Source organism: Rhodococcus sp. NPDC060084 (assembly GCF_042730335.1).
GTDB lineage: Bacteria > Actinomycetota > Actinomycetes > Mycobacteriales > Mycobacteriaceae > Rhodococcus.
This window is the reverse complement of the sequence record NZ_JBHWWX010000019.1, coordinates 1-57,671: the sequence shown is the minus strand read 5'-3', so window position 1 is coordinate 57,671 and position 57,671 is coordinate 1. Positions and strand designations below refer to the sequence as shown.

The window sequence follows — 57,671 nt, the reverse complement described above, 5'->3', positions numbered from 1 at the left end:
CGCTTCAGTCAAGTGGAGTTGAGCCTTGGTAGCTCAAGTTGTCTGATACATGCAACCGAAGATCTGGCCGGATCGTTCCCGGATGTGATGGTCTTCACATTCGTCCGACGGAGTCCAAGTCGGCGCCGCGCTCCGTCCGCCGGGGCCCGAATACTCTCCTGAAGCGACGGCCCGACGGGTCCACCTGGTGGTTTCGAGATTCACCTATCGTTATGTCCGCATACGCCTGTACATTTCCGCGGAGACTGTGCAGCATCACGTCGCCCGGATCCGGCGCGGCCGGTCCCCGTTGCACAAGCTCCGACCAGATTTGGGGGAATTCCGGCATGTCCGTAGGCGTAGGCCTGAGGGTGGGCAACTCCGTGTCGTCGGTTGCGGTCACCTCGTCGTCGCCCGGACGACCCGACCCGTCACCCATCGAACGGCGCACAGCAGTACACCTGCACTCCGATGGCACCGCGACGCTCGGCGACCACGACTTCTTCGACGGAACCACCAGTTCGTTCACCGAGTTCGTCAGCAGCATCGGCCGATCCGGCGGCGTCCGCGCCAACGACGGCTCCCTCTCCCGCGCCGAAGACCTCGTGGCAACGGCCATGGAATGCCTTCTCGCCGACGCGGCCCGCCTCATCGGCGACCAGCCGTACACCGCGGTCGCGACCCATCCCACCGAGTGGCCGCCGTCGACCGTCGCCGTCCTGCGCAACGCACTCGACTACGTGGGATTGCGGTACGTGTCGCTCATCTCGGACGCCGAGGCAGCCGCCGCGTGGTACGAGTCGCAGGTCGCCCACCAGACCGGCAGGCTCATCGCCGTCCACCACATCGATCCGCTGGGCTCGACGGTCACCCTGGTCCGCTCCGGTGTCGCGGCAGGTAAGTCGTTCCGCTTTGCCGAAGAGGACGCGCCGTCCGTGACAGCGCAGCTGTCCGCCGCCCTCGGGGCGTTCGGATGGCTCGTCAGCAATCTCGACGCCATCGTCGTCACCGTCGACGAAGCCATCGATCCCACCGCAGCCCAGCTGGTTGCCCAGTCCTTCAAGACCGGCCTGGGAGTGCGGAGCGCACTCGCACCCGAGCCTCACCAGACGATGGTGCGCGGCGCGGCGCTCGCTGCCGCCGCGGGGTCGGTGGATCTGCTGGGCTCGACCCAGATTCTGCCCGTCGCGCGTCTCACCGGGCCCAAGCGCAGCGAACTCGACACCGAGACCACCACCGTCATCGCCAAGATCACGGCCACTCCGCCTCCCGAAACGACCGGAACGGTCAGGGCCAGCTCGCCGGCGCCGGAACCGGCAGACGAGTCCGAGACCAAGCGCCGGTCCTCACTGTTCACCGTCGGCGCTGCGGCAGCGGCGATCGCTCTGCTCGTCGGTGTGGGCGCGTGGGTGTTCACGATGCGCGACTCCTCGACGGCGACCGCCAATACATCACCGATGGAGACGACGGTCGCGCCGTTCGGCGACACCACGCGGACACCGTCCCCCACGAAACCGCCTGGCGGTACCCCGACGACAACCACGGCAGAGTCGTCCACGGAGTCCGACACCTCCGCGGCGGTCGCTCCCGCGGTCGCGCCGGCAGGCGGCGCACCGGCCTGGACCGATCCGAGCACCACCGGCGACGCAGCGACCTCGTCGTCGAATACCGGGTCGTCGAGCGCGGGGCCGTCGAGCAACACGACGACGAGCACGGGATGGTCGCGCCGTAATCCGCCGTCGAGCGGAGGCGGAGGCGGCAACGACTCGGGTGAGACACCCCCGATTGTCGAGCCCTCGACGCAGCCCACCGAGACCACGCCCACCGAGACCGAAACGCCCGAACCGGGGACGGACCCCGGCCCTCCTACCACGGAGGAAAGCGGCTCTTCCGGCGGCTGATTCCGCACGTGATCTAGGGCACATTTTTTGCACTGACGTTTGTGCCGTAGGCTGTCCCGCGGGTCGGTACCGCAAGTACCGCGCTCGTGTACATAATTGCAGTTCAGACCGCTGATCCACCATGTAGAAGGGCCCTCATGCGTCTCTTGCCGGCGTCGCGCGCCGCTCGTTCCACCGCCCGCCGTGTCGCCGTCGCAGCGGCGTCGGCCGTGTTGCTGGTGGGACCGCTGACCACCGCCGCCCACGCGAGCCCGGCAGAGCAGCTCCCGGTTCCCGATCTGCCCGCCGAACTGGTGGATGCGATCACCCGGGATCTGGGCATCTCACCGGAGGAATACCTCGATCGCGCCGCCCGCGCGCAGGCGCTGGGCGACTACGCCCGTTCGTTCCGCGCCGAGAGCCCGGACGACTACGCGGGTGCATGGCTCGGCGAAGACGGACAGCCCGTCGTCGCGGTGACCAATCGGGATGCGGCAGAGAAGGCACAGAAGGACGGCTACCGGGCCACGGTCGCCCCCCTGTCCGCCGACGGCCTCGAGCAGGCCCTCGCGGAGCTGAACCGGTGGGTCTCGGCACTTCCGCGCGAGGTGTCGTCCCAGGTGAATTCGACGTCCATCGACGTCCTCAACAACCAGCTCGTGGTCGACATCGTGAACTCGCCGGTCGGACGCGCCCTGAATCTCCCGTCGCTCATCGCGAACGTGCAGGTACAGCTGAGCCCCGGCCTTCCCCCCAACGATCCGGCTCCGCTCGGAGGCGACACCTACCTCACCGCCGACGGCGACGTGCGGACCACGCCGCTCGAGCGGATCGGTATCTGCTCGTTCGGATTCAGCGGTGTCGACGCGAACGGCGACCCGGTCAACCTCACCGCCGGCCACTGCGACGCCGTCGCCCGTGAGCAGGGTGGCTCCACGGTCTACCTGCCCAACCGGGAAGACATCGACGCCAGCACCAAGATCGGCACGTTCACCCAGTCCACGGTGGGCACGGACAGCACGCTCGACTACGGGGTCATCTCCCTCGACGAGGCCGGCGTCGCCGCGGGTCTGAACCGCCCGGTCGTGCGCGGTGGCAACGGCTCCACGCTGACCATCACCGGCACCGCAGTTCCGGTCGTCGGCGCGCCCGTCTGCAAGTCGGGGCAGTCCTCCTCGTTCACCTGCGGTGTCGTCGCCGCCGAGCGTGTCGAGACCCAGCTCGTGTACAACTCCGGGTTCTCCAGCACCATCCGGGGCTTCGCCACGACGGCCTGCACCTTGTCCGGCGACAGCGGCGGATCCATCGTCACGGGCACGCTCGCTCTGGGCGTGATCAGCGGCTCCAACAGCGCGGGCGCACCGAACTGCGTCGAAGCGAACCTCGTCCTCGCGCCCAACGGAGGCACCTCCAGCCTGGGTATTTCCATCCGCGACATCGAGAACGCCACCGGCAGCACGGTGCGCACGATCAACGCTGCGTAGCCTCACCGGGGCTGTTCACAGGAGCAACACCCGACACACCGGTCACTCACAACCCGCTGTGAGTCACACCTGTTACCCCTTAGGATCGACCAATGCCGGTCCTCACGGGTCAGCTACCTTTGCGCGCTCGAGCCGCGGAGGGACAACGAGAAAGGTTTTCATGCGCCGCTCCTTCGCACGTCAGGCAGCCGTCATCGGCTCAGCCGCCGTGTTGCTCCTCGGCACCGCAGCCACCGTCGCTCAGGCCGAGCCTGCGCCGGCCCCGACGACCGCACTGCCGGCCGAACTGGTGGAAGCGTTGCAGCGAGACCTCCAGATCAGTCCCGACCGTTTCCTCAACGACGCAGAGCGCAGCCAGGAACTGGCCCGCTTCGCCGATAAGGCGCGCGAGCAGTTCGAGAGCGTGTTCGCCGGTGTCTGGCTCGACGAGCAGGGCACGCCCATCGTCGGCCTCGCCGACGGTGAGCAGTTCGACGAGGCCCGCACGGCCGCCGAGGACTCCGGTTTCGTCGTCGAGAAGACGGAGAACAGCGAGAACGCCCTCGAAGCCCGGTTGAACGAGCTCAACGACTGGCTCGACACTCAGCCGCCCGCGATCGCCGACGTCATTCGCGGCATTGCGATCGACGTGGTGAACAACGACCTCGTGGTGCGCGCCGAGAACGTCGCCGGACTCGAACTGCCGCCGTTCCTCGACGGCGTTCGTGTTCTCTTCGCGCCGACCGAGTTGACGCCGGAGTCCACTCCGGAGTTCGAGTTCACCGCGGGCATCGCGGCGCCCGACGCCCTGCTCGGCGGAGACGCCTACGCGGCGCTCGGTGCCGGCGCAGGCCTTCGCTGCTCCCTCGGGTTCAACGCCGAGGACGGTTCGGGTAGCCCCGTCAACATCACCGCCGGTCATTGCGATCCGAACCGTTCACAGGCCGGAACGCGATGGGCGTCCGAGGTGTACCAGCTTCTGGGCGACACGCTCGGCCAGCGTCTCGGAACGTTCGAGAAGACCAGCCTCGACAACAACGACTACGGCATCATCCGGCCGGCAGCCGATGCCGCAGGAAGGTTCGAGAACAACGGCGTGCGTGTTCCCAACGCCGCACCCCTGCCGATCACCGGCACCGCCGATCCGATCGTCGGAACGCCCGTGTGCAAGTCGGGCCTGCGGACCGGCTACAGCTGCGGTGTCGTGACGTCGGCGCAGCAGAACGTCGCGATCGGCGAGCGCGTGCTCAGCAACGGTTTCTCCACGAACCTGTGCGCACTGCAGGGTGACAGCGGCGGAACGCTCGTCACGGGCACCCTGGCACTCGGCATCTCCAGCGCCTCGAACGTGGGCCAGTACGGCCTGTGCGAGGTGGCCGGATTCGTCAGCAGCCTGCTGGGCGAGACGCCCGAGTTGTTCGCGACACCGATCAACGCAGTTCTGGCCGAGAACCCGGGCCTGAAGGTCCGCACCTGGTAAACACTCGCTCTCGAGAAGAGGCCCTCCTTCCGGTTCGGAAGGAGGGCCTCTCTTTCTTTCCTCTGCGGCACGCTACGGGCCTTTCCGGTGGTCACCTTCAACCGACCGTCCCGCCAGTGGGGTGAAGCCCTCGGTGACGACCTCGTCGCCGCTGCAACGATCGGCCGGGGCGCGCGTCGACGGTTCCCATGCTCCATGATCTCTTGATGATCGTGATGCGTGTGGGCTGGATCTTCTCGGCCGTCGTGGCCGTGTTGCTCGGAATCGGGGCAGCGACCAGCCCGATGTTGCAGATCGTGGATTGCGAGATAGGCGTGTTTTCGCGGGAAGTCCCCAATCGCGAGGCCTGCGATGCTTCGATCCGGAGTTATTTCGGGAATGCGGTCGTGCCTGTTCTTGCGCTGCCGGTGGCCGTGTGTCTGATTCCCGTGTTCATGCCGAGGCAGCGTGTTGCCTGGCTGACAACGGGCGCACTTTTCGTTCTTGCGGCCGTGGGGTTTTTCGCGCTCGTCTTCTCGTCGACGCCGACATCGACCAATCTGCTGGGTTTCTTCTGGCCTGCCGCGTTCCTGGCGGTACTCGTCACCAGCCTCGCTCAGTTGTCGAACCTGATCCCTCGCCCGCAACTCCGGACACGGAAAGACAGCGGCCCCGTCACCTCTCGGTGACGGGGCCGTTGCCCTACGTACAGAGTGCTACTTCGCCCACTCGGTGGTGCCGGGAGCCGCCAGAAGCGTCTCGACGACTGCGATACCGGCGATGACTGCCGTCGGACCGCCTGCGACGAAGGCTCCGATCGTGCCGCCGATGCCTGCACCGCCGGCGCACCCGATGATGGTTCCGGCACCCGGAACGATGCTCCCGGGGATGGCTCCCACAACACACCCGATGATGGCGCCGGCGACGGTGCCGATCGCGGTCGCCATACCCAGCTGCGACACGAAGTTCTGCTGTGCCTTGAGGTTCTCGTCGGGCGACGCGACATCCGACAGCTTCAGACCGACAGGCGTGATGCCCATCGCGACCTTGTCTTCGGGCTCGACGGGCGTCGCCTTCGCCGGGTCGACGACCGGAGTGAGGGTGAGGGTCTTGCCGTCCTCGCTGATCTCACGCTCGAACGGAAGCTGCAGATCGCCCAGCTGGACGGCGAGAGGCAGGCTGATGACGGCGTTGCCGTCGTTGTCCTGCAGTTCGACCTGTGTGCCGTCACCGGAGATGCTGAACCCACCCGCGTCGATGACTGTGACAACCGAGTCGCCCTCGGGCCGGACCTCGTAGTTGATCTTGTCTTCGGCCGACGGGGCGGCCGGGGCTGCGTAGGAAGTACCTGCCGCGATCCCCATGGCGGCAGCAGTCATCGTGGCGACGATGGCAAGCTTCTTGAGCTTCATTGAGTTCCATTCTGTGACATGGCGCACGCCCGAGGGACGCCCCCATTTTCCCTGTTCGCGTGGCACATCCAGACCCCCCGACGATGAACCCACTGTCCGGATGCCACGTCCGGGGCGAATCATAACCGACGTCACACCCCATTTGTTATATGAGTTGTTTCGCCCGTGACCCGGTCGGAGTCGACTTGCCCCGAGGGCTGTCGCGGCAAGAAAGGCGCGCAGTTAGGGGAGCCTGGCTAGATGAGGTGGAAGGTTTGACCACTAACGTGGCCGGGCACACACATCCCCGCTGCACGAACGTTGTTACCGGCTAGTAACCTGGCTCTGTTTCTCCACCAAGTTACCGGCCAGTAACTTATCCTGCGTTACGATGCGGTGGTTTATACCAGGCGGCCCGGTGCTGCCCCCGACACGAAAGGCCACGTATGAATGCCCTGACGATCACGTTGGGCACGATCGGCGTGCTGCTCAGCCTCGTGTGTTGGTTCGCGTTCATCAGCGGCGCGTGGACGATGGTCAAGACCATCCGGGTCGGCCAACCGGCCCCGGACCGGTGGCGCCCGTTCTTCCCGCGCTTCAAGCAGATGCTCGTCGAGTTCATCGCGCACACGAAGATGACCAAGTTCCGTACCGTCGGCTGGGCGCACTGGCTGGTCATGGTCGGTTTCATGCTCGGTGCCATCGTCTGGTTCGAGGCCTACGGCCAGACGTTCGACCCGAACTTCCACTGGCCGATCATCGGCGACACGGCCGTCTACCACTTCATCGACGAGATCCTGGGCATCGGCACCGTGATCGGCATTCTGACGCTGATCACCATCCGCCAGCTCAATCACCCGCGTCAGCCCGGCCGGTTGTCGCGCTTCAGCGGCTCCAACTTCAAGGCCGCGTACTTCGTCGAGGCCGTCGTGCTCCTCGAGGGCCTCGGCATGATTCTGGTGAAGGCCGGCAAGATCGCGACCTACCACCACCACAACGCCTACACCGACTTCTTCACGATGCAGGTGGCCCGGATTCTTCCCGAGAGCCCCGAACTGGTGTCGGTGTTCGCGTTCGTCAAGCTGATGTCCGGCATGGTGTGGCTCTACATCGTCGGCCGCAACATCACGTGGGGTGTCGCATGGCACCGCTTCTCGGCCTTCCCCAACATCTACTTCAAGCGTGAGGACGACGGCGGCGTCGCCCTCGGTGCTGCCCGTCAGATGATGTCGGGTGGCAAGCCCATCGACATGGAGGAAGCGGACCCGGACAAGGACACCTTCGGTGCCGGCCGGATCGAGGACTTCACGTGGAAGGGCTGGCTCGACTTCACCACGTGCACCGAGTGCGGTCGCTGCCAGTCGCAGTGCCCCGCGTGGAACACCGGTAAGCCGCTGTCGCCGAAGCTGCTGATCACGTCGCTGCGCGACCACGGCAACGCCAAGGCGCCGTACCTGCTGGCCGGTGGCCGCAAGGACATCGGCGGCGACGAGGTCGGGCTCGTGGACGCCGAGGGCAATGCCGACGAGGCTGCGCTCGCCAAGATTCCGGCGGGGGCACGCACGGAAGCCGAGCGCAAGCTCGTCGGTGACACGACGGCAATGGTCGAGGCGGGCGAACTCGCGCCGATCATCGACACCGAAACGCTGTGGAGCTGCACCAACTGTGGTGCGTGCGTGGAGCAGTGCCCGGTCGACATCGAGCACGTCGACCACATCATCGACATGCGCCGCTACCAGGTGCTCATCGAGTCGGACTTCCCGTCCGAGCTCGCGGGTCTGTTCAAGAACCTCGAGAACAAGGGCAACCCCTGGGGCCAGAACGCCAAGGACCGTCTCAACTGGATCAACGAGATGGAGTTCGACATCCCGGTCTTCGGCCAGGATGCGGACAGCTTCGAGGGCTACGACTACCTGTTCTGGGTCGGTTGCGCCGGTGCCTACGAGGACCGCGCGAAGAAGACCACGAAGGCTGTCGCCGAGTTGCTCGCGACCGCCGGCGTGAAGTTCATGGTGCTCGGTGCCGACGAGACCTGCAGCGGTGACTCCGCTCGTCGCGCGGGCAACGAGTTCCTGTTCCAGCAGTTGGCGCAGCAGAACATCGAGACCCTCAACGGGGTGTTCGACGGTGTCGAGCAGAGCAAGCGCAAGATCGTCGTCACCTGTGCGCACTGCTTCAACACCCTGAACAACGAGTACCCGCAGGTCGGCGGCTCCTACGAGGTGGTTCACCACACGCAGCTGCTCAACCGGCTGGTCCGTGCGAAGAAGCTCGTGCAGGTGGCGCCCGTCAGCCAGGACGTCACGTACCACGACCCGTGCTTCCTCGGCCGGCACAACAAGGTGTACAACGCCCCGCGTGAGCTGATGGAAGCCTCGGGCGCGAAGCTCGTCGAGATGCCGCGTCACGGCGAACGCTCGATGTGCTGTGGTGCCGGTGGCGCCCGCATGTGGATGGAAGAGCGCATCGGTAAGCGCATCAACATCGATCGCGTCGACGAGGCGCTCACGACCAACCCCTCGAAGATCGCGACGGGCTGCCCGTTCTGCCGCGTCATGCTCACGGACGGCGTCACCGCCCGTCAGGAGCAGGGTCTGGGCGAAGGCGTCGAGGTCATCGACGTCGCGCAGCTCATGCTCGAGTCGATCTCCCGCGTCGAGGCGGCGAAGCTCAGCGACAACCTCAGGGTCGTCCAGGAGCCGAAGTCCGAGCTCGAGGTCGAGGAGACCGCCGAGGCTGTCGAGGAAGGGCGTGTGGAGGCCGTCGAGGCCGCTGCAGCTACTCCTGCCGCTCCGAAGACCACCGGCGTACCCAAGGCCGGCGGACTGCAGATGAAGGGCGGTCTCAAGGGTCCGGGTGCCAAGAAGACAGCGGCTCCGGCCGCAGAGGCCACTGCGGCCGAGGCACCGGCTCCGGAAGCATCCGCAGCGCCGAAGGCCAAGCCGGGCGGACTGCAGATGAAGGGCGGCCTCAAGGGACCGGGCGCCAAGAAGGCAGCGGCACCCGCAGCCTCCGCGAAGACCGACGCCCCGGCAGCGGATGCTCCCGCGGCCGAGGCATCATCCACGGATACCGCCGCGGTCCCGAAGGCGAAGCCGGGCGGACTGCAGATGAAGGGCGGTCTCAAGGGACCGGGCGCCAAGAAGGCAGCAGCTCCGGCCGCACCCAAGGCCGACGCTGCACCGGCGGCCCCCGCCGCGGAGGCCGCAGACGCACCGGCAGGAGCAGACGCACCGGCAGCGGCCACTGCGGCTCCCAAGGCCAAGCCGGGCGGACTGCAGATGAAGGGCGGCCTCAAGGCTCCCGGAGCCAAGAAAGCAGCAGCACCGGCCGCACCCGAGGCCGACGCTGCACCGGAGGCCCCCGCAGCCGAAACGCCCGCAACCGAGACGCCCGCGGCTCCCGCAGCCGAGGAGCCGAAGGCTGCAGCAGCTGAGGAGCCGAAGGCCGCGGCAATCCCGAAGGCGAAGCCGGGCGGATTGCAGCTCAAGAGCGGCCTGAAGGGACCGGGAGCAAAGAAGGCGGCACCGGCACCCGAGACCGCTCCTGAGCCGGCTGCGGAATCTGCTCCCGAGCCGACTGCCGACTCCGAGCCGGAGACGACCGAGCCGGTGACGGAGTCGGCGGCTACGGAGTCTGAGACGACGCCCGGAGCACCGGAGTCGGAGACGACGCCCGAGGCGCCGAAGGCACCCGCTGCCGACGCACCGGCCCCGCCGAAGGCGAAGCCGGGCGGACTGCAGATCAAGGGCGGGATCAAGCCCCCCGGTCGCAGGTAAGCAGTCCTGAAGTAAACGCTCGCGGCCCTGGTGGACACACCACCAGGGCCGCGAGCTTTTTCTGTAGGTGCGGGTTCAGCCGGTCTCGGCGTCCCGCGTCATGTCAGTTCCCGAGTTCGAGTGACGCCGCCAATTGCGGCCACGAACGGTGGAGTTCGTCCTCCCAGTAACCCCATGAGTGCGTGCCGTTCTCACGGAAGTGGAAGGTCGCGGGGATATCGAGTTCTTCCAGCCGCTCGGCCAGCCGTTGGGTACAGACGTTCGTTGCCGCCTCGATCACGCCGCCGATCACGACCTGCTCGTGCAGCGGCGGTGCCTGTGGGGTGCGTGGCAGTGCCGGGTTCTCGTGCGGTCCGGGCAAACCGTTTCCGTTCGAGATGTAGAGGGAGAGCCCCCGCAGCCCTTCGGCGTTGACCGTCGGATCGTGCCGGGCCCATTCGTCGCCGTCGTACGGACCCCACATGTTGCGAGCATCGGTCTCACCCATCACTTCGACGACGGACCGGAGATACGCCTGGCCCACGGGGTCGCTGGTTTGGGCACAGCCGCTGTACGAGGCGACGCCCCGGTACAGTCCCGGCGCCTGGATTGCGAGGTCGAGCACCGACGTGCCTGCCATCGACAGTCCCGCGATCGCATTGACACCCGTGGTACCCAGTGCACGGTCGACCACCGGGGGAAGCTCCTGTGTCAGAAACGTCTCCCACTTCGCGACACCCACAACCGGATCGTCACGCATCCAATCGGTGTAGTAGGTGAACATGCCCTGTGCGGGGATCACGACGTTCACGTTCTTGTCCGCGAGGAAGTCGAGGATCTTCGTCTGATTGAGCCAGTTCGCGCCGTCTTCGCCGCCGCCGGCGCCGTTCAGCAGGTACAGCGTCGGGCGCGGCACGCTGGTGTCGGCCGGGCGGATCAGCTGGAACGGGATCTCCCGGCCCATCGACTCCGAGTACACGTGCATGTCGTAGCGGTTTCCTTCGACCTGCTCGACCCGCACCTCCTCCCCGCCGGGCGAGGCGGTGGCGGGTGCCCCCGCCAGGATGAGCGCCGAAGCGGCAATGACGCAGGCGCTACTTCGCCGCAGAACGTTCATATTCATCGTGCTTGTTCGCCCTGTCGGTTGGGATCGGATGGGGTTGCGAAGACAGTACGCAGGCGAGGACCCAGTACGGCAAGTGCCTCGGTCGAAGTCATGCGCCAGTGGGTGACCGGCACTGAATGGTCATGGATTCGCCCGCTCACGGCATCGGCCCAGCCTGCGGCCCCGTGGCTTTCGTCCTCGGCTGCGGTGAAATACACGATGTCACCGTCGAACCGTGCGGGCCGGTGACCGGCCGCCAGGACAACGTTGTGCCGGGCGGCGTCCATCAGTTGCCTCACGAGCCGTTCGGTGTCCTCGGCCTTAGTGCCGGTGAGGTCGGCGACCATCCGGACGATCCCCGCGAGGTCCGCCGGTTCGTCACCGTTTCCGACGACGCCGAATCCGGCGAGCACATCGCTCATCGGTACTTCCGGCTCCTCGGGGGCGTCGGTGTCGGTGTCCGCGAAACTGTCGAGCATCACCAGTGTTTCCACCACGCTGCCGGCGGCCTGGAGGTGCACCGCCATGGCATGCGCGATGACACCGCCCAGCGACCATCCGAGCAGCCGATACGGGCCCTCCGGCTGGATCCGGCGTATCTCGTCGACGTAGAGCGCCGCCAGGTCGTCGAGGGAATTCGGTAGGTCCTCGAGCGGGGTCTGCACTCCGTACACGGGTACGGACGGGTCGATCTCCTGGGCGAGAGCGGTGTAGCACCACGACAATCCGATGATCGGATGCACGCAGAAGACCGGGGGAAGGTCGCCCTCCGCACGGATCGGGAGCAGCGTTCCGAACTCCGGACCGGACCCCCCGCCCTCGGCGATCTTCCGAGCCAGCGCTTCCACCGTCGAATGCGAGAACAACGACGGCAACGGGACCGCGACGCCCAGCGCGTCGCGCAACTGCGCGACGAGCCTGGTCGCGACCAGGGAAGTGCCACCGAGCGCGAAGAAGTCGTCGTCCGCCCCCACCTGTGCGACACCGAGAATATCGGAGAAGGCGTCGGCCACAGCACGTTCGGTGTCGCCCGACGGGCGCCGGAACTCGCGTGCCCGAACCTCGGGCTGTCGCAGCGCTTTCCGATCGACCTTCCCGTTGGGTGTCGTCGGCAGCGCATCGAGCACGACGAACTGCGCCGGCACCATGTACGACGGCAGCACCCGGCCCAGTGCCTCCCGCAGTCGCTGCGTATCGAGTTCACCGGTGGGCACGACGTAACCGACGAGTTGTTCCGGCCACGCCACCACTACCCCGGCCGCAACATCCTCGTGTGCGCGCAGCACCGAGTCGATTTCCCCGAGTTCGATCCGCTGGCCCCGCAGCTTGACCTGCATGTCGTTGCGGCCTACGTATTCGAGTTCGTGATGTGCGTTCCACCGCACCAGATCTCCCGTGCGGTACATCCTCGTCCCCGCACCGTCGAACGGGTTCGCCACGAACCTGTCGGCCGTCAGGTGTGCGCGTCCCGCATAGCCGCGGGCCAACTGGACACCCGAGAGATAAAGCTCGCCCACGACTCCCACCGGCACGGGATGCAGACGTGTGTCGAGCACCAGGGCACCGGTGTTCCGAACGGGTGTACCGATGGGGACGCGCCCACCGCCGGAATCGGGATCGCTTCGGCGGTGCGTGGCCTGCATCGTCGTTTCGGTCGGGCCGTACAGGTTGTGCACCCCGCACCCGAGCATCTTCCGCGCGCGGTCGGCCGTCGCACCCGACAGGGCCTCACCGCCGGCAAATACCAGCCGCAACGACGGAGTGGGTTCCTCCAGCACGTCGAGCACCGCGTCGAGCACGACGGGCACGAACTGTGCCACGGACACCTCGAAATCCACCAGCGCACGCGCGAGGTACTGCGGATCGCGGTGACCGTCCGGTGCCGCGACGACCATCCGCGCTCCACTGTGCAAGGGCCAGAAGAGCTCCCACACCGATGCGTCGAACGTCAGCGGAGTCTTGAGCAGAACGGTGTCGGCAGCATCGGCGCCGAACTCCTCCTGCAACCAGTCCAGCTGGTTCACAGCCGACGCGTGCGAGACCGCCACACCCTTCGGGCGCCCCGTCGAGCCCGACGTGAACAGCACGTACGCCGTGTTGTCCGGGCGCAGTGGGCCCCGTCGCTCGGCATCCGAGATCGGCCCGTCCGGTACACCGGTCGCATCGAACGTGCCGATATCGAACACCGTCCGATCCGCGCCCAGGTGGTGGCGCGAGTCCGACAACACCAGTATCGGATCGGCGATCTCGAACACGTAGGAGATCCGCTCGGCCGGTTGCCCGGGGTCGACGGGCACGTAGGCACCGCCGGCGGCGACCACGGCGTGGACCGCGATCACCGCGTCGATCGATCGCTCCATCGCGATGGCAACGTTCGTCTCAGGGCCCACACCCAGCGAAATAAGATGCCGGGCAAGACTGTTGACTCTCGAAGCGAATTCCGCGTAGGAGTACGAGGTGTCTTCGTCGGCGACGGCGACGGCATGCGGTGTCGTCGCGGCCTGCGCGGCCGACCGATCCGGCAGGGTGGCGCCGCCCGGGCCGGTGCGCACCGCGGGGAGGCCCATCTCGTGTAGGGCCGCACGCTCCGGCGGCGCGAGCCATTCCAGGTCGCCGACGGGAGTTTCGGGATCGCGCACTGCTGCGGTGAGGATGCGGACGAACCGATCGGCGAATCCCGCGACGGTGGAAGCGTCGAAGAGGTCCGTGGCGTAGGTCCACGTCAGGTCGATACCGTCCGGAGTGCCGCCCTCCGAGAATGCTTCGTGCGCGATGACCTGGAGATCGACCATCGCCTGGTTCAGGTCGGCCTCGACGGGTTCGATGTCGACGCCACCGAGACGGAAATCGACGGGCTGCATGTTCTGCAGCGTCAGCATCACCTGGAAGAGCGGGTTACGCGCCTGCGAACGGGCCGGTGCGAGGACCTCGACGAGGCGCTCGAACGGCACGTCGGCGTGCGCGAACGCGTGCAGATCCGTTTCCCGCACCGAGCGGAGCAGGTCCGCGAACGACCGGCCCGGGTCGATGTCGGTACGCAGGACCAGCGTGTTGACGAACATCCCGATCAGATCGTCGAGTTCGGCTTCACCACGACCGGCAACCGGCGTACCGAGCGCGATGTCGGAGGTGCCGCTGAGCCGGGCGAGAGCGGACGCCAGGGCGCTGTGCAGCACCATGAACAGCGTGGCGTGGTGTGTTCGCGCGAGCCCGAGCAGACCTCGGTGGAGCGACGCGTCGAGACCGACCGTGTGCGACGCACCCCGATGGGACGCCACCGGGGGACGCGGCCGATCCCAGGGCAATTCGAGCTGATCCGGCAGCGACGCCAAAGTCTCGCTCCAGTACGAGATCTGCTTCGACACCACGCTGTCCGGGTCGTCCTCGGAGCCGAGGATCTGCCGCTGCCAGAGGGTGTAGTCCGCGTACTGCACCGGTAGCGGAGCCCACGTGGGCGGCTGACCGCCGACGCGCGACGCGTACGCCGTCATCACATCCCGGGTGAGCGGTCCCATCGAGAATCCGTCACCCGCGATGTGGTGCACCACGAAGACCAGGATGTATTCCTCCGGCCCGGCGCGGAGCAGCCGCACTCGTACCGGCACCTCCGCCGTCACGTCGAACCCCGCCGAGATCAATTCTCCGACGACGGCGAACACGTCGTCCGGTTCGACCGGGACAGGCGTCGGATCCGCGTCCACCTCGGACAACGGCACGACCCGCTGGATACCCGCGCCGTCGGCCTCCGGGTACACGGTGCGCAGGATGTCGTGCCGCAGCAGCAGGTCCTCGACCGCTGCCTTCAGTGCTGCGTGGTCCAGGTCGCCCGACAACCGGAGCGCGACCGGGATGTTGTAGGTCGCGGCGCCGGGGTCGAACCGGTTGAGGAACCACATCCGCTGCTGCGCGAGCGACAGCGGAATGCGAGCGGGACGCTCCTGCACGACCAGCGCCGGGAGCGCTACCCGTCCCGTGTACTCCTGCGCTGCCGCGGCGAGCGCACCCACCGTGGGCTGTTCGAACAGGACGCGGAGGGGGATGTCCGCTCCGAGTTCCGACCCGATCCGCGACATGACCCGCGTGGCGATCAGGGAGTTGCCGCCGAGGGCGAAGAAGTCGTCGTCGAGCCCGACCCGGTCGGCGCCGAGCAGTTCGGCGTAGACCGAGGCGACGGTCTGCTGGACCGCGTTTTCCGGTGTGCGGAATGCTCGCGTCTCGAAAGCCGGGACCGGCAGCGCTTTCCGGTCGAGTTTGCCGTTCGCGGTGATCGGCAGTGTGTCGAGCACGAGGATCTGCGCGGGCACCATGTAGGACGGCAGTTCGTCGGCGATCCGGTTGCGGAGCAGGTGCGTGTCGGCGGTATTGCCTTCGGTGGGGACGACGTAGCCGATGAGCCGGTCGCCGGTGCGGGCGTCGTTGTGCACCAGCACGACAGCCTGCGCGACCTCGTCGGTGCGGGTGAGGACGGCTTCGATTTCACCGAGTTCGATGCGCAGGCCCCGCACCTGCACCTGGGCGTCGCGGCGGCCGACGAAGTCGAGCTCGCCACCGGCCGTGCGCCGCACCAGGTCTCCGGTGCGGTACATGAGCCCACCGGTGTAAGGGTTGGCGACGAAGCGGGACGCCGTCAGCTCGGGCCGACGGTGGTAGCCGCGGGCCAGTCCGGCACCGGACAGGTACAACTCGCCGACGACACCGTCGGGCACGGGGTGCAGGCGGTCGTCGAGGACGACGGCCCCCGCACCGCGGATCGGCGCGCCGATGGTGATGATGTCGCCCGCGGTCAGCGGCGCGGTCTCCGTAATGATGATGGTGGTTTCGGTGGGGCCGTAGCAGTTGACGAACCGGCACACGGAGCCGAACTTGGCAACCAGTTCGGGAGGGCAGACGTCGCCGCCGACCATGACCGCTTCGAGGTCGGGCAGGTCGTCGGGTGTGACGGTGCCGAGCGCGGCGGGCGCGGTGAGGATGTGCGTAACCCGGTCTCGCCGCAGCAGATCGGACAGTTCTGTGCCGCCGACGATCTCCAGCGGCGCGACGATCATCGTGGCACCGACGGAGAACGCGGCGATCTGCTCGAACACCGAGGCGTCGAAGCTCGACGACGAGAACCGGAGCATCCTCGACGCGGAGCTCAGGCCGAGTTCGGGGCGGTGTTCGCCGGTGAAGGCCGCCAGCCCGCGGTGGGTGACGACGACACCCTTCGGGGTGCCGGTCGATCCGGAGGTATAGATCATGTAGGCGGCGGACCCGGCCGAGGTCGTCCGCCGGATCGGCGCGTCGGAGTATCCGGCGGCGGCGTCGACGCGGAGCCACGAGATGTCGGTCGACGGTGCGTCACCGTGTGTGAGCCCGAGAAGCGCACCGGAATCCGACAGCAGGTACGCGATGCGCGCGGCGGGCAGCGCGGGGTCGACCGGTACGAACGCCGCACCGGTCTTGGCCACGGCCCATAGTGCGATGATCGCGTCGACCGACCGCGGGAACGACAGCGCCACGAACGTTTCCGGCGTTGCGCCGTGCTCGGCGAGCATGCGGGCGAGACGGTTGGACGCACGATCCAGCTCGGTGTACGTCAGGTGCCTGGCCCCGTCGGTGGCCGCGATGCCGTCCGGGTTCGCGGCGACACCCCCCGCGAAGATCTCCGGCAGCACGCGTACCGGCAGATCCGCGGGCACGGCGTGCCGGAGCGCACGGGCGGCATCGGCGTCCTCCATGAGCGGCACCTCGCCCACCGGCACGGCGGGGTTCTCGGTCACGGCGTCCAGCAGGCGCAGCCATCGCCGCGTCAAGGATTCCGCGGTACCGGCATCGAACAGGTCGGTCGCGTAGGTCAGCGACCCGGCGAGGCCGCCGTCGTCGTCGCGGAGGGTGAATTCGAGGTCCACCTTCGCGACATCGATACCCGGCTCGACGGGTTCGATCTCGAGGCCGGGTAGTTCGAGGACACCCGTGCCCTGGTTCTGGAGCGACAGTGTCACCTGGAACAGCGGCGCGTGGCTTTGCGAGCGGACAGGGTCGACGGCGTCGACGATCTGCTCGAACGGCACGTCGGCGTGTCCGAACGCGGCGAGGTCGGCGTCGCGGGTCTGCTCGAGGGTCCGATCGAAGCCGGCGGCCGGGTCGAACCGGGTGCGCAGCACGAGGGTGTTGACGAACATGCCGACGACGTCGTCGAGCGCTGCCTCCCCGCGACCGGCGACGGGGGTGCCGACGCTGACGTCGTCGGTGTTGCCGAGCCGCGCGAGCAGCACGGACAGGGCGGCGTGGAGTGCCATGAAGCGCGTGGCGCCGTGTGCCCGGGCGAGGGCGTCGAGTGCGTCCACGGTGTCTGCACCGATGCGGAAGTCGGTGCGTGCGCCGCGTTGCGAGGCGACTGCCGGGCGGGGCCGGTCGGCGGGCACCTCGAGCACGGCCGGGACGTCGTCGAGTGCCTCGGTCCAGTAGGCGAGCTGACGCGCTGCAAGCGATCCGGCGTCGGCGGGGTCGCCCAGCACGGCGCGCTGCCACACCGCGAAATCGGCGTACTGCACAGCGAGCGGCGCCCACTGCGGAGCGGCGCCGGCGAGCCGGGCGCTGTAGGCGACGAGGATGTCGCGGGCCAGCGGCACGGTGGAGGCGCCGTCGGCGGCGATGTGGTGCACGACCACCACGAGCACGTGCTCGTCGGCTGAAGCCTGGAGCAGGGCGCCGCGAATCGGGACCTCGGTCGTGACGTCGAATCCGCGCGAGAGCACGGCGAGGATCTCGTCACGCTCGGTATCGGCGGTGATCGGGCGCGGCGTCAGGTTCACCGGGGCGTCGTCGAGGACCACCTGGTGTGGACCGTCGGCGTCGGGGAAGACCGTCCGCAGGGTCTCGTGCCGCTGCACGACGTCGTGCACCGCGGCGCGCAGCGCGTCGTGGTCGAGTCGGCCGCGCAGTCGCACGGCGACGGGGACGTTGTAGACCGGCGACGTGGGATCGAACCGGTTGATCAGCCACATCCGCTGCTGCGCCGGCGAGAGCGGAATGCGGTCGGGGCGGGGCCCGGCGACGAGCGGCGGGCGCGTGCCCGGCCCACTGTCACCGACGACGGCGGCCAGTGCGGCCACGGTCGGGTTCTCGAACACCGCGCGCACCCCGAGCGACGCGTCGAGTCGCGCCACCACACGGGTCGCCGAGAGGGAGTTACCGCCGAGGGCGAAGAAGTCGTCGTGCGCACCTGCCTGCTCGAGACCGAGCACGTCGGCGTACACCGCCGCGACCCGCCTTTCGGCGTCGGTACGCGGTGCGACGAACTGTGCGGCGGCGAAGACGGGTTCGGGCAGTGCCCGCAGATCGACCTTGCCCGCACCGGTGAGGGGGAAGGCGTCGACGACGGTGATCGCCGAGGGCACCATGTAGTCGGGCAGGGCGCGGGCAGCGTGAGCGGTCACCTCGGCGGCGACGATCGCGTGACCGGGTGCCGGCACCACGTAGGCCACCACGGCGCCGGTTGCGGCGTGGGGCACGCTCACCGCGGCGTCGACGGACGGATGCCCGGACAGGACGGCGTCGATTTCGGACAGTTCGATTCGATGGCCGCGAACCTTCACCTGGATGTCGTTGCGTCCCAGGTATTCCAGTGTCCCGTCCGCGGTCTTCCGGACGCGGTCGCCCGTCCGGTACATGAGTCCGCCACCGACGGGGTCGGCGACGAACCGCGTTGCGGTGAGCTCGGCGCGATCGTGGTAACCCCGCGCGAGCCCCGCACCGGATACGTACAGTTCGCCGGGCACTCCGGTGGGCGCCGGTTGCAGCCGGTCGTCGAGAACCATCGCGGACGTGCCGAGCACGGCACGGCCGATGCGCACCGGTTCTCCCGGCGTCATCGGACCGAAATGCGTTGCCATGATGGTCGACTCGGTGGGGCCGTAGGCGTTGAACATCGCCCGGCCCGGCGCCCATCGTGCCACCAGCGACGGTTCGCATGCCTCACCGCCGACGACGACCACCCGGACGTGCGGCAGCGTCTCGGGATCGAGTGTCGCCAGTGCCGCGGGCGTGAGGAAGAGGTGGGTCACGCCGGTGTCGGTGAGCACCGTCCCGAGTTCGGTGCCCCCGTAGATGCCGGTGGGGACGAGCACGAGGGTCGCTCCCCCACCGACCGCCATCAGCAGTTCGAGCAGCGACGCGTCGAAGCTGGGTGACGCGAATGCCGCGACGCGGTCACCGGGCCGCACGCCGTAGTGGCGTTGCTGCTCGGCGACGAATGCGGCGAGGCCGCGGTGGGTGACGACCACGCCTTTGGGCACGCCTGTGGAACCGGAGGTGTAGATCAGGTAGGCGGGGTGGTCGGGGTGCGGTCCGCGCGCGGGCACGGGCCGGTCGTCGCCGGTCTGCGCGGCAGCGTCGAGCCACCGCACCTCGTCGGGCAGGGCATTGCGGTGTGCGTCGGTGGTGAGACCGAGGCGCACCCCCGAGTCGGTGAGCATGTGCTCGATGCGAGCCGCCGGATAGGTCGGATCGACGGGCAGGAATGCGGCGCCGGTTCGGGCGACCGCCCAGACTGCGAGTACCGATTCCACCGAACGTTCCACGGCGACGGCGACGACCGTCTCGGGGCCTGCGCCGGTCTCGATCAGCGTGTGTGCGAGCGCTGAGGAGCGGCGGTCGAGTTCGCCGTAGGTGACGATGCGCGTCCCGGAGACGAGCGCGGGTGCGTCGGGATCGGCGGCAGCCTCGGCAAGTAGCTGCGGGAGCGTGCGTACGCCGACGGATTCGGGGCGGCGCAGCAGTTCGTCGTGCTCGGCGTGCGAGAGCAGGTCGAGGGAGCCGACGGAGGCATCCGGAGCTGCCACGGCCGACTCCAGCACCCGCACGTAGCGCTCGACCATCATTGCGGCGGTGGTGTCGTCGAACAGGTCGCGGGCGAAGGTCAGCGTGACGGTCGCGTGCCGCTCGTGCTCGGTAACGGCGAATTCGAGGTCGAACTTGGCGATCCCGAAATCGACGGGCAGCACCTCGATGTCGAGACCGGGCAGCGTCACCGCACCCGGCTGCGGCACGTCGAGCGCGAGCACCGTCTGGAACAACGGTTGGTGCGACGTAGAGCGCGCCGGGGCGAGTGCCTCGACGAGTTGCTCGAACGGGAGATCGGCGTGTGAGTACGCGGCAAGGTCGGTGTCGCGCACCGCGGTCAGGGCCGCTGCGAACGAGAACGAGGCATCGAACCGGGTGCGCAACGGGAGGGTGTTGACGAACATGCCCACCACGTCGTCGAGGTCACGATGGCCGCGACCGGCGACGGGCGTGCCGACGGTGACGTCGTAGGTCCCGCCGGTTCGGGAGAGCAGTACCGCAAGGGCGGTGTGCAGCACCATGAACAGCGATGCGTCGTGCGCCCTCGCCAGTTCTGCCGCGCGGCCATATACCGGTGCGGGCACGTCGACGGTGACCGTGCCGCCCCGGAACGAAGGGACCGCCGGTCGACGACGGTCGGCGCGCAGGTCCAAGACCTCAGGGGCATCGGCCAGGGCGTCCCGCCAGAAGGCGAGTTGACGGGCCGCCACCGAGTCGGGGTCGTCGGTGCTGCCGAGAAGTCCTTGCTGCCAGAGTGCGTAGTCGGCGTACCCGACCGGCAACGGCTCCCACGCCGGGACGCTGCCGGCGCTGCGTGCACCGTAGGCGGCGACCAGATCGCGGGCGAGCGCTTGCATCGACCAGCCGTCGATCGCGATGTGATGCACGACCAGAACGAGGACGTGCCGGTCGGCGTCTTCGCGGACGATATTCAGCGCGAGGGGAATCTCACGGGTGACGTCGAAACCGCGGGCGACGACCTCGAGGAGCCATTCGTCGAGCGTCCCGTGCAGGGCGTCGGCGTCGAGTGTGAGTGCATCGATCACCTCGGCGGCCGGCAGGATCTCCTGCCGGGGACCGTCGCCGGTATCCGGGTAGCGGGTGCGCAGCGTCTCGTGCCGGTCCACGATGTCGGTGACCGCGGCGCGCAGCGCGTCGATGTCGAGCGTGCCGGTCAGGCGTAGCGCGACCGCCACGTTGTAGGCACCCGAGGCCGGGTCGAAGCGGTTGACGAACCACATGCGCGCCTGCGCCGGTGAGAGCGGGATGTGTTCTGGGCGCGGCCCCGCGACGAGCGGCGGACCCGTCTGCCGGTCTTGTTGTCCGTCGATGAGAGTGGACAGTCCGGCCACCGTGGCGTTGTCGAACAGATCGCGGATCTGCAGGCGGGTGTCGAAGGTGTCGTCGAGGCGGGCGAGCAGCCTGGTCGCGGTCAGCGAGTTACCGCCGAGATCGAAGAAGTTCGCCGTCGCGCCGAGGCCGTCGCGTCCGAGCACGTCGGCCACGATCGCCGCCACTGTCTCCTCGGTTGCGGTGGCCGGGGCGACGTACTCGGTGCCGGAGCCGAATTCCGGTGCGGGGAGGGCTTTGCGGTCGAGCTTGCCGTTGGAGGTCACCGGGAGCGCGTCGAGCACCATCGCGACGGTGGGAACCATGTGCCGCGGGAGGCGCGCTGCGGCGTGCGCGAGGACGGCCTCGCTGTCCACGGCGCCGACCACGTACGCGACCAGGTGTTCCCCGGCTGCGTGGTCGCGATGCAGTGCGACCACGGCCTGAGCGACGGCGTCGTGGTCGAGTAGCGCGGACTCGATCTCTCCGAGTTCGATGCGCTGACCCCGGAGCTTCACCTGGAAGTCGCTGCGGCCCACGTACTCGAGGACGCCGTCGGCGCGCCACCGGACCACGTCGCCGGTGCGGTAGAGACGTGCTGGGCCGGACGGGTCGGCGACGAATCGCGCTGCCGTCAGGCCGGGTGCCGCGTGGTATCCGCGAGCGAGTTGCACTCCCCCGAGGTACAGCTCGCCCTCGACGCCCACCGGGACCGGACGGAGGCGCGAGTCCAGCACGCGCACAGTCGTGTTCCAGACAGGTGCTCCGATGGGCACCGGGTTCTCCCCGGCCACCGTCGGATGAGCGGTGACGTCGACCGCGGCTTCCGTCGGCCCGTACAGGTTGTGGAGGGGCACGCCGAGGCTCTCGGCGAACCGTGCGACGGTGGTGGCGGGTAGCGCCTCCCCACTGGTGAACACCTGCCGCATGCTGCCGCAGCGGCCGAGGTCGGCGCCGGCGAGGAAGACGTCGAGCATCGATGGCACGAAATGCAGTGTGGTGACGCCGTATTCGTCGATCACGCGAGAGAGGTAGCGCGGGTCGCGGTGCCCGTCCGGGCTCGCGAGCACCACCGAGGCACCGGTGAGCAACGGCCAGAACAGCTCCCACACCGACACATCGAATGTCGCGGGAGTCTTCTGCAGCACCACATCGTCGACCGTGAGCGGATAGGTGCCCTGCATCCACAGCAGGCGGTTGACGATGCTGCGATGCGAGATGGCGACACCCTTGGGGCGTCCGGTGGACCCGGAGGTGAACAGCACGTAGGCCAGGTCGTCGGGGTGGAGCGGCGCACGGCGGTCGAGATCGGTGAGCGGAGCGTCGGAGAACCCGGCCGTGTCCGGCAGAGCGCTGAGCACCCGGGCGGGGGCAGCCGTATCGAGTACGTGTGCGGTGCGCGACGCGGGTTGTTCGGGGTCGATCGGCACGTAGGCGGCGCCGGCGGTGACGACGGCGTGGATCGCGGTGAACTGGTCGAGCGACCGCGGCATCGCGACGCCCACCAGGTCGCCGGGGCCGATGCCGTCGGCGACGAGGGCACGGGCGAGGCGGTTGACCCGCGACGCGAACTCCGAATACGGCAGTGCGGGAGCGCCCTCGACGAGGACGGCCCGCGTGTCGGGAGTCTGCTGCGCTTGCTGCGCAAGAAGGTCCACGAGCGTGGTGGGTGGCAGATCCCGATCCGGGCCGCGTTCGAATCCGGCGACGGTGTCTCGTTCGCCGGGCAGGAAGACGTCGACGTCCCCGACGTGCGTGTCGGGCCCGGTCGCCGCGGTCTCGAGTACTCCGACGAGGCGCCTCGCGATGCGGTCCACGGTGGCGCGGTCGAACAGGTCGGTGCGGTAGCGCACGCTCAGGCGCAACCTCGGTTCGAGGATCGCCATGACGGTGAGCGGGTAGTGCGTGGCGTCGCGGGCATCGATACCCGTGACGCGCATGCCGGCGAAGTCGGTGGTCTCGTCGAAACCGGCGCGGTCGACGGGGTACGACTCGAAGACGGTGAGGGTGTCGAACAGGGTGCCGGCACCGATGTTCTGCTGGATGCTGCCCAGACCCACGTGGTGATGGTCGAGCATCGACACCTGCGCGTCCTGCACGCTGCGCAGCACGTCGGCGACGGTGTCCCCGGGCTCGAACTCGACGCGCACCGGCACCGTGTTGATGAACAGGCCCAGCATGTTCTCCACACCGGGCAGTTCTGCGGGGCGGCCGGACACGGTCGCGCCGAAGACCACATCCGAACGCGTGAGCATCCGTCCCAGGACGAGCGCCCACGCGACCTGCACGACCGTGTTGACGGTGGTCCCGGTCTCACGCGACTGCTCGGTGAGCGCGGTGAGCAACTCGTCGGGCAGATCGATGTCGATCTCGCCGGGGTTGTCCTCGAAGGACGTCTCGGCGTTCGGCGCGACGAGCGTCGGCTCGGTAACGCCGGCGAGCAACTCGCTCCACGCCTGTAGCGACCGGTCCGTGTCCTGCTCGCGCCACCATCGGAGATAGTCCCGGTACGGCGCGGGCTCGGGCAGCGCGTCCCGGGATATGTAGTGGGTGAGGATCTCTCGCACGAGAAGGGGCATCGACCACCCGTCGAGCACGAGGTGGTGGTTGGTCAGTACGAGCGTCGCGCGGTCGTCGGCGGTGCGGACGAGTACTGCCCGCAGCAGGGGCGGCCGGGCGGGGTCGAAGGGTGTTCCGCGCTCGGAGTCGAGTATCTCGGCGGCTCCACCCGCACCGGCCCGCACCTCGCGCCACGGCACGGCGACGCGATCGAGCACGAGTTGCACCGGGTCCCCGTTCTCGTCGTGGACGAACGCGGTGCGCAGGCCGGCGTGCCGGGCGACGACCGCGTCGACGGCGCTGCGCAGCCGGTCGCTGTCCACGGCACCGGCCAGTTCGAGGGTCAGTTGCGCGACGTAGACGTCGAGCGAGCCGGCGGCGAGCCGGGCGTGGAACAGCAACCCTGCCTGGAGCGGTGGGAGGGGCCAGATGTCGCGCACGGCCGGGTACTCGGCTTCCCACTGCTCGATCTGGCGCTGGCCCACGGCGACGAGCGGCACGTCGGACGGGGTCAGGCCGCCCGCGTCGGGACGATCGAGGTGCGCGGCGAGACCGGTGAGGGCGCTGCGCCACAGTTCGGCGAGTTCGGCGACGTCCTCGGAGGAGACCAGGCGCGGCACGTACGCGAACGACGTGGTGAGGTGTGGTCCGTCGGGACCGTCGACGACCATGGCGTTGATGTCGATCGCCGCTGCGGCGGCGAGCCCGGAGGTCCGGTTCGGATCGAGATCGAGGTCGTCGGGTACCCAGCCGATCTCGCGGATCTCGTCGGGGATGTGACCCGAGGTGAGCCGGCCGAGGTAGTTGAACGAGAGCTGGGATGCGGGCAGATCCGCGAGCACCGTTCCGGTCTCGTCGTCGAGGTACCGCAGGATGCCGTAGCCGATACCGTGGTTCGGCACGGCGGCAAGCTGTTCCTTCACAGCTTTGACCGCGGCGGCCGCTGCGGATCCGCCGGCCAGGGCGTCGTCGAGGTCGCCGGTGACGGCGAGACGCACCGGGTAGGCACTGGTGAACCAGCCGACGGTGCGCGCAAGGTCTGCCGGGTCCGGCGTATCGAGATCGCGCCCGTGGCCTTCGAGGGTCAGCAGCAGCGAGCGCTCGGCACCGTCGTCCCAGCGTGCGGCCGCCAGCGCGAGGGCGGTGAGCAACCCGTCGGCGGCGCCGCTGCCGTAGAGCGCGGGCAGCCGGGTCAGGACGGCGTCGGTGACCGCCGGGTCGAGTGCGACGTCGATGCGCCGGGTGGCGGCGAGGGTGTCGACGTCCGGGTCGAGGGTGCCGATCCCGCGCAACGGACGGGCCCCGGTCAGCGTGCGCTGCCAGTAGACGAGTTCGTCGGCGAACGCGCCGTCGCGAGCGGCGTCGTGCAGGGCGTGCGCCCAGCGGCGGAAGGACGTACCGATCGGCGGGAGAACAGGCTCCTGGGCCGCCGCGACCTGCATCCAGGCCTGTCCGAGGTCGGGGAGCAGCACCCGCCAGGACACCCCGTCGACGACGAGGTGGTGCGCGACGAGCAGGAGTTTGCCCTGCGTATCGGCTGCGTCCACGTCGAACCACACGGCCTGCAGCGTCACACCCGCGGCAGGATCGAGCGCCGCTGCGGCACTGTCGCATCGGGACGCGATCAGATCCTCGATGTCGTCGAGGTCCGCGACGGGAACGCGCGTGACGAGGGTTCCGGGATCGGCGGCGCCGGCACGGACCTCCCAGGTGCCGCCGCGCATCACCGAGCGCAGCATGTCGTGGCGGTCGAACACGGCACCGAGCGCTGCGGACAGGTGTTCGGCGGTGAGGCCGGCGGGGGTGGTGACGAGTACCGCCTGCGCGAACGTGGAGTAGTCGCCGCGCCGGAGCATGTCGTGCACGATGGGCGTCAGCGGAATCTGGCCGGCACCGCCACCGGGCAGTTCTGCCATGACCGTGGTCGCCGACACCGCGGTGGCGACACGAGCCAGCGCGGCAATCGTCTTGTGCTCGAAAATCTGCCGTGCCGTGATGTGCAGCCCGGCATCCTTGGCGCGGGCGGCGAACTGCATCGCCACGATGCTGTCGGCGCCGAGCGCGAAGAGCGAATCGTCGACACCGACCCGTTCGACGTCGAGGAGCCCCACCGCGAGTTCGGCGAGCGCAATCTCCGAATCTGTCCGGGGCGCGCGGAATTCGGCCGACTCGAACCGTGGTGCCGGTAGGGCGGCGCGGTCGAGCTTGCCCGCGGGCGTCACCGGAATGTGGTCCAGTTCCATCAGCGCGGCGGGAATCATGTGCGACGGCAGCATCCGGCCGACGCCCTCGAGGAGCGTCGCTGCGTCGAAGAGGTGGTCCGATTCCATCCGCACGTACGAGATCGGCACGCTCGAGTGCCCGGTGTCGTGGACGACGGACGCCGCGTAGTCGACACCCGGTTGTTCGAGCAGCGCCGTGTCGATTTCACCGAGTTCGATGCGGAATCCGCGGATCTTCACCTGGAAGTCGGAGCGGCCCAGGAATTCGAGTTCGTGGTCGACGGTCCAGCGCACGTCGTCACCGGTGCGATAGAGGCGGCCACCGGGCTCGAACGGGTTGGCGACGAACCGGTCGGCGGTCTGTCCCGGCCGGGAGTGGTATCCCCGGGCCAGCGCAGGGCCCCCGAGATACAGCTCACCCACGAATCCCACTGGGACGGGCCGCAATCTGCGGTCGAGGACCACGGCTGCGACACCGTCGAGCGGCCGCCCGATGGTGATCCGGTCACCCGAGTGCAGCGGGCTCCCCGCGGTGACCACGATGGTGGTTTCGGTCGGCCCGTAGCTGTTGGTGAACCGGCTGACGGCACCGAAACGCTCGACGAGGTCGGGAGTACAGACGTCACCGCCCACCACGACGGCGTCGAGAACGTCGAGTCCGGTGGGGTCGACGGTGGTGAGCACGGTCGGCGCCGACACGATGTGGGTGACACGGCTGCTACGCAACAGATCGGCGAGATCCTGCCCGCCGAGGATGTGCGGCGGGGCGACCACCATCGCCGCGCCGGCGCTGAACGCCTGCAGCATCTCGAAGATCGATGCGTCGAAACTCGCCGACGAGAAACGCAACATCCTCGATTCGGGAGTGAGGCCGAGTTCCGGCCGGGCGTCGGCGTCGAACGCGGCGAGCCCGGAGTGGGTGACCACCACGCCCTTCGGTGTGCCGGTCGAACCGGAGGTGTAGATCATGTAGGCGGGATGCTCGGGCCTGGCCGCGACGACCGGCGGCGCATCCACAGCCGGATGCGCGTCGTCCGCGGCGAACCAGCGCGGACCCGTGGGCAGGTGGGGTATCCGGTCGCGCGTGCTGATGCCGAGTCGCGCCCCGGAGTCCCGGATCATGTACGCGAGACGTTCCGCGGGCAGCGCCGGATCGATCGGTACGAACGCGGCGCCGGTCTTCGCCACGGCCCAGAGGGCGACCAGCGCTTCGGCACTGCGCTCCATGCTCAGCACGACGAACGTTTCGGGAACGGCGCCGGCGTCGGCGAGTACCCGGGCGAGCCGATCGGAGCGCTCGTCGAGGGCGCGGTAGGTCAGCGTCCGGTCGCCGTCGAGGACGGCGATGCCGTCGCGGTTGCGCCGCACCCCTTGCGCGAGAAGGTCCGGCAGCATCCGGACGGGGCGCGGCGGGCGGCCGCGGAACGGGACGAGCGTGTCCCGCTCGTCCTCGTGGAGCACGTCGAGCGCGCCCACGGTGCCGTCGCATTCCGCGAAGTCGGCAAGGAACTCGATGAATCGGCTGTGGTGGGAGCGTAATTCGTCGATGGAGTACAGGTTCGGGTTGGCTTCGAGGTCGATGTGCGCCGGATCGCCGGGTTTGCTCGGGTAGATGTTGAGCGAGAGGTCTTCGACCGGTCCCGTGCTGACCACGTGGAGACGGCCGACGAGATCGCCGAGACGGATCTCCGTTCCGAACATCATGATGTTGACGGCGGGACCGAAGAAGCCGCGATCGGCTCCGCCCCTCCCGGTGTCGCGCCGCATGTCCTCGTGCCGGTACCGCTGATGACGCAGCGCTCCGGTGAGTTCGAGTTGCACGCGGGACGTGATGTCGGGAGCGGTGTCCGCGGGGTCCACGCCCACTCGGATCGGCACGACGTTGGAGACCATGCCCCCGGATCGTCGCAACTTGACGGTCGTGCGTGCCGAGACCGGCAGGCTGAGCACGATGTCGGATTCACCTGTGACCCGGGCGAGGAACGCAGCGAAGGCAGCGATGACCACGCTCGTGAAGGTGGCCTGCTCGTCACGGGCGATGACCCGTTCGATGGACGCCGCCACCTCGTCGGGCAGCGGCGCGCTGTAGCGGACCGGATTGGGGCCGACCGGCGCCGCCCGGCCGGAGAGGCCGATCGGGTGCGGCAGGTCGCGGGCCCGCGCGGCCCAGTACTCCCGGTCGGTCTCGAACCGGCCCGATTCGCGGTAGCGGTTCTCGTCGTCGACGATCTCGTGGAGCGCGCTGACGGGGAACGACGCGGGTTCGCGGCCCTCCTTGACGGCGGTGTACCGCTCGGCGATCCGGTTGACGAAGGTTGTGGCGCCGAATCCGTCCAGCGCGACGTGGTGGATCCGGGTGTAGACGAAGTACCGGGCCTCGGCGATGCGCAGAATCGCGCACACGATGAGCCGGTCCTCGAGCATGTCCAGCGGGGTGCGGTACTCGGCCCGCATCCACGCGATCGCAGCGGCCTCGGGATCGGGGCGCTCACGCAGGTCGAGGACGGTGGCCCGATCGTTGAGATCGGGATCGATCACCTGGTAGGGCTGCCCGTCGTGCTCGAACAACCGGAGCATTCCGGTGCCGATTTCGCGACCGGTGGCCGCACCGGCGTCCGCGAACGCCTCGACGTCGAGATCACCGTGGACGTCGATGTACTGGGCAATGGTGAGCGGAATGTCGCCGAGCAGATGCTGGGCGAACCAGATCCCGCGCTGCGCCGTCGAGAGTGGGAAGCCCACCTGAGGCTCGTCGTCGACGAGCACCGGTCCACGCGCATACTGCTGTTCCACTCGGCTCCCGACGCTGGTGAAAAAGATTCCGGATCGTTATTCGGACAAGATCGTTCCGTAATATAGCTTCGCGTCAGTCCGAGAATCTGGCAAGGAGCAAATCTCGCTTCGGGGGGTGGATGTTGATGCGTGACAAATCCCGGCCGTAATGCTCCAGCAACCGCTGATCCATGATCCGTCGCCAGAGCGGCGGGACCAGGGACAACACGATCAGGACCGCGTATCCGGCGGGAAGCTGAGGCGCGTCGGGCATGGAGCGCAGCGTCTGGTAGCGGCGCAGCGGGTTCGCGTGATGGTCGCTGTGCCGCTGGAGGTTGTAGAGGAAAACGTTCGAGCAGACATGATTGCTGTTCCAGCTGTGCTCCGGAGCGACCCGTTCGTACCCGCCGCCGGGACGGCTCCGCCGCAACAACCCGTAGTGCTCGATGTAGTTCGCGCCTTCGAGAAACATGATGGCAAGGGCTGCCTGCACTACCAGCCACGGCGCGATCGACCAGCCGAACACCGCGATGAGCGCCGCGTACAGCACTGTGCTCATGAGCCAGGCACTGAGCACGTTGTTATGCCGCACATTCCACCACGAGAGGCCACGGCGCTTCAGCCGCGCGTTCTCGTACCGCACCGCCGAACCGAGGCTGCCGAACACCGAACGCGGCAGGAATCGCCAGTACCCTTCACCGAAGCGTGCCGTCGCAGGATCCTCCGGTGTGGCAACCCTGATGTGGTGCCCGTGATTGTGCTCGACGTAGAAGTGGCCGTAGAAAGATTGGGCGAGCGCCACTTTCGCAAGGTTTCTTTCGATCGACGTGCGCTTGTGCCCGAGCTCGTGCGCTGCGTTGATGCCGACTCCGCCGACGATGCCCAGGGTCGCGGCCAGGGCGAACTTTTCGGCGCCGCCCATGGGCTGCGACACCCAGAGCCAGCAGCCGAAGACGAACCCGGCGTACTGCAGCGGCAGGTAGAGGTACGTGCAGTACCGGTAGTACCGGTCGTTCTCGAGGGGTTTCATCACCTCGTCGGGCGGGTTGCCGGTGTCGACCTTGGCAAGCGCATCGATCAGCGGGCAGATCACCGCGATGATGATGGCGCCGGTCGCCCAGAACACCCCGAGGTGGAAGTGCTGCACCAGAACGTAGGCGAGAAACGGGCTCAACGGGATCGCCAGTCCGTACAACCAGAGGTAGCGCTTCGGATCCCGCCATCGCGCACCCGAGCTTGCGCGCTCGGTGTCGCCCCCCACGCTCATTCCCACCTCACACCGGTTCCGTCTCCGACGGCTTATCGAATCCCCACCGACCACAACGCGACTCGCACGCCGGATCGGCTACACAGTATCCATGGGGCCAGATGTGCGGTGAGACCCGGATCGGCACCGGGAGCAGACACGGCGACGGCGCCGCACCCTGAGATGCGACGCCGCCGCTCGGTCAGCAGAGATGCGCTTCAGATAGCGCGCACACCCTGGGCCTGCGGGCCCTTCTGACCCTGGCCGATCTCGAACTCGACGCGTGCTCCCTCGTCGAGCGACTTGAATCCCGAGCCCTGGATCTCGGAGTAATGAACGAAAACGTCCGCGCCCCCACCGTCCTGCTCGATGAATCCGAAGCCCTTTTCTGCGTTGAACCACTTGACAGTGCCCTGCGCCATACCACTTGCTCCTAATCTTCCCGTACGTCACCCCGACGTACGGCCTTGCTGGAATCCCAATCATCGCACTTATCCGGACATTCGTCGCGGTGGATCCCGCCTTAATTCCGCGTGTCGGGAAAATGCGGATGAAATCGGTTTGCGGGACGGTGGCACCATAGAGCCGTGACTAACGAGGAACAGGGCCAACTTCACCACCGGATGAGCCGCCGTCTGGAGCAGTCGTCCAAGCTCCAGAACGTGCTGTACGAGATCCGCGGACCGGTGCACGCGCATGCGGCACGGCTCGAAGCGGAGGGCAATCGCATCCTCAAGCTCAACATCGGCAACCCCGCACCCTTCGGGTTCGAGGCGCCGGACACGATCGTGCAGGACATGATCGGGTCGCTTCCGCATGCCCAGGGGTACTCGGAGTCCAAGGGCATCGCGCCGGCCCGGCGCGCGATCGTCACCCGCTACGAGCTGGTCCCGGGCTTCCCCAAGTTCGACATCAACGACGTCTACCTCGGCAACGGCGTGTCCGAACTCATCACCATGACGATGCAGGCGCTGCTCGACGACGGCGACGAAGTGCTCATCCCCGCACCGGACTACCCGCTGTGGACTGCGATGACATCGCTCGGCGGCGGCACACCCGTCCACTACCTGTGCGACGAGACCAACGGCTGGAATCCCGACATCGAGGACATCGAGTCGAAGATCACCGAGCGCACCAAGGCGATCGTGGTGATCAACCCGAACAACCCCACCGGCGCGGTGTACTCCCGCGAGGTGCTCGAGCAGATCGTGCGACTGGCACGCAAGCACCAGCTGCTGCTTCTCGCCGACGAGATCTACGACAAGATCCTCTACGACGACGCCAAGCACGTCTCCCTCGCGACGCTGGCCCCCGACCTGCTGTGCATCACGTACAACGGGTTGTCGAAGGCGTATCGCGTCGCCGGCTACCGGTCGGGCTGGATGGTCATCACCGGCCCGAAGGACCACGCCGCCGGATTCCTCGAGGGCATCGATCTGCTCGCATCCACTCGCCTGTGCCCGAACGTTCCGGCCCAGCACGCCATCCAGGTGGCCCTGGGTGGCTACCAGAGCATCGACGACCTGGTGCTGCCCGGCGGGCGCCTGCTCGAGCAGCGGGACGTCGCGTGGGAGCGCCTGAACGCGATTCCGGGCGTGAGCTGCGTCAAGCCGCGCGGCGCGCTGTACGCGTTCCCCCGGCTCGACCCCGAGGTGTACGACGTCCACGACGACGAGCAACTGGTCCAGGATCTGCTGTTGCAGGAGCGCATCCTGGTCACACAGGGCACGGGCTTCAACTGGCCCGCCCCGGACCACTTCCGCATCGTCACGCTGCCGTGGGCCCGGGACCTCTCCGTTGCGATCGAGCGGATCGGCAACTTCCTCTCGAGCTACAAGCAGTAGCGGCACGCCCGCGAAAGCGATCGTTGCGGAACGGTGACGCAGGGGCGCTAGAGGCGAAAGTCCCTGTTCGGTGCCCTCGGAGTCTGTTCGGACCTGGACGGTCCGTCCGATTCGTGAGGAGCGCCACAGAATCGCGGGCCCCGCGGACCCCCAAAAGCAAGTAGCTTGGATTTCGGCACTCAGTGCCGGGCTCCCTGACCGACGCCATCCCCCCTGTGCGAGGTCAGGTGACGGTGGCGGGGACACCCCCCTGCTCCCCGCCACCCCCAGCCCACTGTCTTCGGTTCACTCCTCGTGGTCGGCCACCGCCTGCGCGTGTCGCGCGGCGGGTGGTTAGCCTGTGGCCGTGAGTCACGGACACGGACACGGCCACTTCGACGGACCTGCACCACTGGGCCCGCTCGCCGCGAAGATCGTCATCGGATTGCTGGTGGCCATCGGCGCCGTCGTCCTCCTCGGAACGGTGCTGCTCTGGCCGAGCAGTCAATCCATCGACGTTCCGGCCCCGTTCCAGACCACCGGCGGTGACGCAGTGGTCACCGAAGCCGGAACAGTGGTGGAGCAAGGTCCCGGCGCGTGCGGTAGCCCGTCGTCCGGGCGCGTGTTCCCCGGCGACCCGCTGCCCCCGCCCGTGGGCGGGGCCTACGAGTGCGAGCGCAGCATCATCGCGATCGAGTCCGGTCCCAACGCCGGCGCCTTCACCTTGCTCGAGGTGGTCCCTGGTCCCGGGCAGCCCGAATTGAGCACCGGCGACGACATCCGGATCGTCCGCCAGACCGACCCCACAGGTGCCACCCAGTACTCGTTCTACGACTTCGCGCGCGGCCTGCCACTGACCCTGATCATCGCGGCGTTCGCGATCGTCATCGTCGCCGTCGCCCGCTGGCGCGGCCTGCGGGCGCTCATCGGCCTCGGCGTCGCCTTCGCGGTGCTCGTGATGTTCATGCTCCCGGCCCTCCTCGACGGAAAACCGGCCGTACCAGTCGCACTGGTCGGCGGGGCACTGATCCTCTACGCCGTGCTGTATCTCGCCCACGGGGTCAATCTCAGGACCAGTTCGGCGTTGCTCGGCACCCTCGCGTCGATGGCCCTCGCCGCATTGCTCTCGTACGTCGCGATCCGGATGACCCATCTGACGGGTCTGTCCGAAGAACAGAACACCGACGTCCAGATGTACATCGGCACCGTGTCGATCAGCGGCCTGCTGCTGGCAGGCTTCATCATCGGCTCGCTCGGTGTGCTCAACGACGTCACGATCACGCAGGCCTCGTCGGCGTTCGAACTGGCATCCCTGGATCCACGCGCGTCGCGCCGGGAGATCTTCGCGTCCGCGATGCGGGTCGGCCGCGACCACATCGCCAGCACCGTCTACACGCTCGTGCTCGCCTACGCGGGTGGTGCGCTGCCGCTGCTGCTGCTCTTCTCCGTCGCGGGCCGGTCGATCTCCGACGTGGTCACCGGCGACGCGGTGGCCGTCGAGATCGTGCGCGCATGCGTGGGCGGTATCGCGCTGGCGCTGTCGGTTCCCGTCACCACAGCGATCGCCGCCGTGCTGTCCCGGGCCGGAAGCCCGCCGGTCGCGCCGGGCCGGCACTCCCGCCCCAACGGGGGCGGGCAGCCGGGCCGGTAGGTCACAGACCGGGTACGCGGAGTTCCGGTAGCCGGGGCAGTTCGATCGTCGGGAGCGGCGGCAACGTCGGTACCGGAATGTTCAGGCCCGGGACCTGCGGTTCCGGAGTCGGTTCCGGCGACGGAGGCGGCGGTACCGGTCGCGGCTCGTAGGTGGTCGTGGGCGACTCGGTGGTGGTCGTGGGAGTGACCGTCGACGGTGACACAGCGGGCGCGGGCCGTGGCCGCGTCGACGACGTCGTGGGCTGATCGAACGACTGCGTAGGACTCGTCCCTCGGCCGTCCGCGGGCGCTCCGAACACGGAGTTCCCCGCGCTCAAGGCGATACCGATCACCGCGACGACAGCCAGCGCCGACCCGGCCAGTCCGGCACCGGAGATCTGCTTGCCGCTGACCGAAGGTCCCCTCCACGACAGCGCGGACCACCACGGCTTCGCGTCGTCGTCGGTCTTCTCCGCAGGCTTCTCCGGCGGCGGCGAGGACACCGCCGCCTTGACCACCGGAATGCGGTCGGTGTCTTCGCTGACCGGCGCGGGACGCGGAGGCACGATTCGGGTGAGCGGACTGATCGGTTGCGACGACGGCGGCCGCGCAGCGACGATCGCACCGCCCTTGGCCAGGACGAGTTCGGGTTCGTGAGGCACGACCAGCGGCAGCTTCAGCCACGAGCGCAGCACTTCCTGGACCAGCGGCACGTGCGCGCCGCCCCCGAGCAGCACCACGGCCTCGGGATTGCGGTTCGAGCGGGCGATGACGTTGTGCACGAACTGCGCGGACGACTCGACGCACTGCGAGATCAGCGGGTCGAAGGTGTCGCGCGACAGGAACACCACACCGGCCGCTCCGGGAACCGCCACGGTATCGCTCTCGGAGAGCTTCTCTTTCGCCTGCCGGCACTGCGCCGACAATTCGTTGTCGGTGCTCGGGTCGTCGGGACGCCACACGCCGTTGGTATCGAGCGCATGTTCGCGGATGGCTTTGTCGAAGACGCGGCCACCGATCGAGTCGGTCCGTTCGGCGAGGACCTGGCCGGCGCGCAGGTCGACCACGGTGACCGTCAGGCCCGCGTCGCCGAGGTCGTAGAAGACCGCCGTGTTGCTGCCCAGCTCGCCGGTCGCCTGCAGATAGGTCAAGGCCGCTTCGGGCTCGGACACGAGCGTGAAGCGGTCGAGCTTCTCGGCGGACAGTGCGGCACGCAGGCGTTCGGCCTGTGCCTGATCGCGGTAGACGAGCCCGACCGTCTCGATCGGATCGCCGGCCACGCCTGCCTGGAACAGCACGCCGAGCGTGCTCGCCGCGAGTCGCGCCGGGTCGTCCTTTCCGGTCTCCACGACCTGGAATTGAAAACCCGCAGAGGGTGCGGTCCGATCCACCGGACGCACGATCCGGACGGCGCTTTCCCCCACGGTTACACCGAGAACCGAACTCATGAGCCGCCTTCGACAGTTGGTCGCGCCAGCGGCGTTGTCTCTCCCCGGCGCCTTTCGAATCGCTCCGATGCTACCCAATGCCGGATACGACGCCAGGGCCGGTTCGTGGGACAGCCCCTCGCGGCGGCGTCCCCTACGATCGGCGGATGCGGATTCTCTTCGTGTGCACCGGAAACATCTGTCGCTCGCCCACCGCCGAACGGTTGACCACAGCATTTGCCGCCGAGTCGGGGCGGGACGACCTCGACGCCCACAGTGCGGGCACCAGGGCCGTGGTGGGACACGGCATGGAGCCCACCGCCGCGCTCGTGTTGCAGCAACTCGGGGGTGACCCGGAAGGATTCGTCGCGAGACGGCTGACTCCGGAAATCGCAGAGGACGCCGACCTCGTCCTCACGATGAGCGAACAGCATCGGGGCGACGTGATCACGCTCGCACCGCGGATGATGCGCGTGACGTTCACGCTGCCGGAAGCCGCGCGCGTGCAGCAGGCTTCGGGCGCCGCGTCCGTCGCAGAACTGGCAGAGGCCCGGGCACAGTTTCCTGCGTCCGGGCCGGAAGACATCGTCGACCCGATCGGTCGCGACGAGGAGACATTCGTCGCGGTCGGATCGGAGATCGCCGACCTTCTGCTACCCCTGCTCGCCCGAATCCGGAGCTGAACCGGTGGCGGGGCGCGGTGGCGTGTGGACCGCAGGCCACGACTCCAGCGGTTGATGGTTTTCCTCGGAGTGGCGGCCCGCAGGCGCGACCGGCCCGGTCAGCTTTCTGCCGTTGCCCAGTGCGTGTCGAGGCGGGGCCGGCGGATCGATGGCCGGGCCGGGGACCGCCGGATTTTCGACAGCCTGCTTGGGTGCCGCCCCTGCGGCGTGCGTCCTCTCGGCGTCGTAGTAGTACCGGTACTCGTACGACGCGCCGCGTCCCTTCGTCGGAACCATGGTGAGAATCGTTCCGAGGAGTGTCGCGTCGACCGCTTTCAGATTGCCGATCGCACGGCCGAACTGGTCGCGGGTGGTCTTCCCGTACCGCGCGATGAGCAGAGCACCGTCGGCGATGCGTGTGAGAATCGCCGCGTCGGTGACGGGCAGCAACGGCGGCGCGTCGATGACGACGTAGTCGAATCGGGACCGGAGATCGGTGACGACCTCCTCGGTCTGTGCCGATCCGAGCAACTCCGACGGGTTCGGCGGCAACGCACCGGCGGCAAGCACCCACAGCGAGTCGAAGCGTGTCGACTGCAGCACGGCGTCGAGCGACGCCTGGTGCGCCAGAACCGTCGACAGCCCGGCATCGCCCAAGACACCGAGATACTTCGACACCCGAGGCCGGCGGAGGTCGGCCTCGACGAGCACGACCGGCTTGCCCGCTTCCGCCAGTACGAGGGCGGTGTTGATGGCCGTTGTCGTCTTGCCTTCGGTCGGGACCGAACTGGTGAAGACCAGTACGCGGGGAGGGTTGTCCACCTCGAGGAACTGCAGGTTGGTGCGCAGTTCCCGGTATGCCTCGGCGTCACCGCTGTTCGAGTCGGCGAACGTGATGGCCGGCTCTTCGTGCCGCGCTTTCTCCATCGGAATGACGCCCACGACGCCCGTACCGGCGATCTCCTCGATGGTGTTGCGGTCCTTGACGGTGTTGTCGAGCCGGTCGCGCAGCACAGCGAGCGCGATGCCGAGCAACAGTCCCACCGCGAGACCGAGCGCGACATTGCGGCTGGTCTTCGGGACGACCGGCGTCGACGGGGTGGCGGCGTACTGCTCGACGACGACCCTCGCGGTGGGTTCGCCACCCGATTCGGGTGTTTCGAGTTCACGCGCCATGACCACGAATTCGTCCGACAGCGCGTTCGCGAGATCGCGAGCCCGCTCGGGCGATTCGTCGGTCAACGCGGTGTCGATGAGGACGGTGTCCGGTGTGGACGACGCCGTGACGCGGGCGGCGAGTTCGCCCGGCGTGATATCCGTGATGCCGAGTTCGTCGAGTGCCCGCTGGGCGAGGGTGGTACCGGCCAGCAATTCTGTGTAGGACGCCACGCGCTGCTGCGAGAACAGGTTGCCCTGGTAGATCTCCTGGACCGACGCGCCCGACGTCGTCGACACGAACAGTCGTGTCTTCGCTTCGTACTGCGGCGTCGTGAGCAGTGACACGGTGAGTGCGGCGAGCACCGCCACGATGGTCACCACCGCGATGATCTTCCAGCGCGCCTGAAGAATTCGCACGTAGTCGTGAACTTCCATCAGGCGGTCTCCCTCGTTGCGGTGACAGCGCGCGGGCGCCTTATCGGCGACGTAGAGGTTTCCGAGATCGGCTGCAGCACCGAATAATTCGATGTCGCCGTCATAGCGCTAGCACAGGCGGTACGGGCACTCCGGCTCCGCACGGCGGACCCCCTCGAGACAGTGAGCGGCAACATCGCGGAACACATCCGGAGGTCCCTGTTGCGCCAGGTCGCGACCTGGTCCGGTCGCCTGCACCTCGTACAGGGGGCGCGCGCCGAGATAGGGTGCGAGCCCGGCGTGCATCCACGACAGGCCGCTCACGGGGCGCACACAGAGGACCGGTGGGGGTCGAGCCGCTCGAGAACTGCTTCGACATCCTGCGGTGCCCTGTGGCCCGCGGGCGAACGAGTACACCGCGCAATTCCGCGTCGTGCGCCGAAATGAACAGAATGTACGAATTCAATTCCTTGCGCATACCAGAGACCCCGCCGGCTCGAGGACAGCGGAAACGTTGCACCGCACTCCGTCACCTGCCCGATATGATAGATCCGATGTCGCCGAGCAAGTTACACCATGATCATCCCCGCTCGAACTGCCCGGATCACCCGACTCTCATGTCTCGATCGATATCCGAAGTGTACTTACGGATAACGATCGGTACCACGTGAATGAACGGCCGATAGAAAGTCCGGTTATCGTCAGTATCGGAACCAGTGAAGGGGTTCGAATGTGAACGATGCTACCCGTGAGCCGGAATCGGCCGATCCGGGTCGGCGCAGAGTTCGCCACCGCCCGTCCGACGAGGAAATCGGTGCTCGACACAAAAAGCGTCGGCGAGTCCGGATCGGTGGCGGCGCGGCGCTTCTCGTCGCCGTCGGCTTCGCCGGCTGGCTGGGATACGAGGGGCTGCAGGCGAGATCGGACCTCGAGACGGCCCAGGACTTCGCGATGCAGGCCAAAGACGCACTGCTGTCTGGAGATACCCAGAAGGCATCACGAGCAGCCGACGACGCCGATCGATATGCGCAAAACGCCCAGAATTCCGTCGATTCAGTTCCCTGGCGACTTTCTTCCGCTGTTCCGCTCATAGGAGATCCGCTCGACTCCACCCGTCAGATGACCGCGATCGTGAGCGGCCTGACGCAGGACGTTCTGCTGCCGGCGGTGGACGCGGGCAGTGCGGTGGCACCCGATCAGTTGATTCTCGACGGCGCCCGGATCAACCTCACGGCACTGCGTGACGCCGCACCCGTCCTCGAAACCACCGCGGCCACGATCACCGATCTCGACGCGCAGGCCCAGGCGGTCGACAGCACCTACGTCGGGCCGATCGAGGACGCGCGCGTGCAACTCCAAGACCAAGTGTCCGAATTGTCTGGGCTGCTGAACAATACGGCTACCGCCGCAAACATCGCGCCGGCAATGCTCGGCGCGGATGGGCCACGGAGTTACTTCGTCGGCTTCCAGACCAATGCCGAGGCCCGAGGCACGGGTGGTCTGCTGGGTGGCTTCGGAGTAGCAAGAGCGGTCGACGGTGCCGTCAGCCTCGCTGACGTCACGAGCAACCGCGAGTTCCGATTCGACTACGCACCCATCGATCTCGGACCTGAATTCCAACAAGCATACGGTGGCAGCCGCCCCACGCAAGACTTCCGTAACAGCAACATCAGCAGTCATTTCCCTTACGCCGGACAGATCTGGCAGTCGATGTGGCAGCAGGAAACCGGCGAAAAGGTCGACGGCGCAATCGCCACCGACCCCGTCGCGCTGAGTTACGTCCTCGATGCGGTGGGCGACGTGACCTTGCCGGACGGGGAGACGATCACAGCAGACAATGTCGTGGAGTTGACGGAGTCGACCGCGTACACGCGGTTCGGTGACGATCAGGCTGCGCGTAAGAACTATCTGGAGACTGTCGCGCAGACAGTTGTGCAGAAACTCGCCGGCAGCATTTCGCGTCCCCAGGCACTTCTCGAAGCACTCGGTCGCGCCGCAGTAGAGGGACGTCTCGCCGTCTGGAGTTCAGTACCGGAAGAACAGGAAGTGCTGGCGACATTTCCCCTCGGACAGGTGGTTCCCGACGATCCCGCCCCCTACGCCGGCGTGGTGATCAACAACCTCGGGGGCAACAAACTCGACTACTACCTGGAGCGAGAGATCCTGTATACCGCCGGACCGTGCGAAGGCGAGACCCGCGATTCGTCCGTCACGGTGCGCCTCACCAACACCCTCCCCGCAGGTGACTACACCGATTACGTCGCGGGAATGTTCGACAATCCGGTCGGCGCACCCGTGGGCACCAACCTTTCGGATGTGGGATTACTTGCTACGCAGGGTGCCACGCTGAAAAAGGTGACCGTCGACGGCACCCCGGCCTTCGGATTCGGAGGCAAGGAACGCGGGCACCCGAAGTTCAGCGTGCAGGTGCCGGTGCGCTCCGGGGAAACGGTCGAAGTTGTCTATGAACTCGCTGAGCCGGTCGCTCCCGGCGAACCGCGTGTACCGCTACAGCCGTTGGTCGATCGGCCAGACGTCAAGGTCCATGCGCCACCTTGCAATTGAGGTCGATTGCACCTCTCGCGAACCTGCGGAGATGGGAGAGCATCATGAAGAAGTCAGTCGTCATCATCGGTACCCGCGGGTACCCCAGCTATTACGGCGGGTTCGAGACTCTGGTCAGGAACCTCGCGCCTTTCCTTTCCGCGAAGGGCTGGGAGGTGACGGTTTACGGCCGTGAAGGTGCGACCAACGACCATGACTCCGGGCGTGATCCGGCTGTCAGGGCCGTAAACACCAGGGGCATCGATTCGAAGTCGCTCAGCACGCTCTCGTACGGACTCACTTCCAGCATCCACGCAGCGGTTACCCGTCCCGACGTCGCACTGGTCATGAACGTGGCAAACGGATATTGGCTTCCGATTCTCAAGGCGCGCCGCATCCCCACCGTAGTGAACGTCGACGGCATCGAATGGGACCGTGCGAAGTGGGGTAAGAAGGCAAGAACCGCGTTCAAGCTGGGTGCCCACCTCACCGCGAAGTTCGGCGACCGGATCGTCGTCGACTCACACGAGATCGAAAGGCGCTGGTGGGAGGACTTCCACCGCAGCGGGGACTTCATCCCCTATGGAGGCTCCGACCCGGGACCATTGCAATCGGTCGACGGTCTCACCCCGGGAGGATACGCGTTGATGGTGGCGCGGTTTGTGGAAGAAAACACGGTCGACGCGTTCTTCGAAGCTGCGGAGGACATCTCCACGGATTGGGAAGTGGTGATCGTCGGGTCATCGGGTTACGGAGGGGAACTCGATCTACGAGCAGAGCGGCTGTCGAAAAACTCTTCCCGAATCCACTGGACGGGACATATAAGCGACGACCAGAGGTTGTTCTCGCTGTGGCAGAACGCAGGAGCATACTTTCACGGGCACAGCGTCGGCGGAACCAACCCGGCGTTGGTGCAGGCGATGGCTTGTGGCGCTCCGATCGTCGCACGCGACACTGTGTTCAACCGTGAGGTGCTGGGTGAATCCGGACAATTCGTTTCGCCCACACCGAGCGCAATCACCGCGTCGATCCGCTCGCTGCTCGGCGACAACGACCGGCAGGCCGAGTTGCGCAGAAGTGCACGAGACCGCCAGGCAGCGGAGTACACATGGGACATCGTGTGTAAGGGATACGAGACCTCGCTCCTCGAGGCCGCGGGAGGCTGAACACTGATCGTTGTTCTCGATGTTGTAGGGGCGCCACGTGTCCGGTTCCGGAGATTCCCCAACTTCTGGGAGTAACACAGCATCCACCAATCCGGCCACGACAATCGAACAGACTGCCAGGTCAAGTCGGGTTGGCTACCACCTAATTCTGAAGGACCTCTTGATTATCCACACGTTCCAGTCCCCGATCGATAACGAATCACGACGCCGGCGTTCAACCAACGGTCTTGACCACGAACCCTGAAGGCGGAAATCATGGCGACACCTCCGCAACTATCCCAAGCATCCTCGATGAACGCGCTTGTACGCTGAAGGAGGACAGATCAAGGGCTTCGTTACTCACAACCGACCCGAGCCCTTGAAATGCGTCAGACCATGCCGAACGCTCAACAACGAAGATCTGTTCACCCGCAGCATCGGCCATCCGTCCAAGATGGACCGCGGGCGTGACAACCACCTTCACACCACAAGCCAAGTAATCGACCAGCTTCATCAGCGACGAAGAGTTCACGTATTCCGACTCCCTGAACGGTATTATCCCGACAGCGGAGGCCTTGAGAATGCGCAGGACATCTTCGTAATCGATGTTCCCAAGCTTATGCAGGTTCGGTGCATCACCGATCTCGCGTAGCCGAGGTCCGCCCCCCGCTACGATGAACAACCATTCCGGGTTGGACTTGACAGTGTTGTTCAACAGATCAAAATCGATTCTTCCATTTATCCCTCCAGCATAGACAGCTACTCGGTTTCGGTGTCCACCCGGGTCTATCGAAGCGATCCGCTCGAGGTCCACGCCGTTTTCAGCACAGTAAGTGAACACACCGAACGTTTCGAGCTCGTCACGTAACGCTGGCGATACCACGAACGTGGCGTCGGCCGCATCGGCGGTCCGCAATACATATTTCAGGTGCTGCTTCCTACGTCGATCATCGCGGCGGTTTGCACTCGGATCCCAGTGCCTGTCAATTACGTCGAAGATCCGAAAACGCCAGGTTTCGAGTGACACAATCTCGGGGAAGAACCACCAGTAGGCAAGGAGTCCGGGGTTCACAATGTCATATTTCCTGATCATCGCACGCACAACATGGAGCAGATAAATTGATACGACTTTTCGCCACCATGCCGGGAAGGCAAGCGGAACAAAATCGAACAACCGTGGAAGCGTCACCACATGGAGGTTTCGGTCGATCCTACAATATGTCGAGCGCCAGTTCCTAAACGAGACCGCAGTTCGGAGTAGGTCTCTCGGGTCCCGGCGCGACCTCTGCGTTGAACGGCACAGGTACCATACGTCAAGCGTCTTGGAGATTTCGCGGGTCATTTGAAGTGAGGTCTGGTTGGCTTTCGATTCGAATGGAACGCCCCCCAACACAATTATCGATTCACCCGGATACATTCGACCTTCCTTTCCTCGATACCCGCAGAGAACACAAAAGCGCAAGAAAGAGCAACTCCGATATGAAGAGGGAAATCGCGGATGAAGTTGCACCCCCGCGAGCCAGCGCAATAAGAGAAACAATCTGCACGATCAGCGCCACGACATAGAAGGTCGTGGTCCGACCATACGCGCCCTCGGCAACGAGCGACGTGAGGACTACAGTCGCCCCATAAGCCAGCGGAATTTGAAGTGACAAAACCATGAGCGTCGGGGCAGACGCCCCCGCATCGCCCCCGTACACGAACTCCAAGATCGACTCGCCCGAGATGAACACGACCAAGGGCACGAAGATGGAAGCGCCTACCGTTACTAGAAATACACGAATAATGCTGTATTCGTGCCGGATGAACAACGGCAACAAGACCGTCTGCAAGATATTTGCGGGGATGAGCAGCAACATCTGGATTCGCAGGGCCGTCGACAAGATGACAAATTCTGATTCAGCGAGCAGATACGATCCCCCGATCGTGAGGCAGGAAGCATAGGCGTGCACAACCAGAGCCTGAACGATCAACCACCTCGACGCATACATCCAATGGGGGCGGATTTTCGGGGTCAGCGAAGTAAAATACAAGCGAAGCGAATCGTGCGACAGCCACACTATTGCCAAGAATGCCGCCAGAGAACCAACTGAATACGCAACGGCAGCGAACAGCGTTGGTGCAACAGAGAGGATTGCGATCCCAATACCAGCTGTGACTACCGCCGAAGTCACTCGCCCCAGAGCGAGCGCTGACATGTTACCGCGCGCTTGGAGCAGATAAGTCGGCGATGCAGCCGCGCCGAGCGGCGCCAGGACCAACGCCATCGTCATCCCTACACCCGCGTTCATGCAGGATATCGGGACGACAATCGCGAGGCCGATCGTGGCGAGGACCAGCTGGACCGAAGACGTTTCACGCACGACCGTCCGAACGTTGTCTCCCGCGGCGATACGCCGGACGGCATGCGCGGTCAAACCCGCATCCCCGAGCACAGTGGCGTACATCAGCAGGGACTGCGCAACGCTCAAATTCGCGAGTTCCGTCAGCCCGACCCGCCTCGCGAAATACGCTGTGAAAGCAAAGAGAGCGAGTTTACTAACTGCTTCCCCGAAACCCAGGGCGAAACTACCTCGCAGTATCCTCACGTCGCGGCCTTACGACCCGGATTGTTGTTTCCGGATTTCCGCCCCGAATCGCCGCGCCAGCCGTTGGCCGCTGCAAGCCCGACCAGCATCCACGTCTCCAAAAGCCACAGGACACTCGTACCTATCGATATGGTCATGTATGCGACCGATATCGCCGTGGCGACGCCGAAACCGATGACACTGCCGGCGCGCCGCCACACCGCAAACACAACTATCGAAACAACCAGCAGCGTAATTATTCCCCCGTCATACAGCAGCTGCAAGGGCAGATTACCGAGATACGATGGACGCGCAATATCCGGCACGGTCGGATCGAGGTGTCGCTGTCCGTAAGAGTTGAATCCCGACCCGAAGACAAAGTTCTCCGTCGATGACGAGATGTCGCTCCATGCAATCTTCCAGCTGGTGTAACGAACAATCTCGGTCCCGCCGGAGAAATCCAGCCCGGTCGCAAACTTTGCGAGCCCGGGATCGTATCTGGTCGCAATCGACAACCCGATCCAAGATACGATGCCCACGAATGCAGCAGAAGCAATGATCTTGCCCCGCGCGATCCCGAGAATCACCAAGGCCAGGACAAACGCCACAAGCGCACTGCGCGTGTGTGTTGCAAGAATGGCGACAGGAGCAATGAAGAGCGTCGCAATGCGCAGACGAGAGCTGAATTGGCGGAGCGGATCAGCTATGCAGACAACAGACCATATACACACCAGGCCGGCGAGAATATTCGCCTCGATGCTGAGGACATATACTGCGTAGCCTCCATACGCCGGATCGGATTGCGCACCGATGCTGTAGCCGGAAAGATTCGACAGACCGTACAGAAATATTGCAGCCAGCGCGACAGTCAAGTTTACCCACACTGCCGACCGGACAATGAGTCCGGTCAAATCAGGGTTGACGGATATCCAGAATGCAGCCGTAGCGCACACCGCCATCCAGGCGAGGGTCGAAATCGATTTACCGACGTCCACCGAATGGAGTATCGAGACAACCGCGAGGTATGCGATCCAAAGGTATATGACAAGAAATAGATTGAGCTGGAACCCGGGGATTTTTCGTCGTTGCACAATATCGCCGAGTATCGAAATGAGAGCAGCTGCTCCGACTACGATCTCAGGACGAACGCTCGCCGGGCCGATCTCAGCGACCGGCCGGGTGACGAACATTGCAAGGACGAGGCCGATCGCAAGATACCGCCGGTTCGCCGCGAGGAAGACGACCAGCAGACCGCCGCCGACCACGAGGACGGCCCCGAGACCCGTGAAAGCCGCGGCCGCTCCACCACCGATTGCGACCACAACGACGCCCAAAATGGTGGGGATGTTCTCGGGGCGACCTCGCCGTACTGGAAGCGCACGCGCAATTCGGGAGGTCGTAGACTTCCGATCCGCTCGAGGTTCCACCAGATCACCTGTTGCTCGCCGATGCGACCCGGGTGGAGACAGCACACAGTGATCCCGGCCGTCCGATGGAGAGACTTCGCTTTTTGTTCATCCGCCTCTTGCCTTCGTCCAGCCGCTGGTAGCTGACTCCGCCGACGCAATGACGTCACAGACGACACACTCGCGAACATCCCTCGAGAACTTCTTCAGAACCGATTCCTGAGGCGGCAGATCCTGCCACCGTGCGCGGTTCACAAGCGCGGTTCGGATGAACGCCGCGAGACTGTCTACGGGGGGCATTTCAAGAACAGACATTGCCCCTACGAGCGGCAGGACCTCGGCAGCACCGCCCTCCAGGTGCCCCAGGGTATGAATCCCTGATGCCCACGCTTCGAGCGGGACCAACCCGAAAGACTCTGGGAGTGTGGGGAAACAGGCCACGGCGTCGACGGTTCCTTCAAGACTCTGCACGCCGTGGATCTCCCCGACATAGGTGATGCGCCGGTCGGTTGCCGCCTCATCGATCATCGCTGCCAAGTGGTGCTCCTGGCCGGGGAACGGACCACCCGCGAGAAGGAGAGTCATCTCCATATCGCGAAGTGCAGGACGCCGAAGGGCGCGGACAACCTCCAGATGTCCCTTGCGCCCATTCGTGCGTCCGACAACTGCGATCGCGGGTCTGCAACCGGTAGTTTTCGCCGAGAGCGAGTTGACCGAGTCCGGGGAGAAAATCGGATAGGTAACAGATATTCTGTCCGCTGATATACCGCCCTTCGACATCCACGCCTTGGCAGCCTCGCTGCACGCTGTGATCGGGAAGCTTCCGGCACGCAACAGCCAAAGCAATACGACGCCTACCGCCCCTCCTTGAATCTCGTGGACCGATACGTAGAAGCTCTGCCTCCGAAGCACCAGGAGTGGGATATAACTTGCCAATGCGAGTGTCCAGACGACTACGAGATCTGCTCCGCGTATCACCGCCGGCATCCGCGGATTCCCAATTGTTTTCAGCGACTGGGCACGACGGAGTACTTGGAGTTCACGATCAACGACAACGTGTGCACCGAGCGTCGTAAGCTTCTCCGTCAGAGGGCCTTTCATCGGTAGCACAACCGCTACATCCCACGCGTTCGAGAGAAAAATCGATACCTCGTCCAACAGCACTCTGCTCGCGCCGTATATGTCGTTGCTACCGTGCAGGAAAGTCACCTTCATGATCCGACTTCCTTCACCAATAGGCGCCATCGGTCTCGGAATTGTTCTGGCCCCGTAGAAACCCCTGCCCGCTCGATCGATCTCGCACGTGAGGATTCCCATGCCGGCCTGTCGCAGATACTGATCATGGACTCGAGCAGTCTTGCCTCGTCAGCAGCGTAGTCACACCCGGAAGCGGGATCCCCGCCCATTACCTCGGCTAGAGCGCCCCGGGCAGTATGTACAACCGGTAATCCGTGGGATGCGGCCTCCAGAGCGGGGAGGCAGAAACCCTCGTCGAGAGACGCCACTATCAGACAGAACGCGTTGTCGTACAGATCAGATAGGTGTCGGCTGCTGATTCCCCTGACGACCTCGATCCATTCATGCTCCGGATCCGCACGGCCGATCGCGCGTTGCACGGCGGACTCTGCGTTGCCCGGCCGCGCAACCAGTGTCAAACCGAAGTCGATGCCGCTGATACGGCGTGCTGTCGACACGGTATTGACAGCGATATCCAGCCTTTTATGCCGGTCGGTGGACGCCACCGCGAGTACGGTCGGCTTTCGCATGCGTTCTTCGTAGCCGGGAAGGTTCGCGTTCGGCCGGATAGGTTGCGTCGGCCAGGGTATAACGACGACGCTGGTTCCCGGCCATCGTGCGAGTATCCGGTTCTCACTGTGCTCAGACGGCGTGACCACTACGCGGGCGGCACGAACCGAGATGCCGAAGGCCATCCTCGCGTACACGTTGTAACCCCGGTCGAAAAGTGCCGGGTGATCCAGAACCATCGTGTCGTGCATGATGACGATCGAGGGAAGATGTCGCGCGCCCAACCCCGTGTTGGCGCAGTGCACGATGCAAGAAGCATCGACTTTACTTGCAGTCCTCGGAGTGTGGACGAAGTCCCACCTGAGCATTCCCGCCAATCGCCCGACCCTGGACTTCGGTTCTCTGCCGATTGTCATCCGGTACACATCGGTGCCGCCATCGGCGAGTGCACGGGCCACCTGTGTAGCCCCAATGCTCGAACCGCTGACCCCTCGTGCGCCGATGAAGTCGTTCAGAACCACGATCATCGTCATCCCCCCGAAGCCAGTCGGTAGGAGCGTGCAAGCGCTTCGGCAAGAGTGCGGTCGGACAATTTCCCTGCCTGAACGAGAGCGAGTCTACGATATTTACTGAGGCGATCTCGGTCTTCGACAAGGTTCACGACCTTGTCGGCAAAATGGCAAACAGCATCGCGGGGCATCGAACCGAGTAGATCCTGTTCCGCCCACGGTATGGGGTCGTCCACCAAGAATTCTTCGAGTCCGATCATCTCCTCCACTGACGTGTTCCGGAACGCCAGGACGGGGCAACCGCATGCCATAGCCTCGATAGGAGGCAAACCCTGACCCTCGTAGGCACTGGGATAAATGAAACAAATCGACGCGGAATACAAGTCGCGGAGCCCCGCGTCGCTCAACTCTCCGACTACCGTGCAATCCGGGAACTCGTGTGCCCTTATTCCCCGACCGGCGATTCTGACCTGGATCTCCGATTTTCTGAGTTGTTTCGCGATCTGCTGAATCCAGTGATAGCGCTTCCTGTCATCCCGGGACCTCTGGTCGACGAGTGCACAGGCATAAGCAACCGGACTGTCAGCCCGCCCGCTCGGCCCACGACGAAATGCCGCACTCACCGGGATCGGAGCCGTCACAATCTTCTCCGGCGCGACGCCCAACCTGTCTGCGATGCGACTCGCCGTATAAATCGAGTTTGCAACGACGACATCGCATCTCTTAGCTTGGGAGTGGTAGAAGTCGGTCTTCACGCCCCGCTTCGTATATCCGTAGAGGTCCAAGGGAATTATGTCCTGTATCGAACACACCCACGGACGCGTCTTGATCAGTGGAAGATGCGTCACGGTCGTCGAGTGGAACAACGAGACCTTCCTCAACTGCCCCAAGGTAAGCACGTGATCCAGCAAAGAGTTCGCCGGCACTCGATAGTGAGATGTGGAGACCGGAACGACCTCCACACCGCGTATCCCTTGCGCCGCCGCTCTTATTTCCACGGTATATCTTCCAAGGCCGCGGTCACTACCGGGTTGCACGAGTGCGCCGACATCAAGCCCGATTCGCGTCACGATGGCAGTACCCCCTCCCGTTTGCACGGCTGATGCACTGGTACTTCGCCCTCGGTCACGACCGACTCATTCGCCACTTCACCCTCGCCCGGCTTTCGCTGCCCCCTCTCAGTACGCACCTTCGCTCACCAGCACAGCCTTGACCGTCTTTCCGATGATCAGTACATCGTTGACCATCGACCAGTTCTCGACATACGAGAGATCCAGCCGCACTGCCTCATCCCACGACAGGGACGACCGCCCGCTGACCTGCCACAGTCCCGTCAGTCCCGGCCGCACCAGCAGTCGTCGGCGGACTCGGCCGTCGTACCCTTCCACCTCACGACGCAGCGGTGGGCGCGGCCCGACGACGCTCATTTCGCCGCGCACCACGTTGATGAACTGAGGCAACTCATCGACGCTGAAGCGTCGAATAATCCGCCCCACGCGCGTCACCCTCGGGTCGTCGCGCATCTTGAACAGAAGTCCGGATCCTTCGCTCCGATCGAGCAACGCCGGGATCTGTTCGTCGGCGTCGATCACCATCGAGCGGAACTTGATCATCGCGAACGGTAGTCCATCCATCCCGATGCGCTCGGCTCTGTAGAACACCGGGCCCTTGTCGTCGAGCCGGATCGCCAGCGCTACCAACGCGAACACCGGACTCAGCACGACCAGCACGGCCGACGAAAACGCGAGATCGAACAACCGCTTCCCGCTGCGCTTGGCGCCGTGGTACCGCGGCTTCTCCACATGGATCAGCGGCAGGCCGGCAACAGGGCGCATTTCCAGGCGCGGCCCGGCGACGTCCACTACCCCGGTGGCAACGACAAGATCGGCTTCGAGCGGTTCGAGCATCCATACGAGGTCTTGAATGCCTTCGTGCCCGAGAGTTTCGGTGGCAGTCACGGCCACGGTGTCGGCACCGGAGATCTTCAGCGCCTCGACCACCGACGATTCGTCGCCGTAGATGGGGATACAGCGTCCGCCGACATCGATATCCTCCCCGGGCACCCCTGAGTACCGGGGGACGCACACGCCGACGACATGGTACCCGTCGGTTTTCTTGCGCTCGAATGTCTGCGCCATGTGCCGAACGGCACGGGCACCCCCGACGACCAGCACGCGCGTGCTGAACTGACCCGACCGACGTTTGCGCCAAACAGCCTTACGCCACAACCATCGACTGAGCAGTAGGGTCATCAAGCCCGCCGGCAGTGCGATCGCCAGATACCCGCGGGCAAGCTCCATCCGGAAGACGAGCGCCAAAATGGCGACGATGCCGAACAACCGGAGGGTGCTTGCGATGACGCGCTGGTACTCGTCGAAGCCGGAACCCACGACTCGCCGGGACCGCGTGCGGAAACCGGCGAGAACGATGATCCAGGCAGCTGCCAACGCGACGGAGACCAGTGTGTAGTCGAGGGCGTGGGCGGTATCCACAGTCAGCAAGCTGTCGTGACCGAATCGGACCACGTGCGCCGAAACGACCGCGAGAACCACGATCACGGCGTCGGTCCAGAACAGCCGGCGCACGTATGCGCGTTGCCAGCTCCGCCGTTCTGCCGATGAACCGCCTCTGGGATCGCCGGTGCGCACCTGTTCGCGACGTACCGCGCGCCGATCGAGAGTAGCTGCGGACCGTCGCTTTTCGGGTACCGCGGTCATCGTGCCTTCGTCCTCATACGTGTCTCCTCCCCGAGACAACCGTCGACCCCGAACTCGGGTCCGAGACAACCATCGGCCGGGAACGAGTCAGGCAAACCACCCCGAATGCCCATGCGAAACGCCGTAGACCATCCACTACTGCTCCGTGTCGCTGGGGTAACTATAACGTCACTTGCAGCTCGTAGCATCTGAGAGCAGTTTGATTCCCGGCCTTGCTATTGCCCATTCTTCGCTAATGGTGCGGATTGCGATCTTGCATCTGCGACCACCCAGCCACACAGGTAACACACACGGCCACAGCGGTACTGAATCCCCGCATGTGCGGTGAAACTACGCGAAGACCCCCGCAGCCGTCTGTGTTGCGGAGTCGAGAGGGTTTTCGCGGGCAATTTCCGAATTTGTCCGATGGGCTTCGACAGATTGCCCTCACCCGGCGTCTGTGTCTCGGCGTAAGCGCTTCTGAACGAACGGGAGATCGGGTTGGTGCCGGTAAAGGCTCAGACAGAGGAGAGCTCGTCATCCGGAGCTCATCGGGGGTGCGTAACTGCCCCGAAGATCGGGATACGAATCGTCCGTTACCGACAAATCGCGATGTTCGGGCGTATGTAATCTGAACGGATGAACTTCGTCCGCAATGCCCTGGAGGAGCGTAACGAGAAGAACGAGGCGCTGGATACACGGTGTGTCGCAAGTGAATCCCGGGGGGTTCGGGAGCGGCCGGTCTCGGGGAGGAGACTCGGATGGGGGCGGGGCGTCGGTCGAGGCCCTTCGGGGCTCACGACGCCGGTCTTGGTTGTCGGTGACGCCCGGGGCGGTGCGCCACATGACACAGGCCTCCGACCGCCGACGCGGTACACGTCCAGGCCGTAGGCGTGTACCGCGTCGCCTCGGTGCGCCCGCGACCATGTCGACGGGCAACTCGAGGAAGTGGCTACGGGGACGGCATCCCACCGTTGACGTGGATCGTCGATCCCACCACGTAACTCGATTCGGGCGACGCCAGGAACACATACGCCGGCGCCAGTTCGGTGGGCTGCCCCGCGCGCCCCAGGGGTGTGTTCTGCCCGAACTCGGGAAGTTCCTCTTTCGGCTGTCCATCGGAAGGTTGCAGCGGTGTCCAGATCGGACCCGGCGCGACGGCGTTGACGCGGATACCCTTGCCGGCGAGCTGGTGTGCCAGGCCCTTCGTGAAATTGTTGATCGCCGCCTTGGTGGAGGCATAATCCATCAGCGTCGGCGACGGCATGTACGCGACGATCGACGTGGTGTTGATGATGGTGCTCCCGGCCCCCAGATGCGCCAGCGCGGCGCGAGTGGTCCGGAGCATCGCGAGGATATTCGTTTCGAACGTCTCCTCGAGTTGCTCGTCGGGCAGCTCTTCGAGACCGGTCGTCGCGATCTGCTTGCCCGCGTTGTTGACGAGGATGTCGAGTCCGCCGAGATGTTCGGCCGCGTCATCCACCACGCTGCGGCAGAAACGAGCGTCCGTCAGGTCGCCACCCAGCGTCACCGCCTTCCGGCCGCTCTCCGAGATGATGCGGGCGACGTTCTCCGCGTCGGATTTTTCCTCGGGCAGATGTGAGATCGCGACGTCGGCGCCCTCGCGCGCGAACGCGATCGCCACAGCCGCACCGATTCCGGAATCACCGCCGGTCACGAGCGCTTTGCGCCCTTTCAGGCGACCGGTGCCGCGGTACGAGAACTCGCCGATGTCGGCTCGTGGCTCGAGCTCGGATTCGTGCCCCGGTTCCGGCTGATGTTGCTCCGGGGGCGTGATCGACGGGTAGCGAGTCACGGGGTCCTGGAAGCGGAGTTGATCGGTCCGCGTTGTGTGGGCGTCCTCTTCAGCCATCAGTACCTTCCTGAGCTATTCGGATGCTGGTCCGCACGTCGGCTTCCCTCTGTATGCGCACCCAAACCTCGCGCGCGTGCGGAGTCGGTCAGACTTCGCGCGCTTCTTCGAGTCTGCTGATCAAGGTCGCCGCGTCGAACGGCCCGGTGTGCAAGGGAAGACCCGTGCCGGTGGCTCCGAGGTAGAACGTGGGTGTCCCGGACAGGTTGCTGGTCGCGGCGTCGAGATCGTCGTCGTCGACTCGGTGCCGGTAGCGGTCCAACCGCAGATCCTCGTCGAATCGGTCCATGTCGAGGCCCAGTCGCTCGGCGTAGTCGTAGATCTCCTCTTCGGACAGGGCGTCGCTGTGGGCGAAGAGGAGGTCGTGCATCTCCCAGAACTTGCCCTGCGCCGCGGCCGCCTCGGAGGCCTCGGCTGCGGTGATCCCGACCAGCTTGCCCACCACCAGACCGAGAACGACACCCCACGTGATCGGTGAGACGATCGCGTCGCCGATCGTCTCGCCGGTGATCACCACACCGGCGTTCGCGAGAGCGAAGATCGGCACCACGAGAAAGGCTGTATACGGCTGATAGAACCGGAGCAACCGCTCGTTGACGGACACCGCGCGGAGAACACCGAGTTGCGCCGCGCGCGCATAGTCGGGATTGGGTGATTGGCGGAATGCCCGCGTGAGCTGACCCGCCCGTTCCACCTCGGCGCGCCGCGGCGGATAGATGGGAAGGATCAGCGCGATCAGTACACCGGCAAGGGTGGGATGCACGCCCGACTCGTAGAAGGCCACCCACGTTGCGGCCGCGACGAGGAAGTAGGCGACGCCGCGCCACACTTCGAGCCGGCGGAACTGCATGATCAACAGCAAACCCGCGAAGCCGAGCAGCAGGTACCCGAGCCTCAGCTGCTCGGTGTAGAAGAACCCGATGATGGCGAGCGCACCGATGTCGTCGGCCACCGCGAGCGCGAGGATGAACACCCGCAACCGGGCCGGGCACCGTGGTCCGACGAGCGCGAGCGCGCCCAGCACGAACGCCGTGTCGGTGGAGACCACCACGCCCCACGCACCCGCAGCCTCCCCGCTGGGGTTGAGCAACAGGTAGAGCACGGCAGGCAACGCGAGACCGGCAACGGCGGCTACCAGTGGGACAGCAGCCCGTGTGCGATCGGTGAGCTCTCCGATGGTGAGTTCCCGCTTCACTTCCAGACCGACGACGAAGAAGAACAAGGTCATCAGGCCGTCGTTCACCCAGTCCTTCAAGTCGAGGGTGATGGCGTAATCCCCGATCCGGATGCTCAGCGGGGTGTGCCAGAACGCCTCGTAGGAATCTCCCAGGTTTGCCCAGACAAGCGCCACGACCGTGGCGGCGAGCAGGAATCCCGCCGCCAGCGTGTCGTCGTCGGTGCCGTCACGGATGCCGGCGAGCAGCCTGGACACCCGACGAAGATTCGTGGGATTGTCGTCGACCGTCATGTGCCCCTCCGAAGTCCTTTCCGAGTCTCCTCCGGAACACTCCAACGTCCCCTCGAAAGCGTAAAGACGACGGCGCGACATGGCAGGGTACGAAACAGACACCGGTAGCGAGCGATAAGGATGCCCATGACCGACCGGACCGAGCGCGCAGCAGTCGGCGACCTCGAATTGGCCTACGAGACGTTCGGCGACGCGGACGCCCCTCCCCTTGTGCTCATCATGGGTCTCGCCACCCAGATGCTCGCGTGGGACGACGAATTCTGCGGACTGCTGGCCGGCCACGGTTTCCACGTGATCCGCTTCGACAACCGCGACATCGGATTGTCGAGTCACCTCGACGACGCCGGAGTTCCCGACCTGGGTGCGCTGCTGGGTGGACAGAGCACGCCCGCACCGCCGTACACGCTGGTGGACATGGCCGAGGACACGGCAGGGTTGCTCGACGCGCTCGGTGTCGAGTCCGCGCACATCGTCGGTGCGTCGATGGGGGGCATGATCGCCCAGCAATTCGCGATCGATCACCCCGGCCGGGTGCGGAGCCTGACATCGATCATGTCCACTCCGTCGCGGGAGGTGGGGCGGACGCGACCGGAGGCGACAGCGGCGTTGTTCCTTCCGCAGCCGACCGACCCGGACAGCGCCGCCGAACGGTCCCTTCAGGTGTACCGGGTGATCGGTTCGCCCGGATACCCACTAGACGAGTCGCGTGTCGCCGAGCTCGGGCGGCGCTCGTTCCTCCGGGGCCACGACGCCGCCGGTGTGGCGCGCCAGTTCGCCGCGATCGTGGTCTCCCCCGATCGCACTCCGGGACTACGCAACCTGACGATCCCGACCTTGGTGATCCACGGCAAAGACGATCCGCTCGTCGAGGTGGACGGCGGAATCGCGACGGCTGACGCCGTCGAGGGGGCGCGGCTGGTCGTGGTTCCGGGTATGGGCCACAACCTGCCCGCGCCCCTGTGGCCGCAAGTGATCGGCGAGATCGTCGCGCATGCCCGAGCGGCCGAGAAGGGCTTCGCCGCTCGCATATGACGAGCGCACGGTGCCGAAGGATCAGAGGGGTTTGAGGAACGAGAAGAAGCCGGGCGTGTGCACCTGCCGGAGACGGGTGAGCTTGCGATACGAAATGAGCCACACGCCATCGACTTTGGCGTATCGCTCATGGTAATGACCCCACCCGTGCAGAGATTCCTCGGTGCCGTTGTTGTCCCACCACAACCGGTCTTCCATCGCCCAGACACCGCGGGCGGTGGTGTCGGATTCCAGCACGATCTCGGGGCAGTGCCCGTGGTGCGCCGACGTAATCGGAACGGGGCCGTCGAGCAGGTTATTGATGGCGCGGGTCAACGCCTCACGTCCGACGACCCGCCCTGATTCGCCGTCGGTGCGGGGCTGCTTGTCGCCGGGCAGGCCCTGCCACGTTTCGCTGACGACATCCTCGGTGTGCAGGGTCGGGTAGTACTCCCACTGCTTGTTGTCCATCACGCGGAGCCGGGCCGCGAACACCCGCTCGATCTCGCGGATAGCGAGAAGTTGCTCTGCGGCATCGAGAGTGAGAGCCGGCTCCGGAGCGTCTCGTAATTCGTTCTGCGACAAGATGTACCCTCCGGGGCTTGTCAGCGGGATGCTCGTGCCAGCAGCTCGCGTGCGGCATCGCTACCGTCGAGCAACCGGGCGGTGCGCCGCTTGATCTTCCAGCTTCCCTCGATGCGAGCCAGTTCGAACCGATTGGCGGTCACGCGCCAGACGCGGAAGGAATCGGCGTCGACGTTGCGGCGGAGCAGCAGCGAATGACAGGTCGCGACGGCGGTGTCGCCCTCGACCCGGATGTGGACGGGATCGAGAAGGTGGCCGCAGCCCTCGTTGATGTAGTCCTGGTGGGGACGGGTGCGGACCATCTCGGTGATCGCGTCGCGGCCCTCCATCACCCGGATGTCGATGTCGTAGACAGCATCCTCGGCCCACAATTCGCCGACGGCGTCGGCGTCACCGGCGTCCACGGCCGGCCCGTACGCCGACAGCACTTCCTGGATCGCTGCCTTGTCTTCGAGTACCTGGACACGCTCGAGCAGGGAAGCCACCAGGGCTGCGGTGTCGGTCATCTTTCTCCTTCCGGAGTGTGGGTGCGGACGGCCGTGCGTTGCCCTCGTTGTACCGCTGCACCCCACGCCGCGCAGTTGCTGTCCCGTTCAACGGAAACATCGATGCGGCCCGATGTGGCCCCTGCCACTCTTCGAGCAGTGCATCGGCACACAGTGTGCGCCGGTCCCATCCCGTCACGGGACACCCCCACCCCGCTCGGCTTCCCCCAGCCGATACCCAGGAAGAGTCACGCCATGGGCCACGTTTTGGACAGAATCATGCAGCACGCGGACGAGATTCGCGCCGAGGGCGTCGAGGGCGACAAGCTCATGCGCCTCACCGACACGACGGCGAAGCACCTGCGCGAGTCGGGCATCATCCGCACGTTCCAGCCGAAGGAGTACGGCGGATTCGAGGGCCATCCCCGCGAAGCCGCGGAGACCGTGATGGCGCTCGGTGCCCTCGACGGCGCGACGGGCTGGGTCGCCGGCATCGTGGGTGTCCACCCGTGGGAGCTCGCATTCTTCGACCCGAAGGCCCAGGAAGAGATCTGGGGCGCGGACAACGACATGTGGATGGCATCGCCGTATGCGCCCATGGGTGTCGCGGTGCCGGTCGACGGCGGTTACATCCTCAACGGGCGCTGGGCATTCTCGTCGGGAACGGACCACTGTGGCTGGATCATGATCGGTGCGGCCGTCGGCGACAAGGACGGCAACCGGACCGACAAGGTCCTGCACGTCGTGCTGCCCCGCTCCGATTACGAGATCGATCAGGACAGCTGGAACGTCATCGGGCTGCGGGGCACGGGCTCGAAGGATCTGATCATCAAGGACGCCTTCATCCCCGAATACCGGACCCTCGACGCGGAGATCGTGCTCAGCGGTAACGGCTGGCGTCACGCGGGCCGCGACGAGACGCTCTACAAGTTCCCGTTCTCGTACATCTTCCCGCTCGGCATCACCTCCTCCCTGATCGGCATGACCGAGGGTGCGCTGGCCTGCTACATCGCAGCCCAGAAGGAACGCGTCCAGGTGACGGGTGTCCCGATCAAGGAAGACCCGTACATCCTCTTCGCGATCAGCGAGGCGGCGTCGGAAATCTCCGCCTCGCGGCTGGCTCTGCTCGAAACCGTCGATCGTTTCTGGGACAAGACGGACCGCGGAGAGGAGATCAGCTTCGAGGAGCGCGCCATCGGACGCCGCACCCAGATCTCGGCAGCGTGGCGCGCGGTACGTGCGATGGACGAGGTGTTCGCCCGCGCCGGTGGCGCTGCGGTGCACCTGAAGACGCCGATGCAGCGCTTCTGGCGCGACGCCCACGTCGGCCTCACCCACGCCATTCACGTGCCGGGCATGATCTACCATTCGGCCGCACTCACGCAGCTCGGCGGCGAGCCCCAGGGCGCATACCGCGCAATGATCTGATCCACCTACAACATTCGAGGAACAACTGACATGACAGAGTTACGTGGTCTCGGTTATCTGAGAGTTCAGACCCAGGACGTCGCACGGTGGCGCGAACTGCTCCTCGACGGCCTCGGCATGGCGGAGGGCTCCGGCCCGGAGCCGGACGGCTTCTACGCCCGCGTGGACGAGCGCCGCTCCCGCATCCAGGTGCTGCCGGGCGATTCGGACAAGGCACTGGCCGTGGGCTGGGAGGTGCGTGACGAGTTCGCGCTCCAGCGCGTGCGCGAAGCGGTCGAGAAGTCGGGCCGCGCGGTGGAGGTGCTCTCCCACAAGGAGGCCACCTACATCGACGCCGAAGGTGCCATCGCGTTCCAGGATCCGGCCGGCACCCGCGTCGAGGTGTTCTTCGGCCCGGTCCTCGATCACAGCCCGGTCGTCACCCGCTTCGCAGGTCGCTGGGTCACGGGCCGTCACGGCCTCGGCCACGTCGTGCTGCCGTCGGCGAACTTCGACGAGACCTACGAGTTCTACACGCAGATACTGGGATTCCTGCCGCGCGGCTCGATCCGTCTCGACGAGGACGGCCACGTCCGCGTGCGCTTCCTCGGCATCAACGAGCGTCATCACAGCCTCGCGTTGTGCCCCGCGCCGCCGAACGAAGAGCCCGGGCTCGTGCACCTGATGACCGAGGTCGACACCCTCGACGCAGTGGGTCAGGCCCTCGATCGGGTCAACCGCATGGACTTCTCGATCTCCTCGACGCTGGGCCGCCACACCAACGACAAGATGATCTCGTTCTACGTCCGCGCACCGGGCGGATGGGATCTCGAGTTCGGTACCGAAGGCATGCTGGTCGACGAACGGTTCTACACGTCCGAGGAGATCACCGCCGACGCGTACTGGGGCCACGACCAAACCGGCTCCGAGCCGCTGAAGGCGTTCGCACCGCCCGCCGGATAGCGCGGGTCAACGTACCCCGCAAGCACACTCGCTCAGAAGCGCGGGGGGCCGCCGGGCGGGGCGGGGGGGGATAAGCAGGGGCAGCCGGGTAAGTGGGTGCCCACGAAAAATAAAAAGAAAAAAAACCAACGCAAAACAGTAGGGGGAGGGGGGGGTGGGCCACG

At 66.1% G+C, this 57,671-nt stretch carries 31 protein-coding genes; 13 read left to right on the top strand and 18 right to left on the bottom strand.

Going from position 1 to position 57,671, the window contains the following annotated elements; genetic code table 11:
- The first annotated feature begins 326 nt into the window (after window positions 1-326).
- The 4 genes from ACFWBU_RS12375 to ACFWBU_RS12360 all read left to right on the top strand — a co-directional run bounded on the left by ACFWBU_RS12375 (window position 327) and on the right by ACFWBU_RS12360 (window position 5,470).
- Window positions 327-1,880, top strand: a complete 1,554-nt coding sequence (locus ACFWBU_RS12375) for a hypothetical protein (protein WP_296550518.1) — start codon at window positions 327-329, stop codon at window positions 1,878-1,880.
- A 137-nt stretch (window positions 1,881-2,017) separates the two neighbouring features.
- A complete protein-coding gene (locus ACFWBU_RS12370; protein ID WP_169618999.1) occupies window positions 2,018-3,343 on the top strand; it encodes a S1 family peptidase in 1,326 nt (441 codons plus the stop codon).
- Between the two features lie 160 nt (window positions 3,344-3,503).
- On the top strand, window positions 3,504-4,802 hold the full coding sequence (locus ACFWBU_RS12365; protein ID WP_169618997.1) for a S1 family peptidase: 1,299 nt from the start codon (window positions 3,504-3,506) through the stop codon (window positions 4,800-4,802).
- Between the two features lie 206 nt (window positions 4,803-5,008).
- Entirely contained in the window at window positions 5,009-5,470 is a 462-nt protein-coding gene (locus ACFWBU_RS12360) for a hypothetical protein (protein ID WP_169618995.1), read from the top strand.
- Window positions 5,471-5,497: 27 nt separating this feature from the next.
- On the opposite strand, the gene ACFWBU_RS12355 is transcribed toward ACFWBU_RS12360, so the two are convergent.
- Entirely contained in the window at window positions 5,498-6,193 is a 696-nt protein-coding gene (locus ACFWBU_RS12355; protein WP_378528399.1) for an ammonium transporter, read from the bottom strand.
- A 425-nt stretch (window positions 6,194-6,618) separates the two neighbouring features.
- Here ACFWBU_RS12355 and ACFWBU_RS12350 point away from each other — a divergent pair, with 425 nt between their 5' ends.
- Window positions 6,619-9,951, top strand: a complete 3,333-nt coding sequence (locus ACFWBU_RS12350) for a heterodisulfide reductase-related iron-sulfur binding cluster (protein WP_378528398.1) — start codon at window positions 6,619-6,621, stop codon at window positions 9,949-9,951.
- A gap of 103 nt (window positions 9,952-10,054) precedes the next feature.
- On the opposite strand, the gene ACFWBU_RS12345 is transcribed toward ACFWBU_RS12350, so the two are convergent.
- From ACFWBU_RS12345 to ACFWBU_RS12330, 4 genes are all read right to left on the bottom strand, one after another.
- Window positions 10,055-11,053 (bottom strand): alpha/beta hydrolase family protein, encoded by a 999-nt coding sequence (locus tag ACFWBU_RS12345; protein ID WP_296550511.1) that lies wholly within the window; start codon window positions 11,051-11,053, stop codon window positions 10,055-10,057.
- Window positions 11,050-28,761 carry a non-ribosomal peptide synthase/polyketide synthase gene (locus tag ACFWBU_RS12340; protein WP_378528397.1) on the bottom strand — a complete coding sequence of 5,904 codons (17,712 nt, stop codon included), beginning with the start codon at window positions 28,759-28,761 and terminating at the stop codon, window positions 11,050-11,052. The genes ACFWBU_RS12345 and ACFWBU_RS12340 overlap by 4 nt, the downstream gene beginning before the upstream one ends.
- Window positions 28,762-28,834: 73 nt before the next feature.
- Window positions 28,835-30,007, bottom strand: coding sequence for an alkane 1-monooxygenase (locus tag ACFWBU_RS12335; RefSeq protein WP_169618987.1), 1,173 nt, complete (start codon window positions 30,005-30,007; stop codon window positions 28,835-28,837).
- Window positions 30,008-30,204: 197 nt separating this feature from the next.
- Entirely contained in the window at window positions 30,205-30,408 is a 204-nt protein-coding gene (locus tag ACFWBU_RS12330) for a cold-shock protein (RefSeq protein WP_169618985.1), read from the bottom strand.
- A 201-nt stretch (window positions 30,409-30,609) separates the two neighbouring features.
- On the opposite strand from ACFWBU_RS12330, the gene ACFWBU_RS12325 reads away from it, so the two are divergent.
- Window positions 30,610-31,830: a pyridoxal phosphate-dependent aminotransferase gene (locus ACFWBU_RS12325; RefSeq protein ID WP_378528405.1), complete on the top strand. Its 1,221-nt coding sequence runs from the start codon at window positions 30,610-30,612 to the stop codon at window positions 31,828-31,830.
- Window positions 31,831-32,176: 346 nt separating this feature from the next.
- Complete coding sequence (locus ACFWBU_RS12320) at window positions 32,177-33,460, top strand: YibE/F family protein (protein ID WP_378528396.1); 1,284 nt, start codon at window positions 32,177-32,179, stop codon at window positions 33,458-33,460.
- A gap of 1 nt (window position 33,461) precedes the next feature.
- Here the strand turns inward: ACFWBU_RS12320 and ACFWBU_RS12315 are convergent, their stop codons facing one another.
- Window positions 33,462-34,889 (bottom strand): Hsp70 family protein, encoded by a 1,428-nt coding sequence (locus tag ACFWBU_RS12315; protein WP_169651415.1) that lies wholly within the window; start codon window positions 34,887-34,889, stop codon window positions 33,462-33,464.
- Between the two features lie 146 nt (window positions 34,890-35,035).
- On the opposite strand from ACFWBU_RS12315, the gene ACFWBU_RS12310 reads away from it, so the two are divergent.
- On the top strand, window positions 35,036-35,551 hold the full coding sequence (locus tag ACFWBU_RS12310) for a protein tyrosine phosphatase (RefSeq protein WP_169651416.1): 516 nt from the start codon (window positions 35,036-35,038) through the stop codon (window positions 35,549-35,551).
- On the opposite strand, the gene ACFWBU_RS12305 is transcribed toward ACFWBU_RS12310, so the two are convergent.
- Window positions 35,522-37,123, bottom strand: a complete 1,602-nt coding sequence (locus tag ACFWBU_RS12305; RefSeq protein WP_378528395.1) for a polysaccharide biosynthesis tyrosine autokinase — start codon at window positions 37,121-37,123, stop codon at window positions 35,522-35,524. The genes ACFWBU_RS12310 and ACFWBU_RS12305 overlap by 30 nt on opposite strands.
- Window positions 37,124-37,834: 711 nt before the next feature.
- Between ACFWBU_RS12305 and ACFWBU_RS12300 the strand changes: the two genes are divergently transcribed.
- Together ACFWBU_RS12300 and ACFWBU_RS12295 are read left to right on the top strand one after the other, a co-directional pair.
- Window positions 37,835-39,667: a DUF4012 domain-containing protein gene (locus ACFWBU_RS12300; RefSeq protein WP_169651418.1), complete on the top strand. Its 1,833-nt coding sequence runs from the start codon at window positions 37,835-37,837 to the stop codon at window positions 39,665-39,667.
- A gap of 44 nt (window positions 39,668-39,711) precedes the next feature.
- On the top strand, window positions 39,712-40,812 hold the full coding sequence (locus ACFWBU_RS12295) for a glycosyltransferase (protein WP_378528394.1): 1,101 nt from the start codon (window positions 39,712-39,714) through the stop codon (window positions 40,810-40,812).
- Between the two features lie 253 nt (window positions 40,813-41,065).
- On the opposite strand, the gene ACFWBU_RS12290 is transcribed toward ACFWBU_RS12295, so the two are convergent.
- The 9 genes from ACFWBU_RS12290 to nhaA all read right to left on the bottom strand — a co-directional run bounded on the left by ACFWBU_RS12290 (window position 41,066) and on the right by nhaA (window position 53,056).
- Window positions 41,066-41,980 carry a glycosyltransferase gene (locus tag ACFWBU_RS12290; protein ID WP_378528393.1) on the bottom strand — a complete coding sequence of 305 codons (915 nt, stop codon included), beginning with the start codon at window positions 41,978-41,980 and terminating at the stop codon, window positions 41,066-41,068.
- 214 nt (window positions 41,981-42,194) lie between these two features.
- Window positions 42,195-43,262: a hypothetical protein gene (locus ACFWBU_RS12285; RefSeq protein WP_378528392.1), complete on the bottom strand. Its 1,068-nt coding sequence runs from the start codon at window positions 43,260-43,262 to the stop codon at window positions 42,195-42,197.
- 113 nt (window positions 43,263-43,375) lie between these two features.
- On the bottom strand, window positions 43,376-44,680 hold the full coding sequence (locus ACFWBU_RS12280; RefSeq protein WP_378528391.1) for an O-antigen ligase family protein: 1,305 nt from the start codon (window positions 44,678-44,680) through the stop codon (window positions 43,376-43,378).
- Between the two features lie 192 nt (window positions 44,681-44,872).
- Entirely contained in the window at window positions 44,873-45,979 is a 1,107-nt protein-coding gene (locus tag ACFWBU_RS12275; RefSeq protein ID WP_378528390.1) for a glycosyltransferase family 4 protein, read from the bottom strand.
- Window positions 45,976-47,037: a glycosyltransferase gene (locus tag ACFWBU_RS12270; protein ID WP_378528389.1), complete on the bottom strand. Its 1,062-nt coding sequence runs from the start codon at window positions 47,035-47,037 to the stop codon at window positions 45,976-45,978. Before ACFWBU_RS12270 ends, ACFWBU_RS12275 begins: the two co-directional genes overlap by 4 nt.
- Window positions 47,038-47,039: 2 nt before the next feature.
- On the bottom strand, window positions 47,040-48,089 hold the full coding sequence (locus tag ACFWBU_RS12265; RefSeq protein WP_378528388.1) for a glycosyltransferase: 1,050 nt from the start codon (window positions 48,087-48,089) through the stop codon (window positions 47,040-47,042).
- A 108-nt stretch (window positions 48,090-48,197) separates the two neighbouring features.
- Window positions 48,198-49,736 carry a sugar transferase gene (locus ACFWBU_RS12260; protein ID WP_378528386.1) on the bottom strand — a complete coding sequence of 513 codons (1,539 nt, stop codon included), beginning with the start codon at window positions 49,734-49,736 and terminating at the stop codon, window positions 48,198-48,200.
- Window positions 49,737-50,667: 931 nt separating this feature from the next.
- Window positions 50,668-51,588, bottom strand: coding sequence for an SDR family oxidoreductase (locus tag ACFWBU_RS12255; RefSeq protein WP_378528385.1), 921 nt, complete (start codon window positions 51,586-51,588; stop codon window positions 50,668-50,670).
- An 88-nt stretch (window positions 51,589-51,676) separates the two neighbouring features.
- On the bottom strand, window positions 51,677-53,056 hold the full coding sequence (gene nhaA, locus ACFWBU_RS12250) for a Na+/H+ antiporter NhaA (RefSeq protein WP_378528384.1): 1,380 nt from the start codon (window positions 53,054-53,056) through the stop codon (window positions 51,677-51,679).
- A gap of 126 nt (window positions 53,057-53,182) precedes the next feature.
- Between nhaA and ACFWBU_RS12245 the strand changes: the two genes are divergently transcribed.
- Entirely contained in the window at window positions 53,183-54,088 is a 906-nt protein-coding gene (locus ACFWBU_RS12245; RefSeq protein ID WP_378528383.1) for an alpha/beta fold hydrolase, read from the top strand.
- 21 nt (window positions 54,089-54,109) lie between these two features.
- On the opposite strand, the gene ACFWBU_RS12240 is transcribed toward ACFWBU_RS12245, so the two are convergent.
- On the bottom strand, window positions 54,110-54,652 hold the full coding sequence (locus tag ACFWBU_RS12240) for a nuclear transport factor 2 family protein (RefSeq protein WP_378528382.1): 543 nt from the start codon (window positions 54,650-54,652) through the stop codon (window positions 54,110-54,112).
- A gap of 20 nt (window positions 54,653-54,672) precedes the next feature.
- Window positions 54,673-55,158: a nuclear transport factor 2 family protein gene (locus tag ACFWBU_RS12235; protein WP_378528381.1), complete on the bottom strand. Its 486-nt coding sequence runs from the start codon at window positions 55,156-55,158 to the stop codon at window positions 54,673-54,675.
- A 234-nt stretch (window positions 55,159-55,392) separates the two neighbouring features.
- On the opposite strand from ACFWBU_RS12235, the gene ACFWBU_RS12230 reads away from it, so the two are divergent.
- Complete coding sequence (locus tag ACFWBU_RS12230; RefSeq protein WP_378528380.1) at window positions 55,393-56,565, top strand: acyl-CoA dehydrogenase family protein; 1,173 nt, start codon at window positions 55,393-55,395, stop codon at window positions 56,563-56,565.
- Between the two features lie 30 nt (window positions 56,566-56,595).
- Window positions 56,596-57,507, top strand: coding sequence for a biphenyl-2,3-diol 1,2-dioxygenase (gene bphC / locus ACFWBU_RS12225; protein ID WP_378528378.1), 912 nt, complete (start codon window positions 56,596-56,598; stop codon window positions 57,505-57,507).
- Window positions 57,508-57,671 lie beyond the last annotated feature (164 nt).

Coding starts and splice junctions, on each gene's coding strand:
- ACFWBU_RS12310 (WP_169651416.1), top strand. CDS start 35,036: ATGCGGATTCTCTTCGTGTGCACCGGAAACATCTGTCGCTCGCCCACC.
- bphC (WP_378528378.1), top strand. CDS start 56,596: ATGACAGAGTTACGTGGTCTCGGTTATCTGAGAGTTCAGACCCAGGAC.
- ACFWBU_RS12350 (WP_378528398.1), top strand. CDS start 6,619: ATGAATGCCCTGACGATCACGTTGGGCACGATCGGCGTGCTGCTCAGC.
- ACFWBU_RS12245 (WP_378528383.1), top strand. CDS start 53,183: ATGACCGACCGGACCGAGCGCGCAGCAGTCGGCGACCTCGAATTGGCC.
- ACFWBU_RS12235 (WP_378528381.1), bottom strand. CDS start 55,158: ATGACCGACACCGCAGCCCTGGTGGCTTCCCTGCTCGAGCGTGTCCAG.
- ACFWBU_RS12360 (WP_169618995.1), top strand. CDS start 5,009: ATGATCGTGATGCGTGTGGGCTGGATCTTCTCGGCCGTCGTGGCCGTG.
- ACFWBU_RS12315 (WP_169651415.1), bottom strand. CDS start 34,889: ATGAGTTCGGTTCTCGGTGTAACCGTGGGGGAAAGCGCCGTCCGGATC.
- ACFWBU_RS12345 (WP_296550511.1), bottom strand. CDS start 11,053: ATGAATATGAACGTTCTGCGGCGAAGTAGCGCCTGCGTCATTGCCGCT.
- ACFWBU_RS12330 (WP_169618985.1), bottom strand. CDS start 30,408: ATGGCGCAGGGCACTGTCAAGTGGTTCAACGCAGAAAAGGGCTTCGGA.
- ACFWBU_RS12355 (WP_378528399.1), bottom strand. CDS start 6,193: ATGAAGCTCAAGAAGCTTGCCATCGTCGCCACGATGACTGCTGCCGCC.
- ACFWBU_RS12275 (WP_378528390.1), bottom strand. CDS start 45,979: ATGAAGGTGACTTTCCTGCACGGTAGCAACGACATATACGGCGCGAGC.
- ACFWBU_RS12375 (WP_296550518.1), top strand. CDS start 327: ATGTCCGTAGGCGTAGGCCTGAGGGTGGGCAACTCCGTGTCGTCGGTT.
- ACFWBU_RS12255 (WP_378528385.1), bottom strand. CDS start 51,588: ATGGCTGAAGAGGACGCCCACACAACGCGGACCGATCAACTCCGCTTC.
- ACFWBU_RS12325 (WP_378528405.1), top strand. CDS start 30,610: ATGAGCCGCCGTCTGGAGCAGTCGTCCAAGCTCCAGAACGTGCTGTAC.
- ACFWBU_RS12230 (WP_378528380.1), top strand. CDS start 55,393: ATGGGCCACGTTTTGGACAGAATCATGCAGCACGCGGACGAGATTCGC.
- ACFWBU_RS12335 (WP_169618987.1), bottom strand. CDS start 30,007: ATGAGCGTGGGGGGCGACACCGAGCGCGCAAGCTCGGGTGCGCGATGG.
- ACFWBU_RS12260 (WP_378528386.1), bottom strand. CDS start 49,736: ATGACCGCGGTACCCGAAAAGCGACGGTCCGCAGCTACTCTCGATCGG.
- ACFWBU_RS12295 (WP_378528394.1), top strand. CDS start 39,712: ATGAAGAAGTCAGTCGTCATCATCGGTACCCGCGGGTACCCCAGCTAT.
- nhaA (WP_378528384.1), bottom strand. CDS start 53,056: ATGACGGTCGACGACAATCCCACGAATCTTCGTCGGGTGTCCAGGCTG.
- ACFWBU_RS12305 (WP_378528395.1), bottom strand. CDS start 37,123: ATGGAAGTTCACGACTACGTGCGAATTCTTCAGGCGCGCTGGAAGATC.
- ACFWBU_RS12365 (WP_169618997.1), top strand. CDS start 3,504: ATGCGCCGCTCCTTCGCACGTCAGGCAGCCGTCATCGGCTCAGCCGCC.
- ACFWBU_RS12270 (WP_378528389.1), bottom strand. CDS start 47,037: ATGATCGTGGTTCTGAACGACTTCATCGGCGCACGAGGGGTCAGCGGT.
- ACFWBU_RS12370 (WP_169618999.1), top strand. CDS start 2,018: ATGCGTCTCTTGCCGGCGTCGCGCGCCGCTCGTTCCACCGCCCGCCGT.